Source organism: Algoriphagus iocasae (genome assembly GCF_014206875.1).
Taxonomy (GTDB): domain Bacteria; phylum Bacteroidota; class Bacteroidia; order Cytophagales; family Cyclobacteriaceae; genus Algoriphagus; species Algoriphagus iocasae.
In genome coordinates this window covers 1204680-1262350 of record NZ_JACIJO010000001.1, presented here as the reverse complement: position 1 = coordinate 1262350, position 57671 = coordinate 1204680, and the positions used below count along the sequence as shown (strand labels likewise).

The 57671-nt window shown below is 38.0% G+C and carries 48 protein-coding genes and 1 tRNA gene (1 of these 49 only partly in view); 28 read left to right on the top strand and 21 right to left on the bottom strand.

Translation table 11 applies throughout. The features are described from left to right. Positions 1–372, top strand: a protein-coding gene (gene prfB / locus FHS59_RS05530; protein WP_184493762.1) for a peptide chain release factor 2; it begins 730 nt to the left of the window's first position. Within the gene, positions 1–372 belong to an annotated coding region that runs on past the window's edge; the region does not span the whole gene. Between the two features lie 44 nt (positions 373–416). Further along, complete coding sequence (locus tag FHS59_RS05525) at positions 417–1598, top strand: MFS transporter (protein WP_184493760.1); 1182 nt, start codon at positions 417–419, stop codon at positions 1596–1598. Here FHS59_RS05525 and FHS59_RS05520 read toward each other — a convergent pair. The 5 genes from FHS59_RS05520 to FHS59_RS05500 form a co-directional block, all read right to left on the bottom strand. After that, entirely contained in the window at positions 1592–2944 is a 1353-nt protein-coding gene (locus FHS59_RS05520) for a M24 family metallopeptidase (RefSeq protein ID WP_184493758.1), read from the bottom strand. The genes FHS59_RS05525 and FHS59_RS05520 overlap by 7 nt on opposite strands. Before the next feature lie 68 nt (positions 2945–3012). After that, positions 3013–4371 carry an MATE family efflux transporter gene (locus FHS59_RS05515; protein ID WP_184493756.1) on the bottom strand — a complete coding sequence of 453 codons (1359 nt, stop codon included), beginning with the start codon at positions 4369–4371 and terminating at the stop codon, positions 3013–3015. Between the two features lies 1 nt (position 4372). Next, positions 4373–4915, bottom strand: coding sequence for an NUDIX domain-containing protein (locus FHS59_RS05510; RefSeq protein WP_184494508.1), 543 nt, complete (start codon positions 4913–4915; stop codon positions 4373–4375). A 60-nt stretch (positions 4916–4975) separates the two neighbouring features. Then, positions 4976–5458, bottom strand: a complete 483-nt coding sequence (locus FHS59_RS05505) for an Lrp/AsnC family transcriptional regulator (protein ID WP_184493754.1) — start codon at positions 5456–5458, stop codon at positions 4976–4978. Positions 5459–5667: 209 nt separating this feature from the next. Beyond that, a complete protein-coding gene (locus FHS59_RS05500; protein WP_184493752.1) occupies positions 5668–6867 on the bottom strand; it encodes a tetratricopeptide repeat protein in 1200 nt (399 codons plus the stop codon). A gap of 6 nt (positions 6868–6873) precedes the next feature. Between FHS59_RS05500 and FHS59_RS05495 the strand changes: the two genes are divergently transcribed. After that, the gene (locus FHS59_RS05495; RefSeq protein WP_246388310.1) at positions 6874–7593 is read left to right on the top strand and encodes a sulfate ABC transporter permease; all 720 of its coding nucleotides are present in this window, start codon (positions 6874–6876) and stop codon (positions 7591–7593) included. Positions 7594–7665: 72 nt separating this feature from the next. On the opposite strand, the gene FHS59_RS05490 is transcribed toward FHS59_RS05495, so the two are convergent. The 3 genes from FHS59_RS05490 to FHS59_RS05480 form a co-directional block, all read right to left on the bottom strand. Then, positions 7666–9186, bottom strand: coding sequence for a DUF4394 domain-containing protein (locus FHS59_RS05490; RefSeq protein WP_184493750.1), 1521 nt, complete (start codon positions 9184–9186; stop codon positions 7666–7668). Positions 9187–9294: 108 nt separating this feature from the next. After that, on the bottom strand, positions 9295–9621 hold the full coding sequence (locus FHS59_RS05485) for a rhodanese-like domain-containing protein (protein WP_184493748.1): 327 nt from the start codon (positions 9619–9621) through the stop codon (positions 9295–9297). A 28-nt stretch (positions 9622–9649) separates the two neighbouring features. After that, the gene (locus tag FHS59_RS05480) at positions 9650–10456 is read right to left on the bottom strand and encodes a sulfite exporter TauE/SafE family protein (protein ID WP_184494506.1); all 807 of its coding nucleotides are present in this window, start codon (positions 10454–10456) and stop codon (positions 9650–9652) included. A gap of 189 nt (positions 10457–10645) precedes the next feature. Between FHS59_RS05480 and FHS59_RS05475 the strand changes: the two genes are divergently transcribed. Further along, positions 10646–11449 carry a universal stress protein gene (locus FHS59_RS05475; RefSeq protein WP_184493746.1) on the top strand — a complete coding sequence of 268 codons (804 nt, stop codon included), beginning with the start codon at positions 10646–10648 and terminating at the stop codon, positions 11447–11449. Here FHS59_RS05475 and FHS59_RS05470 read toward each other — a convergent pair whose 3' ends face one another. After that, complete coding sequence (locus FHS59_RS05470; RefSeq protein WP_184493744.1) at positions 11450–12106, bottom strand: Crp/Fnr family transcriptional regulator; 657 nt, start codon at positions 12104–12106, stop codon at positions 11450–11452. A gap of 510 nt (positions 12107–12616) precedes the next feature. Between FHS59_RS05470 and FHS59_RS05465 the strand changes: the two genes are divergently transcribed. The 10 genes from FHS59_RS05465 to FHS59_RS05420 all read left to right on the top strand — a co-directional run bounded on the left by FHS59_RS05465 (position 12617) and on the right by FHS59_RS05420 (position 24118). Next, positions 12617–13879: an NAD(P)/FAD-dependent oxidoreductase gene (locus FHS59_RS05465; protein WP_184493742.1), complete on the top strand. Its 1263-nt coding sequence runs from the start codon at positions 12617–12619 to the stop codon at positions 13877–13879. A 143-nt stretch (positions 13880–14022) separates the two neighbouring features. After that, on the top strand, positions 14023–16437 hold the full coding sequence (locus FHS59_RS05460; RefSeq protein ID WP_184493740.1) for a TonB-dependent receptor: 2415 nt from the start codon (positions 14023–14025) through the stop codon (positions 16435–16437). 46 nt (positions 16438–16483) lie between these two features. Then, entirely contained in the window at positions 16484–17122 is a 639-nt protein-coding gene (locus tag FHS59_RS05455; protein ID WP_184493738.1) for a hypothetical protein, read from the top strand. 102 nt (positions 17123–17224) lie between these two features. Next, positions 17225–17452 carry a FeoA family protein gene (locus tag FHS59_RS05450; RefSeq protein WP_184493736.1) on the top strand — a complete coding sequence of 76 codons (228 nt, stop codon included), beginning with the start codon at positions 17225–17227 and terminating at the stop codon, positions 17450–17452. A 6-nt stretch (positions 17453–17458) separates the two neighbouring features. Then, positions 17459–19573, top strand: a complete 2115-nt coding sequence (gene feoB, locus FHS59_RS05445; RefSeq protein WP_184493734.1) for a ferrous iron transport protein B — start codon at positions 17459–17461, stop codon at positions 19571–19573. A 170-nt stretch (positions 19574–19743) separates the two neighbouring features. Beyond that, positions 19744–21225 (top strand): lipopolysaccharide biosynthesis protein, encoded by a 1482-nt coding sequence (locus FHS59_RS05440; RefSeq protein ID WP_184493732.1) that lies wholly within the window; start codon positions 19744–19746, stop codon positions 21223–21225. Positions 21226–21679: 454 nt separating this feature from the next. After that, positions 21680–22606 (top strand): universal stress protein, encoded by a 927-nt coding sequence (locus FHS59_RS05435; protein WP_184493730.1) that lies wholly within the window; start codon positions 21680–21682, stop codon positions 22604–22606. Between the two features lie 140 nt (positions 22607–22746). After that, positions 22747–23295 (top strand): RNA polymerase sigma factor, encoded by a 549-nt coding sequence (locus FHS59_RS05430; RefSeq protein ID WP_184494505.1) that lies wholly within the window; start codon positions 22747–22749, stop codon positions 23293–23295. A gap of 33 nt (positions 23296–23328) precedes the next feature. Continuing rightward, entirely contained in the window at positions 23329–23685 is a 357-nt protein-coding gene (locus tag FHS59_RS05425) for a hypothetical protein (protein ID WP_184493728.1), read from the top strand. A 1-nt stretch (position 23686) separates the two neighbouring features. After that, complete coding sequence (locus FHS59_RS05420) at positions 23687–24118, top strand: Spy/CpxP family protein refolding chaperone (RefSeq protein ID WP_184493726.1); 432 nt, start codon at positions 23687–23689, stop codon at positions 24116–24118. 25 nt (positions 24119–24143) lie between these two features. On the opposite strand, the gene mscL is transcribed toward FHS59_RS05420, so the two are convergent. Beyond that, positions 24144–24566 carry a large-conductance mechanosensitive channel protein MscL gene (mscL, locus tag FHS59_RS05415; RefSeq protein WP_221444441.1) on the bottom strand — a complete coding sequence of 141 codons (423 nt, stop codon included), beginning with the start codon at positions 24564–24566 and terminating at the stop codon, positions 24144–24146. Between the two features lie 185 nt (positions 24567–24751). Here mscL and FHS59_RS05410 point away from each other — a divergent pair, with 185 nt between their 5' ends. The 3 genes from FHS59_RS05410 (at position 24752) to pfkA (ending at position 28284) form a co-directional block, all read left to right on the top strand. Then, the gene (locus tag FHS59_RS05410; protein ID WP_184493724.1) at positions 24752–26806 is read left to right on the top strand and encodes a S9 family peptidase; all 2055 of its coding nucleotides are present in this window, start codon (positions 24752–24754) and stop codon (positions 26804–26806) included. Between the two features lie 117 nt (positions 26807–26923). Continuing rightward, entirely contained in the window at positions 26924–27286 is a 363-nt protein-coding gene (locus FHS59_RS05405) for a methylglyoxal synthase (protein ID WP_184493722.1), read from the top strand. Positions 27287–27297: 11 nt separating this feature from the next. Next, positions 27298–28284, top strand: a complete 987-nt coding sequence (pfkA, locus tag FHS59_RS05400; protein WP_184493720.1) for a 6-phosphofructokinase — start codon at positions 27298–27300, stop codon at positions 28282–28284. Positions 28285–28308: 24 nt separating this feature from the next. On the opposite strand, the gene FHS59_RS05395 is transcribed toward pfkA, so the two are convergent. The 4 genes from FHS59_RS05395 to FHS59_RS05380 all read right to left on the bottom strand — a co-directional run bounded on the left by FHS59_RS05395 (position 28309) and on the right by FHS59_RS05380 (position 34928). Continuing rightward, positions 28309–29856, bottom strand: a complete 1548-nt coding sequence (locus tag FHS59_RS05395; RefSeq protein ID WP_184493718.1) for an alpha-amylase family glycosyl hydrolase — start codon at positions 29854–29856, stop codon at positions 28309–28311. Positions 29857–29920: 64 nt separating this feature from the next. Beyond that, a complete protein-coding gene (fbaA, locus tag FHS59_RS05390) occupies positions 29921–30982 on the bottom strand; it encodes a class II fructose-bisphosphate aldolase (protein WP_184493716.1) in 1062 nt (353 codons plus the stop codon). 17 nt (positions 30983–30999) lie between these two features. Further along, positions 31000–33801 (bottom strand): alpha-amylase family glycosyl hydrolase, encoded by a 2802-nt coding sequence (locus FHS59_RS05385; RefSeq protein ID WP_184493714.1) that lies wholly within the window; start codon positions 33799–33801, stop codon positions 31000–31002. Between the two features lie 83 nt (positions 33802–33884). Further along, a complete protein-coding gene (locus FHS59_RS05380; RefSeq protein WP_184493712.1) occupies positions 33885–34928 on the bottom strand; it encodes a SusF/SusE family outer membrane protein in 1044 nt (347 codons plus the stop codon). Positions 34929–35271: 343 nt separating this feature from the next. On the opposite strand from FHS59_RS05380, the gene FHS59_RS05375 reads away from it, so the two are divergent. The 4 genes from FHS59_RS05375 (at position 35272) to FHS59_RS05360 (ending at position 41222) form a co-directional block, all read left to right on the top strand. After that, the gene (locus FHS59_RS05375) at positions 35272–36306 is read left to right on the top strand and encodes a LacI family DNA-binding transcriptional regulator (protein ID WP_184493710.1); all 1035 of its coding nucleotides are present in this window, start codon (positions 35272–35274) and stop codon (positions 36304–36306) included. 232 nt (positions 36307–36538) lie between these two features. After that, the gene (locus FHS59_RS05370) at positions 36539–38917 is read left to right on the top strand and encodes a glycoside hydrolase family 31 protein (RefSeq protein WP_317168169.1); all 2379 of its coding nucleotides are present in this window, start codon (positions 36539–36541) and stop codon (positions 38915–38917) included. 34 nt (positions 38918–38951) lie between these two features. Continuing rightward, positions 38952–40271: an MFS transporter gene (locus FHS59_RS05365; protein WP_246388309.1), complete on the top strand. Its 1320-nt coding sequence runs from the start codon at positions 38952–38954 to the stop codon at positions 40269–40271. 78 nt (positions 40272–40349) lie between these two features. Next, entirely contained in the window at positions 40350–41222 is an 873-nt protein-coding gene (locus tag FHS59_RS05360; protein WP_184493708.1) for a substrate-binding domain-containing protein, read from the top strand. Here the strand turns inward: FHS59_RS05360 and FHS59_RS05355 are convergent. The 5 genes from FHS59_RS05355 to dnaG all read right to left on the bottom strand — a co-directional run bounded on the left by FHS59_RS05355 (position 41172) and on the right by dnaG (position 48053). Then, positions 41172–43160, bottom strand: a complete 1989-nt coding sequence (locus tag FHS59_RS05355) for a tetratricopeptide repeat protein (RefSeq protein ID WP_184493706.1) — start codon at positions 43158–43160, stop codon at positions 41172–41174. The two genes, FHS59_RS05360 and FHS59_RS05355, sit on opposite strands and share 51 nt — an antisense overlap. Positions 43161–43315: 155 nt before the next feature. Next, complete coding sequence (gene surE / locus FHS59_RS05350; RefSeq protein WP_184493704.1) at positions 43316–44095, bottom strand: 5'/3'-nucleotidase SurE; 780 nt, start codon at positions 44093–44095, stop codon at positions 43316–43318. Continuing rightward, positions 44095–44733: a hypothetical protein gene (locus tag FHS59_RS05345; protein ID WP_184493702.1), complete on the bottom strand. Its 639-nt coding sequence runs from the start codon at positions 44731–44733 to the stop codon at positions 44095–44097. Before FHS59_RS05345 ends, surE begins: the two co-directional genes overlap by 1 nt. A gap of 83 nt (positions 44734–44816) precedes the next feature. After that, positions 44817–46028: a bifunctional 3,4-dihydroxy-2-butanone-4-phosphate synthase/GTP cyclohydrolase II gene (locus tag FHS59_RS05340; protein ID WP_184493700.1), complete on the bottom strand. Its 1212-nt coding sequence runs from the start codon at positions 46026–46028 to the stop codon at positions 44817–44819. Positions 46029–46112: 84 nt separating this feature from the next. Next, positions 46113–48053 (bottom strand): DNA primase, encoded by a 1941-nt coding sequence (dnaG, locus tag FHS59_RS05335; protein WP_184493698.1) that lies wholly within the window; start codon positions 48051–48053, stop codon positions 46113–46115. A 162-nt stretch (positions 48054–48215) separates the two neighbouring features. Here dnaG and FHS59_RS05330 point away from each other — a divergent pair, with 162 nt between their 5' ends. The 6 genes from FHS59_RS05330 (at position 48216) to FHS59_RS05305 (ending at position 55670) form a co-directional block, all read left to right on the top strand. Beyond that, positions 48216–49310: an Mrp/NBP35 family ATP-binding protein gene (locus FHS59_RS05330; protein ID WP_184493696.1), complete on the top strand. Its 1095-nt coding sequence runs from the start codon at positions 48216–48218 to the stop codon at positions 49308–49310. Between the two features lie 4 nt (positions 49311–49314). Next, complete coding sequence (locus FHS59_RS05325) at positions 49315–49563, top strand: NifU family protein (protein ID WP_184493694.1); 249 nt, start codon at positions 49315–49317, stop codon at positions 49561–49563. A gap of 13 nt (positions 49564–49576) precedes the next feature. Beyond that, entirely contained in the window at positions 49577–52657 is a 3081-nt protein-coding gene (locus FHS59_RS05320; protein WP_184493692.1) for a T9SS-dependent choice-of-anchor J family protein, read from the top strand. Between the two features lie 125 nt (positions 52658–52782). Further along, positions 52783–53544 (top strand): PASTA domain-containing protein, encoded by a 762-nt coding sequence (locus tag FHS59_RS05315; RefSeq protein WP_184493690.1) that lies wholly within the window; start codon positions 52783–52785, stop codon positions 53542–53544. Positions 53545–53548: 4 nt separating this feature from the next. After that, positions 53549–55369, top strand: a complete 1821-nt coding sequence (locus FHS59_RS05310; RefSeq protein WP_184493688.1) for a T9SS type A sorting domain-containing protein — start codon at positions 53549–53551, stop codon at positions 55367–55369. 4 nt (positions 55370–55373) lie between these two features. Next, on the top strand, positions 55374–55670 hold the full coding sequence (locus FHS59_RS05305) for a rhodanese-like domain-containing protein (protein WP_184493686.1): 297 nt from the start codon (positions 55374–55376) through the stop codon (positions 55668–55670). A gap of 24 nt (positions 55671–55694) precedes the next feature. Here the strand turns inward: FHS59_RS05305 and FHS59_RS05300 are convergent, their stop codons facing one another. Both FHS59_RS05300 and FHS59_RS05295 read right to left on the bottom strand, forming a co-directional pair. After that, on the bottom strand, positions 55695–56804 hold the full coding sequence (locus tag FHS59_RS05300; protein ID WP_184493684.1) for a site-2 protease family protein: 1110 nt from the start codon (positions 56802–56804) through the stop codon (positions 55695–55697). Beyond that, a complete protein-coding gene (locus FHS59_RS05295; RefSeq protein ID WP_184493682.1) occupies positions 56797–57426 on the bottom strand; it encodes an HAD family hydrolase in 630 nt (209 codons plus the stop codon). The genes FHS59_RS05300 and FHS59_RS05295 overlap by 8 nt, the downstream gene beginning before the upstream one ends. 103 nt (positions 57427–57529) lie before the next feature. On the opposite strand from FHS59_RS05295, the gene FHS59_RS05290 reads away from it, so the two are divergent. After that, positions 57530–57603: transfer RNA gene (locus FHS59_RS05290), tRNA-Ile, on the top strand. Positions 57604–57671: the final 68 nt, after the last annotated feature.

Sequence of the window (57671 nt, the reverse complement as noted above, 5' to 3'; positions counted from 1 at the left end):
GGTCAAAATGTAAACAAAGTGGAGACGAAAGTTCAGCTGACTCACAAACCAACCGGAATAGTGGTAGTTTGTCAGATTGAAAGATCCCAGCTTGCCAATAGAGAGAAGGCGATGCAAATGTTGAAGTCTCGACTTTACCAATTGGAAGTAGAAAAAAGAAATGCTGAAATCGCGAAAATCGAATCCTCAAAACTGAGAGTTGATTTTGGATCGCAGATCAGAAATTACGTTTTACATCCTTACAAATTGGTAAAAGATGCTAGAACAGGACATGAAACTTCTGATACTCAACATGTACTTGACGGCGGTCTAAATGAGTTTATGAAAGCTTATCTTTTAGCCCAAAGCGAAGAAGCTGCAAATAATGATTAAGAAATTGGCCAGATAATTATCTGGCCAATTTAATTTTAGGGTCAATGAAACTACTCCCCTCCTTTTTTACTTTTGATTTTTTCCTGCTTTGCTTTAGCTCCTTTTTATTTTTCTCTTCATTTAACATGATCATCCCGGAACTTCCGGGGTATTTGACTTCACTTGGAGGAGAGGATTACAAAGGACTTATCATTTCCTTATTTACTCTTTCTGCGGGCTTATCCAGGCCTTTCAGTGGCAAATTGGCTGACACAATTGGAAGAATCCCTGTGATGATTTTTGGCGCCAGTGTTTGTTTTATCGTTGGGCTGCTTTACCCTATTCTCAATTTTATTGGAGGCTTTCTGTTTCTGCGATTTATCCATGGTTTCTCGACCGGATTTAAACCAACAGGCACTTCCGCCTACGTGGCAGATATTGTCCCTTTTCAAAAAAGAGGTGAAGCAATGGGGATCCAGTCTTTGTTTGGATCCTTGGGAATGGCTGCAGGACCTGCCATTGGAGGCTGGATAGCTACTATCTGGCCAATAGACGTATTATTTTATTGTTCCGCCTTTACGGCTGTTTTATCTATATTGATCATCATCCGGGTAAAGGAAACATTAAAAAATCCACAGCGAGTTTCTTTAAAGTCATTCAAACTTAAAAAGGAAGAAATCATCGAAAAACGTGTGCTACTTCCTTCTCTCGTGCTGCTTCTATGTGTTTTCTCTTTCGGAACAGTTTTGACAATTATTCCAGATTTCTCCAGTTATCTGGGAATTCAAAATAAGGGATTGTTTTTTGCCATTTTCACGATTTCCTCATTAGGAATCCGGTTGATCGCAGGAAGAACTTCAGATCGCTATGGAAGAATTCCTGTTCTGAGAATTGCGAGTTTTCTGATGGTTATTGCAATGTGTACCATTGCCTTTTCAAACAGTATCGAGTTATTTCTGATCTCAGGAGTTTTATTTGGATCTGCTGTGGGAATGTATAGTCCAACAGTAACTGCTTGGGTGATAGATTTATCCTTAGATGATTATAGAGGAAGAGCTTTGGCTACCATGTATATCGCTTTGGAAATGGGAATAGGCCTGGGCGCTTTAGTCTCAGGTACACTATTCTCCAATTCCTCAGATAATTTCAAACTTGTATTCTTAACCTCTGCCTGCTTTGCCTTTCTGGCATTTATTCTATTGCTATTTTCTAACAAAAACGGAAGATTCCGATCTACCTCTTACTGATTTAAGTAATTGGTTTGACGAGGAATAGCAAGGATTTTCTTTTGACGTCCATTGTAATACATAACTTTTTCTCCGTCAAAAAACGCTCCTTCTTCGAGCATAATTCTTACCTCTTTATTCCACTCTTCTACAAAAACAACCGCATTAAGTTCGATCGCATATCCAGTATTTGCATAAAGTGGAAAATCCCCTGCTCCAGGAGTATCTCCCTGATTATCCCACATTCCTATCGTTGGACCAGCTGAATGCCCATAATAGCCCAAAGGATGGGTATAAATGCTTCCTTTGATACCTTCCGAATCCATCATACTTCTAGAAGCACGAAGAATTTCATTTCCTGTCTTACCAGCGACAAAGTTCTGTGTCAAAATATCCTGAACTCTATTTCCAGCTTCAAACGCTTTTTGTAAGAAGGCCGGAACTTCAGTTTCTCCAAACTTCAACACATAGGCCATTTCTTGTGTATCTGTATTCAATCTCAAATAGGTAATACCAAAATCTACGTGAAGCAAATCACCTGGCATGATGACCTGAGAAGCAGGCTTTACAGCAAAAGACCGATTGGCTTCCTGAGAATTTGGATCTGCTCTCTGGATATCCACTGAAGGATGAAACCAAGTATCCAACTTCAATGATTTGATTTTCTCACGGTACCACCAAACCACATCATCTGTAGTGGTCACACCAGGAGTAATTACTTTTTCAGAAAGACCTTCCTGTATAATCTGATGAGCTATTTCCTGAATATGACGGTAGGTAGCCATTTCAGAAGGAGTTCTGGTTTCTAGCCATCTTACTGCTAAAGTTTGAGCAGAAACGATATTCTCCTTTAGATTTTCTGGGAGGTAATCATGAAAAATCTGATATTCATTCATGGTCAACCCATCAGCATGCCCATAATCTTTGGCATAATTCAATCCGATCCTTTTTGGTTTTTTTGCTTTAATTAAATCCATCAAAGCTTCCCATTGATCAGGTTGAGAATCAGGATTCCAAGCTCTCTTAAATGCCTTACCAACATCATATCTCGCCACAGCATAAGTTTCTACAGCGGCATTTGGTTCTGGCTGGTACATCACAAGGATAGTTCTTCTTCTTGCGGCCATCCAAGTTGCAGGGAGAAGCTTCCTGATTACTGGGTCTTCGTTATATTCTCTCGAAATAACCACCCACATATCGATCCCTGTCTCAGTCATAAGCTGAGGAAGTAGATTAGTGATTCTGTCATCCAACCAACCGTCGATAACTTCTGCTTGCTCCCGCTGTGTCAGCACAGCAAAATCCTGCGAAAAACAAATTTGAGAAAGTGAAAAAACCAGTAGAAGCGAAAGTATATTTTTAACCATATTCAGAATATTTTATTCCTGAATATAATCCATTATTCTATTCTGATGAATAAAACTTAATGGATTGGTCAAACAGCCGGAACAATGGGTTTAGATACAGACATTCTTTGTTTACTCAATTTTCTAAATCTGAAATAAAGCAAAAATGCCGTTACACTTAATCCGATTAGTAATCCATACCAAATCCCCTTTTCGGCGAAACCAAAATTAAAAGCTAACAAATAGCCCAAAGGCAAACCAATTACCCAATAAGCCACCAAGGTCACCAAAGTCGGGATTTTCACATCTTCCATACCTCTCAAAACTCCTAGTCCAATTACCTGTGCCCCATCGGACAACTGGAAAAACCCTGCGATAACTAGTAAAGATGCAGAAAGTGATACAACTTCTGGATCATCGATGTAAAGCGTAGGAAGGAAATCTTTAAATGCCACAAAGATCAAAGCAGTTGTAAACATGAAAATCATAGCCATTGCATAAACTACCATACCCGCTTCTTTCATCGCTTTGAAATTTCCTTTGCCAATTTGATTGCTAACTCTGATCATACCAGCAGTCGAGAGACCAGCAGCCATCATATAACTGATAGAAGCCAAATTGATGGCAATTTGATGTCCAGCAAGCGCATTGACACCTAGCCAACCCATCATAATTGCAGCAGTACTAAAGGCGCTTACTTCAAAAATATATTGAAATCCAGTCGGGATCCCCACGTTTAAAATTCTACTAAACATCGGTAAGCTCCATAGTTTCAAGACCATGGAAAGATTATAAATCTGATACCTCTTGGACTTTAACACGTACCATCCCATCATGATCGGCATAAGAATTCTTGAAATCAATGTAGCCCAACCAGCTCCCATTAATCCCATTTCAGGCGCTCCTAATTTTCCAAAAATCAAAACCCAGTTCAAAAACACGTTCACCAGATTACAAAATATGGTAATGTACATCGCCTGTTTCGTCTGAGATAATCCTTCGGCAAACTGCTTGAAGGTTTGAAAAATCATAAAAGGTAACAGTGATGCCGTGATTACAAACAGGTAAGGTATTGTCAAAGTCACCACTTCTTCTGGCTGTTCCAAAAAATTCAATCCTTGGGCAATGATTAAAACCAAGATTGTCAAAACCAGACTCGTAGCTATATTAATCCAAAAACCATGGCGGAAAAGGTTAGAAATTCTTTTGTTTTTCCCCTTTCCTTCGGCTACTGAAACCAATGGAGTTATCCCCATCGAAACTCCCATACCAAACATCAGAATAACAAAGAAAATACTGTTACCCAAGGAAGCAGCTGCTAAAGGCAAAGCCCCTAACCTACCAACCATCATGGAATCTGCAACCCCTACAGAGACCTGGCCCAGCTGACTTAACATCACCGGAAAAGCAAGGTTAAATGTAATTCTGAAGTGATCTTTAATCGTCATTTTATTTTCCCAAAATCCGGGCAACTTTTAATATTCCAGCAATGCTGATTCCGTCCGTTATTTCTCCATTCATCACCATTTCTACTACCTCCAGAAATGGCAATTTCTTAATCAGTAAAACCTCTGTTTCTTCAAATTCAGTCTCTCCCTGAGTCAGTTCTTCAGCCAAGAAAACAAATCCTTCCTCATCCGTCACTGAATTTGAAGTGTGAATTCTCATAACCTCTGTCCACTTTCCGGCACTCAGCCCCGTTTCTTCTTTGAGTTCTCTTTTCGCACTTTCTAGGATATCCACCCCGATTGGCCCTCCACCCATGGGGATTTCCCAGGAATACTCATCTAAGGGATATCTGTGCTGCCCTACAATCCATGTGTTATTATCCTGATCCAAAGGAATAATTCCCAAGGCTTTATTCTTAAAATGTACTTTGCCGTAAACCCCGGGATTTCCTGCAGGATTGACGATTTGATGTTCTTCTACTTGGATCCAAGGATTTTGATAAATCTCTTTGGATTCCACGGTTTGCCAAGGATTATTTTCCATTGTATTCAAAAAAAAAGGTTGACTTACGCCAACCCTTAAAATTTCATTTTATAATTAAAATTATGCCGGGATAGGCAATACTTTAGAATCTTTGAAAGTAGACAAAATCACCATAGACTGCATAGAGTCTACTTCTTTGATTTCAGAAACTTTTTCCAACATCAACTTCTGGTAAGCTGTGATATCCTTAGAGATGATCTTCAAGATAAAGTCACCTGTACCAGTAATGTGATGACATTCAATTACTTCAGGAATATTATTGATTTCTAGCATGAAAGCTTCAATATTTCCTTTGTTATGTCCGATCAAACTGACTAGCACAAAAGTACTAACACCAAGACCAATTTTTTCAGGATCAAGTTTAGCATGATAGCTTTTAATGATACCTGATTGTTCTAGTTTTTTAACACGTTCCAATGTCGGTGCAGGAGAAAGTCCAATGTCTTTGGAAAGTTGAGCGTTTGTAATTTTAGCATTCCCTTGAAGGATTTCTAAAATTCTTCTGTCGATTTTATCAAATTTTATTCTTACGCTATTATCCATGATCTCAGTTTTTACAAAATTTTCTGTTGTGCAAAATTATAATAATTGCTTAAAATTTTAACGCGATAGACAAGATTTTAATCTCTGAATTCGAAATTTTATTGTAAAATCAGAGGGTTTTAGCAAAGATTCCTTTTAAAATCCCTCAGCTCCTCAAAAAAATTCAAATTATCTCCTGTCTCACTAACAAAATTACGAGAGAATTTAATTTAAAGTTTATTCTTTTTGATAAAATCCCTTGCTTCCTGATGAGCGGGGTGTTTTCGCTTTGCATAACGTTTTACTTCTTTGAAGTACTTTTTAGCCAAGTCTTTATTTCCCGCTGCAGTTTCTATTTTTCCAAGTTGGACTAACGCATGCAAGTAATACCCGCTTTCCTGAGATTCTGATTCTTCCCCGTAGGATACAGTTTTCAAATAATATTTTTTGGCCATGGCCATATCCCCAATTCTTCTATTGTATTCTGCCACATAAAAAGAAGCATACCTTCCGGAGTTTGCTTCATAGCCAGTTTGTTTCGCATCTATTCTTTCCAATATTTCCATGGATTGGTCAACAGACTCTATCCATCTTCCCACAGTATACAAGTGTCTCGCATAGGATCTGTGGAAATAAGGATTGTTTGGAAATTTGGAATGCAGGTATTCAGAAATCCTCAACGCTTCATAAGGTTTCTTTTCCTCGGAAGCATAAAGTCTAAATAAAAAGTACTGTGCCTCGACTCTGGTATAGAATGCGTTAGAAGCCACCTGCTCCAACTGTTGAAGACCAAGTTCTTTGTTTCCTTTCGGAAACAAAGCCATGACAGGTTTTAAAAGCGGGTAATTATCAGGAATCCATACAGAGAAGTAGTTAAAAAGTGCATCTCCCAATAATAACTCCGGATTAAACTCTTCTTCACCTCTGCTGAGTTCCATGTATTTTAAGGCATTTCTACCTCCCCATGCAGCCTTTGTCCATTTCTTTCTTTCGGAATACAATCTACTTTGAAAACCATATCCTGCAGCAAGAAAGAACGCAGCTTCTTTATTGGTCTCATCTTCATCATAAATAGCTTCCGCCTTTTCAATTGCCCGATCGAGGTACTGGATAAAAATGTCATCGTATTTCTCATTGGTCACATCTACTTCAATTCTCCACCAATAACTTAATGCCATCAAAAAGTCAGGAAGTGGATGATCAGGATACTGGTAAGCCAATACAGCAAAATCCCGATTTGACACGTCAAAATCAAAGTTATACATGCTATTAATGGATTTAGTAATCCTAAACTGGAGTCCTTTATCCAATAATAAATAGCGTGATTGCTCAATGGCAAAAGTATCAGGCATCGCAGATTGACTAAAACCCTCCACATTGCTAAACAGCAAAATCGAAAATAAACAAAATGAAGCTATTTTTTTAAACATGACTTTTTGAATGACTTTGCAAAATTAGATGGAATCCCAAACATTATTTTAGATTTGAATGAGAATCATCTTAAAATGGCTAAACCTCTTTCTTCTGAAGCACAACGTCTCAAAGAGATAATAGATTTCGATAAAAGAATATATTTTATCGTTCTAGTTTTTTTATTCTTGATAATCAGGTATTTAACAAATACCCTGATTTTAGAATCAATCCCGGATTATGACGCATTGGAAAGTCGTGGTGATTTTATGATTTTCCATATTTTCAATGCTTTAAACTACATCTGGACCCCATTTGCCCTACTTTGGAAGTTTACAGTTATCTCATTTCTATTCTGGGTAGGAGCATTTATTATTGGGTTTAAGGTGCCTTATAAAGAACTCTGGAAGTTTGCTTTGGTAGCTGAGGTTATTTTTATTTTCCCTGAACTCATTAGACTTCTGGCCTTTCTGGACCCTTCTTCAACAGTGACTTACCAAGAAATTGATGAGTATCGAGCACTTTCTATGTTATCTCTTTTGGGGCCAGAAAATGTTGCTGATAAATTTCATTATGCCTTAGGCACAATCAATGTTTTTGAAATATTTTATGGAATACTCTGGCTTTATGGTTTTCATATGATTAGTAACAGAAGCCTCGGAGAAAGTTCAATCGTAGTTATACTTTCCTACTATTTCCCTCTTGCCATTTGGCTTACATTTTATGTGCTGGTCTACAAAGGCTAGCTGATTTTGAGAATTTCTCAATAAAAAAGGCCAGTCAAATGCTGGCCTTTCTTACTCTTTGGATTTTCAGTTTTAGAAACCTAATCCCAAAGCCATTGCCGTTGGGCTAAAATTCAAACCTGAAACCATCATGGCTTCACCTGTCATTAAATCAATGGAATAAACTGCAGATGATCCATTGACAGTCAACACGGCATAAGCCATATTGGAAGTTCCTCCGATATCAAATCCATTGTCATCCTCTACATTGATACCCAACGGACCGATTTCCACCAAATCCCCATCATTTGGTGGTGAAACTTGATACAACATATCATTTTCAGAGTCAATCACATATAAAGCAGTAGTCGTCGTACCAGCAAAACTATTGGTATATGCTGCGGCTGTTGCATGTGGCATACCAGGATTTAATGATCCATCCACCGCAACCACAGTTCCTAAATCAGGGTGTAATCTTAAATTTTGACCAGATTCTGTCACCAAACGAATTCTATCCACCGTTGGATTAAAGTCAAAACCAATGTACATACCCATTGCCATTGGGTCTAGAGGGCTACCTATCGCAGTAAGATTACCATTAGAAGGATTGACGCTATAAAGCTGGCTCATATTAGAAACTGCCAGCAATTGCCCATTGACAGGTCTATAATCCAAACCAGAAATCATTTCACCAGATGCCAAACCATTAAAAGGTACCGCTATTGGATTTGGATCGGTAGGATCAAATCTATAGAACATATTATTTGCATCAGATGCATATGCAATAGGATTGGTCTTAAAAGCAATGCTGATAACGTTATCTCTAAACATTCCTATCCAATCAGCTTCTCCACTCATCAAATCAATCTGATACAATCTAGTTTCGGTATTTTCCATACTTACGGCAAAAGCCAGGGAATTATCAGGATTTATATCCATGTCACTCATTCCTTCTAGGTCCATTCCTAAATCTCCCACTTCTTCTAATCCTCCATCGTTTGGGGGAACTTGCTTATACAGCTTGTTTTGCTCTAAATCGATATCGTAAAGAGTTGTAGTGGTAGTTCCTGAAAAACTATTGGTATACGCTACTGCTCCAATTCTAGGCATCATTCCTCCATTAATTGAACCATCTATAGCAACAACAGTCCCCAGCTCTGGGTGAAGTCTAAGATTTTGTCCTGATTCAGTCACCAGACGAATTCTATCTACAGTCGGATTAAAATCAATTGACGCATTTTCCCCATCAAAAGCTGGTGAAAAAGGTTCTGTCCCTAGCATGGTCGCTGCACCGGTATTTTCATTGATATGATATAATTTACTAGCAGTACTCAATGCATAAAGTTGGCCTGTCGCAGGTCTATAATCTATTGAAATGATGTTCTCCCCAGATGGTAATCCCGAAATCATGACACTTGACAATGCAGTAGAAAGATCTTGTGCATTGTATGTTAGAATCTTATTATCACCTGTTAATGCAGTGAATATCACATCCGGAGCTTCTCCGGGCATTTCGACAACAGGGTCATTGCCCTTTTTATCGTCACATGAAACAAGAGCTGCCAAACTAAAAATTGCAGCTACAAAAATCGGAAATTTAATTTTGCTTTTCATTGGTAGTTGTTTTTGATCAAACCCATTTACGATGTGAACTTCCAACATGGATTAGGTACAAAAAAAAAGAGTCTAAAAAGACTCTTTCCAGCTGAAATAAGTTGATTGTTAAACCGTTCCAAATGGCCAGGCTACCAAACCATATTTTAAATTTTTTAAATTTTTGAAGCCAAGTTCTACCATAATCTGGCAAGCCATAACACTTCTATTTCCTGATCGACAATAAATCAAATAAGTGGTTTCTTTATGAAGATTTTCTATTTGATTGACAAATCTATTTGAAGAAACATCAAAGTTTAAGGCTCCCTGAATTTTACCACTTAATACCTCACCTTCTGACCTTACATCTATCACGACAGTTTCTGATTCCAAAACCAGATCATAAAACCTGCCAGCTGGTAGGCTTTCATATTTATTGACATCTATACCCAACATCTCAAATAAACCTCTCTAGAAAACTTGATTAAGCGAAAATCAACTCTTTGGAAATGATATAAATCCCCATTGCCAATACAAACCAACCAAACCCTTTCTTTAAAGCCTTTTCATTGATTTTCTTCGATAAAGCACTTCCAATAAATATTCCTACAATAGAAAGTCCTGTAAAGATTAATAACATGGACCAATCGATTGTTTGATTGGAAACATCCCCTAAAAAGCCGATCAGTGATTTAGCTGAAATAATCAAAAGTGAAGTTCCGACCGCTTTCTTCATAGGTAATTTTGCCAGTAAAACCAACGCAGGAATAATTAAAAACCCTCCGCCAGCACCAACAATCCCGGTAATCAATCCCACTACCACTCCTTCAATTGCAATCAAAGGAAAGTTGAATTTTATGTCAGAATCATCTCCATTTGTTGTCGCCTTTTTCTCCTTAATCATAGAATAGGATGCTGCGAGCATGATGATAGAGAAAAAGACCATGATACCGACACTTTTGGCAACCGTGAAACCTCCAATCGTAAACAAGGGATCAGGAAGAGCCGGTACTAGAAATTTTCTGGTGAGGAAAACAGCAATAAAGGAAGGAATTGCAAAAACCAATGCAGTCTTATAATTCACCAGTTGTTTTTTCATATAGGTAAATGAACCTACTAGTGAGGTACTACCCACCACAAAAAGAGAATAGGCAGTGGCTAATACTGGTTCCACATTTAAAATGTACACTAGTACAGGTACAGTTAAAATCGAACCTCCACCCCCGATTAGCCCTAAAGAAACTCCGATAATTATTGCGGCAGCAAAGCCAAATACGTTTACTAAATCCATCATTTGTTTTTCAGAATTGACATTGCAAAAGTATTAAAGGCATCAGCCGGAAGTAGTGACAAATGTTACAATTAAGGATATTTTAAAAAATTAGCTCTTTAAACTGCTGAGAATCTTGAAAAAGAATTTAGCAAATCAGGTGTACTTCACACTATCATTTTTTGTAAATTATTTTAAAATCCTACTTCTATGAAAATTTTGGTCCCTTTAGACTTTTCTGATAATTCCAAAAAAGCGCTAGACTTTGCTGTTTCCTTGGTATCAAAGAAAAGTGGAGAAATTATAGTATTACATGTGATAGAAGCTGTTTATGATTTTGCAGCACAAGCAGCCATTGTCATTGAGGGAATGCATCGGGATGCCGAATCCTATTTTCAGAAATTGATTAATTCATATGATCGTACAGGGATCAAATTTGATTTCATAATCAAAGATGGAACAGTTGCCATCATGACTTCAAAAACTGCTAAAGAAATCAATGCTGATTTATTAGTCATTGGAGCTCATGATTCAGTTGAATTAAATTTTTCCTTTTTGGGAAGAACTTCTACAGACATCATCAAATCTTCAGATAAACCGGTATTGCTAGTACCAGGAGATGCAGAAGTTAAAAACATAGAAAAAGTCACTCTTGCATTGGAATTTTCAGACCATGAAGAACCATTTATTGAATGGATCATTCGAGTGGGTCAAGTTTGGGGCTTAAAACTTGAATTCCTTCATATTGTCATCCAAGAACATTTTAATGAAAAATTGATGATGTTAGGTTTAGAAGCTTATGTACAAAAAAAGAATCCAGAATTGGAAACCAAACTAGAAACAATTCACTCTGATAATTTAATGAAAGGACTGGATGAGTATTTAAGCAAGAATGAAAACACCATACTTGTGATGTGCCACCATCATAAAAACTTCTGGGAAGAAATCCTGACTCGAAGTAAAAGTATTCAGATGGCTAATCACACGCATGTACCACTTCTAATAATGAACTGATTACTTACTGATCAATTCCTCAAAATCATCTCGGATATAGATTTTATTGCGACCAAGTTCGATCCACTTTTTCTTTTCCAATTGTTTTAACAACCTAGAAATCACTTCTCGGGATGTTCCTAGTTCATTTGCGATTTCCTGATGAGTAGTCTGGAGTTCATTGGCTTTATACTGCTTCATCTTAGTGACAATATATTGCATCAGACGCTGGTCCATACGTTTGAATGCTACTGCATCTAATGCCACCAACATTTCTTGAAAACGGCTTTGATACGTATTAGAAACAAAATCCTTCCACTGCTTGAATTCATTACTCCATTGCTCATGAACAGCGATAGGGATTCCGATTAGTGTCGTCTCTTCCTCGACAATTGCTTTTATTTCACTAGGCTTGGAAGCGCTACAGCAAGTCAAAGAAAGAGCACAGGTTTCTCCTGCATCCAAATAATAAAGAAACAACTCCTTGCCCTCTTCATCCATCCTCAAAATCTTAATTGAACCCTCCAATACGATGGGCACCATTTTGATATATTGACCCGGTTCCATTAATATTTTACCCGGTTCCAAATGAATTATTTGACCCTTTTCCAAAATAGCTTGAAGCAATTTTGGATCCGTAAAATTTGGTAAATATTCTTTTAGCTCTTCCTGATTCATAGTTTACAAAAAGTCAAATTTAGTCAAGTCTGCCATGGGCAAAGGTGATATTAATCACATTTCCTTTAGAATTTACCCTATTTCAAAAAAAACTCCCAGAAAATCCCGGGAGTTTTAAAAACATTCCTAACAAGTTGGACAACATACAATTGGTCCTTTGGTCAATGGAGAGGTCCTCAGAATCTTAAAAAGGCCTAATCTCCTACTCAGTGGTCTTATTTCTGCAGCCGTGTGTGTTTCGGCTCTTTTGGCTTTTAGTCTTTCGGATACTCTTTAGGGTTCAAGTTGACACTCCCAGACGTGGGATTGACAATTACCGGTTTGAATTAAATTTGCTGATGTAGTTGATTTATTTACCTCAATCGTTTCAGATTAGAGTTATCTTCCGATAAGCAATTTTTGACTTTTTAATTCCTAGATCGCTTGAAAAACTTTTTTTCAATAGGTGATAAAAGTCACCTTTTACGTCATCTGACCTCCCTATTTTTATGCTAATCAATTCGGTAAACCATGAACCATTATCAAATAGTAATTATAGGTGGAGGAACTGCGGGTATCACAGTAGCTGCACAGTTAAAAAGGAAAGACAAGTCTCTTTCTATGGCAATAGTGGAACCATCGGAGAAACACTATTATCAACCCGCTTGGACTTTAGTAGGTGCAGGAACCTATAATTTCAAAGACACCGAAAGAAATGAGGCAGACTACATCCCTGAGGGAGTTGATTGGATCAAGGATTATGCAACAGATATCAATCCTATGAACAATTCAATAGAAACAAAAACTTCAGGAAAAATCACATATGATTATTTGGTCGTTGCACCAGGTTTGGTCATGGAACCAAGCTTACTTCCAGGATTGCCTGAGGCGATGGAAAAAGGGGTTGTCTGTAGCAATTATACAGACCCAGAATACACTTGGGAAATGCTTCAAAAGTTTAAAGGAGGGAATGCTGTTTTCACCCAGCCAACCACTCCGATTAAATGTGGAGGTGCGCCACAGAAAATCATGTATTTGGCAGAAGAGTATTTCAGAAAGTCAGGAGTACGAAATGACACCAATGTGATTTTTGCTACACCGGGAACAGTTATTTTCGGTGTTCCAGACTTTGCAAAGACGCTCAATAAAATTATCCATGATAGGGATATCATTTTCAAGCCATTTTATGCTCCAGTCAGAATAGACCCGGATAAAAAGGAGATCTACTTTAAATATTCAAAACCTGGAGAAAACGGATGTGTTATCACAGAAGGAAATAAGATCGGTGAAGAAATTATCGGTGATTCTGAAATAAAAATATCTTTTGATTTTCTTCATTTAGCCCCACCTCAGGCAGCTCCCAAGTTTATCCGAGATTCTATCGTCTCTATTCAAGAAGGTGCCAATAAAGGATGGATTGATGTGGATATTCATACACTTCAACATAAAAGATTCCCAAACATCTTTTCTCTTGGCGACGTAGCTGCTTTGCCAACAGCAAAAACTGGAGCTGCAATTAGAAAACAAGCACCGGTTTTAGTAGAAAATCTGTTGAAAATAATTCACAGCAACCATATCGGTTCAGCATCATACAATGGCTATTCTTCCTGCCCACTTGTAACTGGTTATTCGAAAATGGTTTTGGCGGAATTCAAATATGACAATATCAGAGATTCAGATCCGCTTATTTCCAAATTTGTGGACACCACAAAAGAACAATATTCGATGTGGTTATTAAAAAAATATGGCCTACCCTTCATGTATTGGAATCTGATGCTAAAAGGTAAAGCTTAACGCGGAGCCGGTCTTTTATAGACCGGTTTTTTTATTTTCTAACCTTCCAAATCATCAGTATGCTTTTTATCTAAAGGAAGGTCGAATTGTGATTTCTATCCTTTACTTTTCAATTTCACGAGCAGATTCCTTTTTAATTCTCTATGAGTAAAAAATATTTACCACTTCTATTTCTATTGGTTTTAACATTTAATCAGGCCTATTCTCAGGTTTTGACGGTATATGAACAAGACTCAAATTTACCCTTGCCTGGAGTGTTGGTTTTTGGAAATGAACCCTATCTGAGTGCAATTACCAACGGAAAAGGACAGGTAAATCTTGAACTATTCTCCAAGCAGGCAGAAATACATTTTCAATTGCTCGGTTTTGAATCTTCCTCTTACTCGATGGAAGAATTGAAAAATAAAGAGTATCGTGTAATCCTAAGTCCTGGGATGATTCAGATGGATCAGGCAATCGTCACTGGTAGTCGATGGAGACAAAGCAATCAGGATATTCCGGGTAAAATCACAGTTTTGAATAAAGATTTATTTCAACTCAGATCTCCAGCAAATACCGCGGACTGGCTTGGAAGTAATGGAGATGTTTTTATACAAAAAAGCCAACAAGGTGGTGGAAGTCCTATGATCCGCGGTTTCTCCGCCAATCGCCTGCTCTATGCAGTGGACGGAGTCCGAATTAATACGGCTATTTTCAGAGGAGGAAATCTACATAATGTGATTTCATTAGATCCTTTGGCTTTGCAAAACACAGAAGTACTTTTTGGCCCAGGTTCTGTCATGTTTGGGAGTGATGCTTTGGGTGGAGTGATGGCTTTTGAAACCTTGAAACCCAATTTCTCTGACTCAGGCTTTGCAGTAAATGGAACTGCATTAACGCGTTTTGCTACGGCTAACAATGAAAAAACTTTCCATGGAGATATCACTTTTGCAAATGAACGATGGGCTTTCCTGAGTAGCATTTCCCATTTCGATTATGGGGATTTAAAAATGGGTAGCAATGGCCCAGATGATTATTTGAGACCTTGGTATGTGATCCCTTCTGTATATGGAGATGAAGTATTGGTCAATCCTGATCCAAAAGTCCAAAAATCAAGTGGTTATTCTCAGCTAAATCTGATGCAGAAAATCAGATTTAAACCAAGCAATAAAACGGATTGGGAATACGGGTTTCATTATTCAAAATCGACTGATATTCCACGATATGATCGATTGATAGAGGGAAGCTTCGAAAAGCCAAAATTTGCAGAATGGAATTATGGCCCACAAATATGGCTCATGAATCAAGTGACTTTCAATCAATTGGGAAATGGGAAGTGGTACGACCAAATGAGTATAAAAATCGCTCAGCAACATTTTGAAGAAAGTCGTTTGGATAGACGTTTTAATAATTCCAACCGTTTCGACAGGGTTGAAACAGTGGATGCATTCTCAATTAATGCCGATTGGGTTAAAAATATCAACCAGGAAAGCTTCCTAAGTTATGGTGTTGAATCGGTTTACAATGGAGTTATTTCCACCGGATCACAGGTAAATATTCAGACCAATGAAGAAGGAGCAGCTTCTGCGAGGTATCCAAAATCTGACTGGGTTTCTTTGGCATTTTATAGTACCTACCACGCCCATTTATCCGAAAAGCTAAAGCTTCAAACCGGGCTTCGTTACAACCAAATTTGGCTATCAGCTGACTTTAGTTCTAATGAAGAATTTTTTCCATTACCTTATCAAAACACCACCAATAACAATGGAGCACTTACCGGTTCTTTTGGGTTGATTTATAGCCCTGAAGATTCTTGGACTATTTCTCCTCAACTTTCGACAGGTTTCAGAGCCCCAAATGTGGATGACTTGGGTAAATTTTTCGATTCAGAACCGGGAGCTGTTATCGTACCAAATCCTTCTCTAAAACCTGAATATGTTTACAATGCTGAGATAAACATCAATAAGCATTGGGGAAATTTCTTGAAAATTGATGCTTCTGCATATTACACGCTGATGGACAATGCGATGGTCAGAAGGCCATTTACGCTAAATGGTCAGGACAGTATTCCCTATGAAGGGGTTCCGAGTAAAGTATTAGCCATCCAAAATGCTGCTTCTGCAACAGTATATGGGATACAGGCGGGATTAGAGTGGTCTCCAGCACAAAATTGGCTTCTTTATTCAAAAATCAATTGGCAAAAAGGCCAGGAAGAATTGGACGATGAAATGACCAGCCCAACCCGGCATGCTGCTCCCCTATTTGGCTTGACAAGGCTTACCTATTCTAAGAAAAGAGTAAAACTTGAGTTGAGCAGTATATATAACGGAGAAGTCTCATTCGAAAATATGCCTGTAGATGAAAAAGGAAAACCACATTTATATGCGAAAGATGAGAATGGCAATCCTTATTCTCCTTCATGGATTACTTTTAATATTCAAGGTACCTACAAACTTGCGAAGTTTTTAGATGCGATGGTCGGTCTTGAAAATATCGGAGACAAAAGGTATAGACCCTACAGCTCAGGGATGGCTGCAGCAGGCAGAAACTTTAATTTTTCTTTGAAAGCTTCCTTTTAAATGAATAAATTAAACTAATAATTTATTCAGCAACACTTAGAAGTGTATGAAAGCGAATCTTAAAAGATTAATAGGCACGTGTTTTATTTATGCCTTTATGATGGTTATTCCATTTTCATGCAATGTGGATTTGCTTTGTAATAATTCTTGTGGTTGTGACCCTTTACCCCAAGCCTCTCCTTTTGAAGTAAAATCTTTAGCTGCTGCGACTTATGACATTACTGGCAAAGAAGTCACCTCTGATGATTTTTTCCCTTACGATCAAGTATACAAGCAAATCAGTATTAAGGATTATCAATTCATCACTCAGATTGAACCCACTCCGTTAACTGGAAGCATTCCAGGAGTTGCATATGCATGTTCCATTGCTCCGCCTTCATCTGTAAATAGTTTGATAGGAATTACTATTTACAATTTAAAAGAGGTGGAATTGGGTGATGGTACTATTCTAAAAATAGGAGATAAATTGAATGATTTTTTTGAAATCAATTCAATTTATGATAATTCGAGTCGCTCAATTGATGATTTTTTTATGGAGCCCCAACTTATTTTTCTAGATGAGAAGCTCAGATTATTTTTCACAAAAGATCCTGAAAAGGAAACAGTTATAGAATTCAGCATTCAATTTTTATTTGAGAAAAATCAGGAATTGGTCATAAAAAGTACCCTCTTGAAAATATCATGATAAATCAGTTCTGAAAAACTGACAAAAATCTTATTTATTTTTCTTTAGATTCATTCCAAATAATCCTATTTTTGCGGGAAGGGTTATCACCCATATAAGCCTATGCATATTACCGCTGATACCATGCCTGCCTCAAAATCTGCCATCATCCGGGAGATAGCGGCATCGCCACTTAAAATCAATTTGATGGAATTGGGATTTCTTCCTGGTAAAACCATCACATTAAATCACGCAGCTCCTATGGGAGGCCCTATGGCTTTCCTGATGGATGAAACTCTTTTGGCACTCAGAAAATCTGAAGCTGCCTTGATCGAGGTGCAATTGCTTTAAATTTTCATGTCTGAGTCTACCGTCCGAACTCCTAAAATAGCTCTCATTGGCAATCCCAATGTGGGAAAATCCACGATTTTCAACCAATTAACCGGCCTGAACCAAAAGATCGGCAATTACCCTGGAGTAACTGTGGACAAGAAAACCGGATGGATGAACTATGAAGGTTCAACTTATGAAATCCTGGATCTTCCAGGAACATACAGTTTGTACCCAAACTCAGAGGATGAAATAATTGCCCACCGGGTATTAAATCATATTGACAAGGAAAAACGACCTGACTATGTCTTGATGGTCATCGATTCCTGCCAATTATCCAGAGGATTATTTTTAGCCACTCAACTCATTGATCTGGGTGTGAGATTAGCAATTGTCTTAAATATGGCCGATTTGGCCGCTAAAAAGAATATTGAAATACGGAATTACGAGATTTATAAATCTCTTGGAGTTCCGATTCTGAGTACAGATGCTCGTGGGTTCAAGGGATTGGAACAAATCAAATCTTTGATTCATGAAAAGAATTTCAGTATTGATTCCAGTTACCTGAATATCTCTGAAATCATCCCTCAATCACTTCTTCAACCGATCAGAGAAAAGTTTGATTTAAGAAATGATTACAGGGCATATCAAATGCTTCGGTTTGGGCCAAAAGACCGATCAATTGATCCAGAAGACAGATTATGGATCCAATCCTTGATCACTTCTCAAAATTTTGATCTGGAAAGTGCCCAATTGGAAGAAACTACGATCCGTTATCGAAAAATCACTTCGCTGGTAGAATCTTGTGTAGTTAAAAAGGAAGCCAAAAAACCTTCCTCCGCTTTGGACAAAATCTTCCTTCATCCAGTATGGGGATATGTGGTTTTTCTAAGCATTTTGTTATTGATCTTCCAGACAATTTTCACTTGGGCTTCTGTTCCGATGGACCTGATCGACGGGCTTTTTGCTGAAATCTCTGGCTGGGTCAATGATGTTTTACCAGCTGGACCATTAACCAGTTTAATCTCAGAGGGAATCGTCCCGGGTATTGGAGGTGTGGTGATTTTCATTCCACAAATTGCCATGCTCTTTGGATTTTTAGCTATTCTGGAGGATACCGGATACATGTCTCGAGTGGTATTCTTGATGGATCGATGGATGCGTCCATTTGGTCTCCATGGCAAAAGTATTGTCCCTCTTGTTTCAGGTGTGGCTTGTGCTATTCCAGGGGTAATGGCCGCTAGAAATATTGGAAACTGGAAGGAGAAAATCATCACCATTTTGGTAACTCCATTGATGAGCTGCTCGGCCAGATTACCGGTCTATGTCATTCTCATAGGGTTGGTTGTACCAAATACCGATTATGGAATTATCAACTTGCAGGCATTGACCCTTTTAGGCCTTTATCTATTGGGAATCATAGGCGTTTTATTTACTGCCTTGCTTTTGAAATTTATCTTGAAATCTGAGGAAAAAAGCTTCTTAATGGTAGAATTACCTACCTATAGAACACCGAGGTGGAAAGATGTGGTTTTGACCATGTACAGCAAATCCAAAACTTTTGTAATGGAAGCTGGTAAAGTGATTTTAGCGATTTCTGTGGTTTTATGGGTTTTAGCAAGTTATGGTCCTCCGTCTCGAATGGAGCAAATCCGACAGGAAGGTGAAGAAAAATTAGCCTTAGCACCAGAAGATGAGCAAGATGCCGTTAAAGCAGAAACTTCTTCTTTATTGCTGGAAAACTCATTTATCGGTATCATGGGTCGGGGAATTGAGCCAGTTATTAAACCGCTAGGTTACGACTGGAAAATAGGAATCGCACTGATTACTTCCTTTGCAGCAAGAGAAGTCTTTGTTTCCACCATTGCCACAATTTATAGTATCGGAGCAGATGTGGAGGATGAATTAACAATCCGCCAAAAACTGGATCAACAAATCAATCCTGCAACAGGTGAAAAAGTGTTTAATAAAGCGACTGCATTCTCTTTGATGGTATTCTATGTCTTTGCCATGCAGTGTATGAGTACAGTTGCAGTAGTTTATCGGGAAACTAAAGGGTGGAAATGGCCGTTAATTCAAACAGTATACATGACGGCTTTGGCATATTTTGCAGCCTTATTAACCTATAATATATTCTCTTAAAGATGGTACAAGAAATCCTAGTTGGCGTTTTAGTTTTGGGAGCTTTGGTTTATCTGGTAAGAAAATACACAGGTAAAACTAAGACAGAACCGGGATGCGATAAGTGTGCGAAAAACTAATCTAAGAGCTAATTAGCCCTATTTATCGGATTTTTTGATACTTTTAAACTCATGGGCAAAATAGCCAGTCAGAGTCTACAAACTGCATTATTTTCTTATCTGGGAGTTGTCATAGGTTATTTCAATGTCCTTTGGTTATTTCCTTATGCACTCGAAGCTTCACAGTTAGGTACTTTTCGTACCATTCAGGATTTAGGATTACTTTTTGTTCCTTTTGCCCAGCTGGGTTTAGGCCATGGTATTACCCGCTATTTTCCCAAGTTAGAATACAATCAATCCGCGTTTTTGAGTTTTAGTATGTTGTTGGCTTTTGGAGGATTCCTTTTGGTTGGCAGCATTTTCCTTCTTCTCAAAGAACAGATCATCGGACTCTTTGCAGTCAATTCCCCTGAGGTAATTGATTTTCTTCAAGTCGTTTTACTGATTACTTTCTTTTCACTATTGAGTAGTATTCTGGATGCCTATGCACGATCCTACTTAAAGATTGCTGTTCCTACCTTTTTCAGAGAGGTTTTCCTACGGCTTCTTACAGGTATTCTTGTAGGGACATATTTCTTAGGATGGATTCCATTTAATCTAGTAATGAATGGCCTAGTTATCGTTTATGGCATTGCAGCTTTAGGCGTTTTGGTTTATCTGCTATGGCTTGGTGTATTAAAGCTTGATTTCAGATGGAGCAATTTCCCTGTCGGCTTTAGAAGCTCTTTCCTCAAGTTCAGCTTAATCACTTTTTTGGCAACTGCCGCATCAACTTTGATCATGAAAATCGATAGTATCATGGTGAGTTCGATGGTCAGTTTAGAAGCAAATGCCATTTACACCATCGCGTTTAGCATGGCTTTGGTCATTGAATTACCAAGAAGAGCTATTTCTCAGGTAGTAATGCCTGTAATCGCCGATCATTTTACTAAAGGAAACCTTACTGAAATCAATAAGCTTTATAAGCAGGTTTCCAACAGGCAGCTTTTTATCTGTTTACTGCTATTTATTGGAATCTGGGCAAATATTGACAACCTCTATTATATGATTCCCAATAAAGGAATCTATGAAGCCGGAAAATATGTCGTTTTTCTAATTGGCTTGGGAAAGCTGTTTGACGTGCTGTTTTCTGTCAATAGCGAGGTTTTGGTTTTCTCCAACTATTACAGGTTCAATCTCCTTGCTACAATTTTAATGAGCATGTTGATTGTCGCCCTTAATTACTGGCTGATACCGATTTATGGAATTGAAGGAGCTGCTTTAGCTTCTGCAATGGTGATGCTTCTTTTTAATATAGTGAAGTATTCTTTTCTAAAAATCAAATTAAACTTTAATCCATTTTCGATAGAGACATTGAGGATTTTGGCAGTTGGGATAGCTACTTATGCCCCTTTCTATTTCTTCCAATTGGAGCAAAATCCAATCATCAACATTGTAATCACATCATTTGGAATATTGTTGCTGTATGTTTTTTGGTCAAAAATTTTAGGTGCGGGAAGAGAAGAGTGGTATTGGATTAAGGAAAGGCTAAAAAGTAAAAAGTCCGGATCTTAGAGTGTTACAAACCTCCTAGTAGACAAGATTTGAGCTGCCTTGAGACCGCAAACTTCCACTGTTATCCTGCCAAATGAATGACGAGGTCCCAAATTCTCAATTGCTTGAGGTCGGGATGAGGCCTGTTTTTGGAGAGGGCTTCACTCGGTGATTTTGTTAATTGTGAAGTTTGAACATGTCGAAGACCCGGACTGGTACAAATATACGGGATAAATAGAAGTAGGTTGAACCGAATCCGAGATAATTCTCAAAACATTGACGAATGGTATTTATTTATCTCAATAATTTTCTAAAATTACTCTTGATAAATGACAGGATTTAAAGGAGTTAGAATTAAACCTAAAAAGATTTTAAAAAAAGAAAAATGAAAATTTTCGAAATATAATTTTATCAAATCTCCTAAAAATCCTTCGAATCCAATTAAATTTGCACTTTCAAACCTCAGTGGAACACTATGTATTTGATTAAAAAGCTAATCGTTTGTTTAGACCAAAGTCCATTAGACCAAACATTGGTACAATACGCAGAATTTATAGCTAGAGTCAATCAGACAAAAAAAATATATTTTGTCAATGTCATCAAAAACTTGACTGTTCCTAAAGAAGTATTGGAGGAATTCCCAAATCTCGTTGAGAATATGATCAACGAGAGAAAAGAATCCATGGAGGAAACCGTGAAGGAGAACTTTAAAAACACAAAAGGAATTTCTCTCAACTATGTGGTTAAAGAAGGTTCTCTTTCAAAAAAGATCCTGAAATTATCTGAAGAAAAATCTGCCGATATGATCCTGATAGGCAGAAAAGTAACTCTGCCTGGAACAGGCGTTGCCTCTTTGAGATTGGCTAGAAGAGCAAGTTGCTCACTTTTAATCGTACCTGAAGGCACACTTCCGAAATTGACCAAACTCTTGGTGCCAAGTGACTTTTCTGAATATTCAAAAGATGCACTGGAAGAGGCAATCATGATTGCAGAGAAACATGGTCGTTCTAATATTGAAATTGTCTGCCAAAATGTATTTTCAGTACCTTCTGGATATCATTTCACCGGTAAAAGCTACGAGGAATTCACGCAGATCATGCAGCTTCATGCTGAGATCAATTACAAGAAATTCATCCGTAAGATTGACCTAAAAGGAATCAAGATCACTCCTATTTATACCAAAGATGATGATGATGATCCAGTAGAAGAAATCGTCTCAAAAGCCCTCGAAATAAATGCAGATGGGATCATCATTGGTGCCAAAGGTAGAACTGCTGCCACTGCCCTATTTATCGGAAGTATGGCAGAGAGATTAATCCAATACAATGATAGTTTGCCACTTTTGGTTACTCGCCCAAAGGGGAAAAACGCTGGCATTTTGGATTACATTCTAGAAATCTAAATTTCTTTCTTTCAGCACGATTGATGCTTTCTTACTAATATTCAAAGGATTAGAAAGAAGGATTAATTTGATCTTTGATCTTAAAAAACTATTTTTTCTTTCCCGACTAAACCTAAGTCGTTTGAAAGGGTCTAAAATCAATAATGAAAGACAGAGATCAGGAAATCCTACGTTTGATTCAGAACCCTCACAGTAGGGAAATGGGTTTTAGGCAGCTGATCCAAGAGTACCAAAAGAAGGTTTATCATGTCATCAGAAGAATGGTTTTGATCCATGAAGATGCAGATGACCTGACCCAAAACACTTTCATAAAAGCGTTTCATCATATTGAAAAATTCCAAGGACAATCTAGTCTGTTTACTTGGCTTTACAGAATTGCTACGAATGAAACTTTGACCTTTCTGGAAAAGAAGAAAAAGCGATTCTTTTTTTCCATGGATGATTACCAGGAAAAACTTGAATCCTATCTAAGTCAACCGGGACATTTCGATGGCGATCAAATCCAACTGAAATTACAAAAAGCCATGCTCGCCTTACCGGAAAAGCAACGCCTTGTTTTCCAGCTTAAAAATCAGGAGGATTTAAGTTACGAACAGATTTCAGAAATAACTGGAACAAGTATTGGTGCATTGAAGGCAAGTTTTCATCATGCATCAAAAAAAATTGAACATCATATTTTGGAAGAATAAACCATTCCTGCAATTTTCAGTCTAACTAATACCATGCAAAACTTACCAAAAATAAAAGATCTGAAATCACCCGAAGGCTACTTCGATAAGTTGCCTGATCAGATCATGGCAAAGACGCAAAAAAAGGAAAGCTATCCATGGGTTAAATGGGCTGCTTCCATCGCGCTCTTTGTCAGTATTGGGATCTGGCAATGGAATAATTATGATTCAACTTCTGAGGCACTAATGCTGGATCAGGAAATTGACCTATACATTGACAGCCAATACTGGACTGCCGAGGATATTCTGAATATGTCAGAAAATCCAGAAGAAATCTTAAATGAAATTATTCAGGATGAAAACCCATTTATTGAAGAAGAATCATCCGATCAAGAAGAAATTTGGTATTAATATGAAAAAATACGCAATCACCTTATTCCTATCACTGCTGGTGGGTGTTGCTTTTGCCCAAAGACCCGGCGAAAGATATGACCCAGAAAAGCTCAAAGCAGCTAAAGTGGCATTTATAACAACTCGATTGGATTTAAATTCTGATCAAGCAGAGAAATTCTGGCCCATCTACAATGAATTCAGTGATAAAAGAGAAGCTATGATCCGTGAAATGGCAGAAGTCAACCGAAGACAGGACCAACCGCTTTCCGAATCTGAAGCACAATCCAGGATCAACAAGAGATTTGAATTACAACAAAAGTTATTAGATGAAGAGAAAAAGTTTGTTGCAAATGTTTCTAAAGTCATCAACTACAATCAAATCTTTTTACTCAACGGACTTTCCCGTGATTTTGCCCGGCAAATTTACCAACGGCAAAGAAGAGATAAATAAAAAAGCGGCTAAGGCCGCTTTTTTATTAGTTATCCTTTTTTAACAAATCTCTGATTTCTTCAAGCAGGACTTCTGATTTAGGTGGAGCCGGAGGAGGTGCAGGGGCTGCTTCCTCTTTCTTTTTAGTGCTGTTAATAGCTTTCACAGCAAGAAAAATCACAAAGGCAATGATGGTAAAATCAACTATGTTTTGGATAAAAGAGCCGTAGTTCAATGTCACTGCTTCAGTTACTACTTCACCAGCATCATTTAAAACTGCTTCTTTTAAAACTACCACTAAGTTTTTAAAGTCAACTCCTCCAATCATCAATCCGATTGGCGGCATGACGATATCATTCACGAAAGAAGAGACTATTTTACCAAATGCGCCACCGATTATGACAGCTACTGCCAAATCGACGACATTGCCTTTGACGGCAAACTCTTTAAATTCTTTTAGCATTCCCATAAATGAAAGGTTAATGGTTTATAATTATCCTGAAGATTTTAATATTTTTTTTCACAAACAAGGATAAAATAAAAATACAAGTTACTTTTTTGATTTTGACACCTTCATTTTTGAGGTTGATGTATTCCAAAATTGAACCGAAGCCTATGATTTTTCATTAACATTGCAGCACAGTAAATCAAGATATGAAACCTCCTATAGCACATAAAAAGCCCGAAATATTAGAAACCCATGGGCATCAGCGAATTGACAATTATTTCTGGATGCGAGACCGGGAAAATCCAGAAGTTATTGATTACCTCAATCAAGAAAATGCTTACTTAAAAGATCAACTTAAACATACTGAAGCATTTCAGGACAAACTTTTTGAAGAATTAAAAGGCCGGATCAAAGAAGATGATCAAAGTGTCCCCTATTTCAAATCAGGATACTTTTGGTATGCCCGATTTGAAAAAGGAGCTGAATACCCGATTTATTGCAGAAAGCCAGAATCTTTGGATAATGCTGAGGAAGTAATTTTGGATGTGAATGTGCTTGCTGAAGGAAAAAGCTATTACAATGTTGGCGCAACTTCCACTTCTCCAAATCAAAATATTCTGGCATTTGCAGCAGATGAAGTGGGAAGAAGGATTTATACCATTTTCTTTAAAAACTTGGAAACAGGCAAGATCTTATCTGAAAGCATCCCCAACGTGACCGGAAATCTTGCTTGGGCAGCAGACAATCAAACTATTTTTTATTCAAAACAAGATCCAGAAACCTTACGAGCTGATAAGATTTTCAAGCATCAATTGGGAACACCTAACGAAAATGATCTTTTAATTTTTGAAGAAAAAGATGAGGAATTCTCTTGTCATGTGGTTAAGACCAAATCTGAAGAATACCTATTTATTCATTCTGAGAGTACCATTTCATCAGAAATAAGATTCTTAAAAGCTGATTCACCAGACAGTGAATTCCAGCTTCTTCAAGCAAGAATCCCCCATTTGGAATACGCAGCCGATCATTATGGCGATCACTTTTGGATCCGAACAAATGATAATGCCCAAAACTTTAAAGTTGTAAAAGCTCCTATCGCCGCCCCAGGAAAAGAAAATTGGGAAGATGTAATACCTCATCGACCTACCGTGTTACTGGAAGACTTCGATTTGTTTTCCAGCTTTCTGGTGACGCAAGAGAGAAGCAATGGCCTTGTTCAGATTTTGATAAAACCTTGGGATGGAAGTGAAGGACACCAACTGGAATTTGATGATGAAACCTATACTGCTTGGATCAGCACCAATCCCGAGTTTAATACAGAAATTTTAAGATTTGGATACAATTCCCTCGTTTCTCCTTCAAGCGTTTTTGATTATCACATGTCTTTAAAAACCAGAATCCTTCTTAAACAACAGGAAGTTGTCGGTGGATATGATCAATCACTTTATAACTCTGCAAGAATCTGGGCAAAAGCAAATGATGGGGTGATGGTGCCAATTTCATTGGTGTACAAAGAGGAATTGTTCCATCCAGATGGAAATAATCCTTTGTTGTTATATGCCTATGGTTCCTATGGATTCAGCATGGAGGCCTATTTTTCATCTAGTCGCTTGAGTCTTTTGGATAGAGGATTTGTATTCGCTATTGCTCATATCCGCGGAGGTGAAGATATGGGGAGGCATTGGTATGAGGATGGTAAGATGCTGAAGAAGAAAAACACTTTTACTGATTTCATTGCTTGTGCAGAGCATTTGATTTCAGAAAAATATACTTCAACCCCTCATCTGTATGCCATGGGTGGAAGTGCTGGTGGGTTATTGATGGGAGCTGTCATGAATTTAAGACCTGATTTATTTCATGGATTGATTGCCAGTGTTCCATTCGTAGATGTAGTCTCCACCATGCTGGATGAGAGTATTCCATTGACAACAGGAGAGTTTCAAGAATGGGGAAATCCTAAAGACAAGGAATATTACGATTACATGCTCTCCTACTCTCCTTATGACAATGTTGAGGCCAAAAATTACCCGAATTTGTTGGTGACTTCTGGACTTCATGATAGCCAGGTTCAGTATTGGGAGCCTACCAAATGGGTTGCTAAACTTCGTGAGTTGAAAACTGACCAAAACTTATTACTACTTCATACAAATATGGAAGCAGGACATGGTGGAGCGTCTGGAAGGTTTAATGCTCTAAAGGAATTAGCGATGGAATACACCTTCCTTTTCCATTTAGAAAACCTTCTTTCTAAGGAGTCTTAATCGAGATTTCAGAAAGAAACTGGAATAGCTTCAATATTTCACGTTTTATTAATTTCGTCAAAGTTGGGAAAAAGGATTTTTTTCTAACTTTGACCTCAAACCTATTAAATCCATTACATGAAAATCGCCCTAATAGCCCATGATGGAAAAAAAGCCGACATGGTACATTTTTTAAGCCAATTTCGAGACATTCTCGAAAAAGTGGATGTGGATCTAGTAGCCACGGGGACCACAGGTTCCCACATCGAAAAATCCGGTTTTGAAGTGGATAAACTACTATCCGGACCTCTAGGAGGCGATGCTCAAATCGCTGCGATGGCTGCCCAAAAAGAATTGGATATGGTCATCTTTTTCAGAGATCCTTTGGACAAGCATCCACATGAACCTGACGTTCAGATGCTAATGAGAATTTGTGATGTGCACAATATTCCATTGGCAACCAACCCTGCTTCCGCAGCTTTAATGTTTAAAAGCCTATAATTCAAACCTAAATGGAACCTAAGACTATAAAGAAAATTGGTGTTTTAACTTCGGGAGGTGACTCTCCTGGTATGAATGCCGCCATACGTGCTGCTGTGAGAGCAGGATTTTATTATAATCTGGAAATGTTTGGTATCTATCGTGGATACGAAGGAATGATCCAGGATGACATCAAAAGACTTGATTCTAAAAATATCGCTCATGTTTTAGAAAGAGGTGGTACTTTTTTAAAGTCGGCTAGAAGTACGGAATTTAAAACTCCAGAAGGTCGAAAAAAGGCCTATGAGAATTTAAAATCCCATGGCATTGATGCTTTGGTAGTTATTGGAGGAGATGGTTCTTTGACTGGAGCGCATTTGTTCTTCCAGGAATTTGGTATCCCTTCTATTGGTCTACCTGGGACAATTGATAACGATTTGTCTGGAACAGACTCAACAATTGGTTTTGACACTGCATGTAATACAGCCATCGAAGCAATCGATAAGATCAGAGATACCGCAACTTCTCATGATAGATTATTCTTTGTAGAAGTGATGGGCAGGGATGCTGGATTTATCGCAATCAATGCTGGAATCGGAAGTGCTGCTGCAGCTATTTTGATTCCTGAGAAGAAAATGCCAATTGAGCATTTGGTGGAAAAATTGAAGATTAGATCTAAAGCAAAGAAATCCTCTAACATTGTGATTGTTGCCGAAGGTGGAAAAAGTGGCGGAGCTGGAGAAATTGCTGAGAAAGTGAAAAAATTCCTTCCTTCTTACGATATCAAAGTGACCATCCTTGGCCATTTGCAGCGAGGAGGCGCACCTTCTTCTTTTGATAGGCTGTTGGCATCAAAACTTGGTGTAGCCGCTGTAGAAGGCTTATTGCAAGGGAAGTACGATGTGATGGCAGGATTGATCAATAACAAAGTGGTCTATACTCCTATCAAGAAAGCAATCGTCGATGATAAATCAGTTGACGAAGAAGATTTTAGAATTGCAAAAATTCTATCTACATAAAAAAAGGCTCCTAAGGAGCCTTTTTTATTGCATATAAACGATTGAGGAGTTTTTGCCTAGTGTCAATTTCTGATTTTTTATGGTGACTTCACCCAATTCATAGATTGAGTTAATTTCCTGAGGTAAGTCTATTGAGACCGGTGTTTCACCGACATGATGGATCACAAATATTTCTTGTTCTCCCTGTTTTCTAGAAAATACCATTAAGGTTTTATCGTAATCAGTTTCTGGTAATTCAAGGGAACCAATTGCCAAAGCTGGATAACTGCTTCTCAAGTGGATTAATTCTTTGTAATGATTGAAATAGCTGGATGGATCATCTTTTTGAAGAGCTAATGGAGTAACAGTTTTATCTGTTGAATAAACAGGATCGATCCATGTAGCGCGTCCATTGTCTTTCTCTTTGACATCCCATAAAAATGGCTCACGGATTTGTTCATCTGGCTTAAGACCCAACATCCCTATTTCTTCTCCATAGTAAATATAAGGAGCACCAGGCATGGTCATCAAGATAGCACTCGCTTGTTTGTATTTCTCTGGATCAGATCCCAACTCATTCAGCAATCGTGGTTGGTCATGATTTGAAGAGATGGTAGCATCGATGAAATCTGTTGTGATATTTTCATAAAAATCAATGACTTCTTTTTCTTTATTCACCAAAAGCATCCCGTCCTTTTTATTCAAGGACTCAATCAATGTATAATGGAAATCAAAATTGAATAAGGCAGGTAAACCAGGTAAAAATGGCGCCACTACTTCTTTCTTATCATAAACTTCTCCCACCAAATAAATATCGGGCTTGATCTTGGTCATTTCAGTTCTGAAATCTTTCCAAAATTCATGATTATCCACTGCCCTTTCATCCGGGTAAATGTGTTTTGCCGCATCTAATCGAAACCCATCAACTCCTATCTCTTCCAACCAAAATCTTCCGATATCAAAAATCTCTTCCCGAACTTTAGGATTATCAAAATTCAAGTCAGGCATTCCTCCATAGAAAAACCCATAATAAAAATCCTCTCCTTCTCCCGGATCATGCCATTGACGGATATTATCAGAGTCTAAAGTGACCTTCTTTTTCTCGATATATTGTGCAATGGTATCTTTTTGAGCCCAAACATAATAGTCTCGAAAAGGATTATCTCTCCCCTTTTTTGATTCTAGAAACCAAGGATGTTCGCTACTAGTATGGTTGATGATTAAATCGATAACAATTTTTATATCCTTCTTATGAGCTTCAGCCAAAAGATTTTTGAAATCATCCATCGTACCATAGTCGGGATGAATGGCTTTATAATCCGTCACATCATATTTATGGTAACTCGGTGAGGGCATGATTGGCATCAGCCAAATTGCATTGGCACCCAAATCACTAACATAATCCAATTTTTCGGTTACGCCATTCATGTCGCCAATTCCATCTCCATCAGAATCGTAAAAAGATTGGACAAAAATCTCATAGGTGACACCACCATTCGGCCAATAATTTTCTTCAACGATTTTCTCCTGCTTTTCGCAGGCAGTAGAAATAGCAAGTCCCATGAGTAAGGGAAGGATTTTGGGTTTATTCATCTTTTATTTTGGCTAAAAAAAAGTCACTTTCTAGGAAAGTGACTCTTAAAATTTCAACTAATAATTAGTTTCTATTAACCGCATTAAGCATTTCAAATGCTACTTCTAATCGCTTAACGAAGTTTTCTTCGCCTTTACGCAACCAGTTTCTTGGATCATAGAATTTCTTGTTAGGACTATCAGGACCTTCTGGATTACCCAATTGAGTCTGAAGATATCCTTCGTTTTTCTTGTAGTTATTCAAAACACCTTCCCAGAATGCCCACTGCATATCAGTATCGATGTTCATCTTGATAGAACCATAGCTATTCGCTTCTCTGATTTCCTCTACAGTAGATCCAGACCCACCGTGGAATACGAAATTCAATGGCTTACCAGTAGTTCCATATTTTTCATTGATGAAATCCTGAGAATTCTTCAAGATAATTGGCTTCAAGCTCACATTTCCTGGCTTATATACACCATGAACATTACCGAAAGCTGCCGCAATCGTGAATAGATCACCAATTTGCTTCAAATGCTCGTATGCATAGGCTACTTCCTCAGGCTGAGTATAAAGCTTAGAAGAATCAACATCAGAGTTATCTACACCATCTTCTTCTCCTCCAGTTACTCCCAATTCGATTTCGATAGCCATGTCCAGCTTTTCGAATTCTTTGAAATAGCTACAGGAGATTTCAACATTCTCTTCTAATGGCTCTTCAGAAAGATCCAACATATGAGAGCTATATAAAGGTCTTTTATGGGTAGCATAATATGCTTTTCCAGCTTCCAAAAGTCCGTCAATCCAAGGCAACAATTTTTTTGCAGCATGGTCAGTATGCAAAATAACTGGTACTCCATAGGCCTCAGCCATTAAATGCACGTGATGCGCTCCTGAAATACCACCAACTATACTAGCTTGCTGCTTGTCGTTTGGTAAAGATTTCCCTGCGAAAAACTGCGCTCCACCATTTGAGAATTGAATAATTACAGGAGAGTTTAATTTCTTAGCTGTTTCCAAAACTGCATTCACAGAGTTGGTGTTGATCACATTCACTGCTGGCATTGCAAACTCATTCTCTTTTGCATAAGCATAAAGATCTCTAAGCTCCTCACCGTATTTTACTCCAGGTTTAAATTTCATAGGTAAATTAGATTTGTTTAATTCTTGATGAAACGCTTCCGTAGCGCTCTTTTCGTGTCGAATGCTTCAAAGATATAAATCCCTGCTTTAATATCGGTAACATCTAATTCTAAAATTTCTCTCCCAGACTGACTCATCCCCTCTTCTAAAACCCTGCCTGTCATGTCAATTATTCTATAATATGTTCCTGTCATTTCTATTGGTAAGGTTACTTTTAATTGACCTTCTGTAGGAACAGGATATATTTTTAAGTCAGATTTTGGGACAGTTTCTTTTGGAACGGCGGTAATAAAATCTTCCTGGACGATACTTGTTGCAGGTTTTTCCAACTTCTGATCAGTGAAAATATAAAATTCGCTTGAGCGCAAATTAAAGCTGACAGAAGGACCATTCACGGTGAGTTCCTCTCCGGTAAAATAATTATACCAGGTTCCGGTTTTTGGAAACGAAAGGTTCACATTTCCTGAATTAGAAAGACCAAAATTCCCGTGGATAACCACATCCATTTCCTGACTTTCTAGAATGATTGACTTGACGGCACCACTTAGATTTAAAGTTGTTTTTTCTGGATCATTAAAAACTTGATGCTCTGACTTCAGCTTGATCATTTCCTGATACAGCTGAAACAACCGATATCTCTGAGGATTGTCTAAATAATTCCATTTCGTGGGTTTGATTCCAAGTCGGTCATTATTTAATTCCTGATCATACCCAAATTCCCCAAACTGCCAGATCATTTTAGGACCTGGAATTCCAAAATAAAATGCTGTCAATAACTGATTCCTATTCACTGCGTTTTCCAGCTGACGCAAATTTATTGGTGAAGTCATGCCAAAATTTACAGTTTCCCACATCACTCGTTCCTCATCATGACTTTCCTGATAAGCAACTAAATTTGGATTTTGCCATCCCCTAGTTCCGTAATATGCCCAATTGAAATCTTTATTCTGACCTTTCGCCATTTCACGGAAATCAAAATTCATATTTCCCCAAAACATCAAGCCGTAATCTGCCAATTCCTTCTCCTCTGTATTGTCTGCCAAATGCTCTAAAATCACATAAGCATCTGGATGATTTTTCTTGATTCGGTCGTAGATATGTTTCCATATTTTGATTCGAGAAGCATCATATTGTGACCACTTTCCAACATCGGAACCAGAAACTACTTGGGTAAACCCTTTACTTAAATCGAAGCGAAATCCATCAATTTTATATTCTGTTAACCAGTAATTATTCACTGAATCGACAAAGGCCTGTGTGTATTTACTTTCATGGTTAAAGTCATACCCCACATTAAAAGGGTGAGTTGCATTTCTGTTGAACCAAGGATTATCTGCTGTAGGAGCTCCGAAATCGCCATCATTGTAAAGCCTAACCATGGGGTTCTGGCCAAAAGCATGGTTGAGAACCATATCCATGATAATCGCGATTCCCCTACCATGAGCTTCATCGATCAATTGCTTGAGCTCATTTTTTGTCCCATAATATTTATCTGGAGCAAAGAAAAAGGAAGGGTTATATCCCCATGAAAGGTTTCCCTCAAACTCTCCTACTGGCATCAATTCAATAGCATTGACACCTAATTCTTCAAGATAATCAAGCCTTTCAATGACAGATTTATAAGATCTTCTATCATCAAAATCTCTTACGAGCAATTCATAAATAACTAAATCTTCAGGTTTTGGCTTTTCGAACGAAGTGTTTCTCCAAGAATACTCCTCTTGTGCTGTTTGCAAATAGGTAGCCTGAAACTGGGTTTTTCCAAAAGGATAAGGTTTTAGACCTTGGTAACGACCTTGATTGATAATTTCCTGATCATAATCAGGGTCTGATGTCTTGTCTGCATAGGGATCACCTATTCGGATTTCCCCATCAATTAAATATTGAAAAACATATTCTTGAGTAGGCGTCAAATCTGAAATTTTCAACCAAAAAATCTCCCCATCCGGCGTTCTGTTCATTTGATAATTCGGACTTTTCACCCAATCATTAAAATCTCCAATCACATGGGCGATTTTCTTTCCTGGTGCATTTAATGCCAAAATCACCTCTGTATCAGAAACATAATTGATCCCAAGTTTTGCTCCTGAAGGAAGTGGAGAAACATTGGATGGAGAAAAAACTTCAATAGATACACTTTCGGTATCTTCTTCATCTCCACTTTTTGCGATAGCTTCCAAAGTAAATACACCTGCCTGAGATGCGAGAAATGAATAGGAAAGAGAATTTACGCCTGTCTGATTAGCAACCTGAATCCCATCTAATTCAAAGGAAATATCACCGGAACTAGCACTTATTTCCGCTTTAAACTCAAAACTTTCCCCAACTTCCAAAGAAACAGATTGGCTAGCTGGAGAGGTAAAAACAACTTGAAAACCTTGGGATAAATTGACAAAAATATCTCCTCCTGTCGTACTTTTCCCTTCTTTGGAACCATCAGCGTTTCTGAAAACCAATCCCAGTCTATAAATGGTTAAGCCATTGGGGTTATCAAAAAATGAATTAGGGGTCAACTCATAAGAATACAAGTTTGGCTCCCCTTCAACCTTTGTCATTTTGGCTTTGGCATCGGCCGTCCCCCAATCAAATGGAACGATAGACCATGTCGTAGACTCAGGTCCCTCAGTTACGGCTCCTACATGAATATATACATCACATCCACAATCTTTTAGCCCCGCCGTACCTTTTGATGCATCATAAATGATGGTTACTTTTTCGGCTGCATTTGGCACAGAAGGCTCGGTTGTCACTTGAGCCAAGGCCCCAAAAGACCAAAGGAAAAGTAAGAAGGAGACTAAAAATGAGTTTTTGAATTTCATGGGATGTAAGATAGAGATACCGGCTCGGAGAAAAATCTCCAAAGCCGGTATTGATCATGTGGTAGCAAAGTTTTGCTTCAAAATCAATTTTTGGTAAGTGTGTAAGTCACTTCCCCAGGAACATTAAAGTTGAGTGTAACAGTGTAATTTCCTGCTTCTTCGACACGAATATTATCTCCGTCTTTGATCAGCACTCCCTCTTTTGCTCCAAGATTAAAGTCCCAAGATTGGTTTGCTCTAAATTTCATTTCCCCAGCTTTTAGATCCGTGGTGATTGTCAATACATTTAAGTCTTTATTGAAATTCATTGGTGTTTCTTTATCCCAACCTCCGTCAGTTGCATCACCTATGATACCCCAAAGTTTTGGATCAGAAAGCGTATAAGTTTTAGCAGCCAAATCAACTGTTACCTCAAAAGTTCCAAATTTAGTCACCTTGATATTAGTCGCATCAGATTCTGCATCAAGTTTGCCATCTGCTCCTGTATCACCATAATTTTTCCCGTCAACCCAATCAGGCTCTTCTGTGAATTTAAATTCTCCACTTCCACCAAGAATATGAACAAACCCGGTGAAGGTCTTATTAAATCCAACTGATTTAAGAGTAGTATTCAAATTACCTGGATTCCATCCCTGATAATCACCAGGAACGTACATCAATGGGAAAGCAACAAAAGTGTCATAAGGAGTAACCATTAAAGATACCGTCTCACCATAAATCGGCATTAAAGGTTGGGAAATGGTAGACTTCACTCTGAACTCCACTTCAGATGCTGCTCCCAAAGGGAGGCCTTTGGCTATAAGTTCATCATTTAACTTTTCAGTCTGAACTTCGATCACACTAGTTTTGCTAAACCCAAGTTCAACAGCATCCATAAAACCCGCACCTGGCAGATCCATTTCCAAATAATAGGTTACTTCACCCTGCATCCCAAAATCAGCTGGGCTTACAGAAAATGAGATTAATTCCTCCGGGTCATCGGCATTTAGCACCAAAGAACTACCATTGGAAGGGTCAGTCAAGAAAGACCCGGTCTGAGAAATTATTGGAGGTGCTTCATATTTTTCACATGCCAATAAAAGAGGAATAATCGCTAATCCCCATGCGATCTGTCTAAGTGTTTTCATTTATTTTGGATTTATAAGTTGAATCAACAATACTTGGAATAAGTAAATTTTCTAACCAAATAATCAAATTGGACTTCTTCAATTCTTGGAAAGAGCTTTCAAATCCTTCGTACTTTGAAGAAATTTTAAATGAAAGAAACTTAAAACGCAATGGGTGAAGCCGCAGATTGGATAAAGTTTTTTGAGCAAACGTTTGCGGTTTCGTTTGCATAAAAAATATTTTTTTGTAAACTAAAGGAATAATGATTCTGAAGTGAAGTTTTAACTCCAAAATTCAATAGATTGCCTATCAGAGATCAATCATATAATTGAATTCTAAAGAAATCTTGGAATAATATAATTTATGAAGATAGGACAGGCTACTATTAAAGACATCGCACGAGAACTCAATCTTTCTGCGTCTACAATTTCCCGAGCTCTCAAAGATTATCCTGGCATCAGTGATGAAACCAAAAAGAAAGTCAAGGAAGTCGCCGAAAAATTAAATTACAGACCAAATGCAATTGCCCTTTCATTAAGAAAAAGTAGATCATACACTATCGGCGTAATTATTCCAGAGGTCGTTCATTTTTTCTTTTCTACAGTGATCAGTGGAATTGAAGAAGTTGCTTTTTCAAGAGGCTATAATGTCATCCTCACTCAAACAAATGAAAAGCTCGAAAGGGAAAAAAGCAGCATCAATACAATGCTTTCAAATCAGATTGATGGATTTATGATCAGCTTTTCTAAAGAAACTTCAGACTTTGACCATTTTTCCCAATTATTGGAACAGAATTATCCAATTGTATTTTTTGACAGGGTGCCTGATTTGGATGGAGCTGTAAATGTCATAGTGGATGATTACCAAGGAGCTTATGATGCCACCAAGCATCTAATTGAGCAGGGATATAATACAATCGCGCATTTGGCAGGTCCAAAAAATCTAAAAATCTGTATCGAACGAGAAAGAGGTTATCGGGATGCGCTAAAGGCTCATCAGATGCCTATTCGGGAAGAGTTTATTTTAGAATGTGCGGATGGAACCCCCGAGCATAGTAAAGAGATCACTAGAAAATTAATAGCCAATTTTGCCGACAAACCTGATGCAATCTTCGCCAATAATGACATGGTAGCTGCAGGTGCTATGATGGCTTGCAAAGAAGCAGGTTTACGAATCCCCGAGGACGTTGGAATTGTGGGTTTTAGCGATTGGCAAATTTGCACTTTGGTAGACCCTTCACTCTCTTCAGTTTACCAGCCAGGTTTTCAAATTGGGTCCAAAGCAACCGAACTATTACTAGATATGATAGAGAAGAAAATCTCTGCCGATCAAATTCAGTCTCCGGTCGTTTTGAATACCAAATTGATCATGAGAAAATCCTCAAAAAAGCGGGAGTAGAAAAAAAACCTAATTTTTTTAAGATTTTATTGCAAACGTTTGAATAAGCCTTGATTTTCAAATTAAGGCTCTCAATCTTTAAAATCTATTCAAATGTCCGTTTTAGCGGAGTATTGCAGGTTTTTTGTATTGAAATTCATTTCTATTTTAGCATTACTCGCTCCAAATATTATTGAGTAATCTCATGATGGAAACCCAAAAAACCTCGCAAAATTCAGCTCGATTTCAATCTATGAATGAAATTATTTCCTGGGAAAAAACTCAAATTGGGTTTTTAGGAAAGACTGAAATCGGAAGCTTTCAGGTCACAGTTTACCAGACCGGAATTATTAGAATCCAGGCGAGTCGATTTCCTCAATTTGATACCAATCCCTATTCAGTTATTTCCAGTCCTGAAGAAATTGACTTTGACCTCCATCAGGAAGGTGAATTTCTATTTCTAAGTACAAGTAAAATCAAGCTTAGACTGAATTTGTCAAACTTCAATTTCTCTTTTTTCGATTTTCAAGATCAATTACTCAATGAAGATGATTCGTTTGGGACAGCTTGGATGGGAACAGAAGTTACTTGTTATAAAAAAGTCCAGGAAAATGAGAAATTCATCGGATTAGGAGAAAAAACAGGGAATCTCAATAGGTTTGGAAAGGCATTTGTCAATTGGAACACAGACTATTTTGCTTATGGAGTAGAAGATGATCCATTGTATATGAGTATCCCTTTTTACTTAGGTATCCACCAAAAAGGGGCTTATGGGATTTATTTAGATAATACTCATAAATCTGTTTTCAATTTTGGAGCTTCTACAGACAGGTTTATCTCTTTTGGAGCTGAAGATGGTGACTTAGACTATTATTTTATTCATGAACCCACGGTCTCAGAAATAATCAGTAGCTACACTTCCCTCACCGGCAAAATGAAAATGCCTCCAAAATGGGCCTTGGGATTCCAACAATGCAGGTATTCCTATTATCCAGACAAAGAGGTAACCACTCTAGCACAAACTTTCAGAGACAAGAATATTCCATCAGATGTCATCTACCTTGACATCCATCATATGGAAGAATACAAAGTTTTCACCTTTGATGGGATAAAGTTTCCGGATCCTAAATCCATGATTCTACACTTGAAAAGTCTTGGCTTTCGTGTGGTAGTCATCATGGATCCGGGAATAAAAAAGGAAAAAGGCTATACTCCTTATGAGGATGGTGTCGCTAATGGATTATTTGTCAAATATCCCGATGGGGAAGATTATATAGCACAGGTTTGGCCAGGATGGTGTGCATTTCCTGATTTCACCAAAGAAAAAACCAGAAAGTGGTGGGGAGATAAGATGAAATTCTATACTGAAGCTGGTGTGGATGGATTTTGGGCTGATATGAATGAACCAGCTTCTTGGGGTCAATTCACACCAAATTTGATTGAGTTTGATATGGATGGGAATCCTGCTTCTCATCGAAAATCCAGAAATATTTATGGAATGCTAATGGCAAAATCGGCCAATGAAGGAGCTATTCAACAAAAATCCGCAGAAAGGCCTTTTGTTTTAACTAGATCGGGTTTTGCAGGAATTCAGCGATACGCAGCAGCATGGACCGGGGACAATCAAGCTAGTGAAGAGCATATGCTTTTGGGCGTCAGGCTTGTAAATAGTTTAGGTTTAAGTGGTGTGCCTTTTTCTGGATATGATGTAGGTGGTTTTGCAGGCGAAGCAAGTAAATCATTATATGCAAGATGGATGAGCATTGGCGCATTCTCTCCATTTTACAGGGCACATTCGATGATCAATAGTAAAGATGCCGAACCTTGGGCATTTGGGGAGGAAGTGGAAGAAATATCCAGAAACTATATCAAACTGCGTTATCAACTCCTTCCAACAATTTATAGCAAGTTTCACAAAGCCGCCAGTTGCGGATTGCCACTTTCTTCCAGTTTGGCAATTGATTATGGCCAGGATGAAAAAATTTACCAATCAGCATTCCAAAATCAATACATCTTCTGCGACACTTTCCTGGTAGCACCAACCGAAAGCCATAAAGAAATCACCAAAGTTTACTTACCGGAAGGATCTTGGTATTACCTCTATTCTGATGAAAAAACAGAAGGAAAACAGACTATATATCAGGACTGCCCATTAAGTTATTTACCAGTTTATGTCAAAGCTGGTAGCATTTTTTCAATGCAATCAGAGGTTCTTTACACCGAACAGAAAAATGATGGAATTTTAAAAATCCATGTCTATGCCGGTGCAGATGGTCAATTCGAGCACTATGAAGACGATGGTTTTAGCTGGGAATTTCAAAATGGAAAGTATCACAAGCGAATTATCGAATTAAAGACTGACTCAAAAGCACTCATCTTTCATAAAGCCGAAGGAGACTATGAAAGTGATTATAAGAAAGTTCAAGTATTCTTTCATGGATTCCATATTGATGAAATAAAACTCAATGGAGTTAGTAAAACTCTGACATATTCTCACTTTTCATTTTTGGATAAACTGACTGAATTTGATCCACTTCCAGAATCAGAACACCCGTTTATCTCTATTGAATCCTTACCATTCATAGAATTCAATTATACCAATAACCATGTTATCATCAGTGTGCTAAACTAATTTATCATTCCCATCTTTACCCAATTCACCCAAAATGACCGCAATAAAAAAAGAACTAAGTTTCTGGCAAATCTGGAACATGAGCTTTGGATTCCTGGGAATTCAATTTGGATTTGCTCTTCAGGGTGGATTCATGTCACGGATTTTCCAAACATTAGGAGCAGATAAAGATGCTATTCCCTTTCTTTGGATTGCAGCTCCTTTGACAGGACTTTTAGTCCAACCAATAATAGGATATTTAAGTGACCAAACTTGGTCCCCGAAATTTGGAAGAAGAAAGCCATTCTTTTTCATTGGAGCAGTTTTCAGTACGATAGCACTTTTTTTTGCCCCCTACTCTTCTACATTGTGGATGGCTGCTGGAGCACTTTGGATCCTAGACGCTTCGATCAATATCAGCATGGAACCATTCCGTGCACTGGTAGCTGATAAGCTACCTGATTCTCAGAGATCATATGGTTTTGTTGTCCAAACATTAATCATTGGGATAGGCACTTGGATTGCATCTAATCTTCCTTGGTTTATGACCAAGCTTGGTGTACCCAACACAGCAGCTCCAGGTGTCGTACCGGATTCTGTAAAATATGCTTTTGCGGTAGGTGCATTGGTATTATTCACGTCAATACTCTATACGATTTTAACCACCGACGAATACCCTCCTGAGGATCTTGAAAAGTTTGAAGCCGAAAAAAAGAAAGGGTTCTTATCTGGAGTTCAGGAGATTTTCAAAAACATTTCAGGCATGCCAAAAGTCATGAAACAACTCGGGTTGGTTCAATTTTTCTCCTGGTTTGCTTTTTTCACCATGTGGAGCTTTGCCACTCCAGCCATTACAGAACATGTATTCGGGGTCACTGATACAAGTTCAGAAGCATATAATGATGCAGCAGACAGTGTTGGGAATTATTTGGGCACCTATGGATTAGTTTCCATGTTTTATGCTCTCGCATTGGCATTTGTAACAAGCAAATTCAAAATCAACAGAAGGCTACTGCATTTAGTAAGTTTATTGGCAGGTGCATGTGGATTCATATCCATTTATTTTGTCACTGCTCCGTGGATGCTCCATTTGAGTTTTATGCTAGTGGGAATTTCATGGGCAAGTATTCTTTCCATGCCGTATGCCATGCTTTCCAGCTCTGTTGAGCCCAAAAAGATGGGTGTATTCATGGGGATTTTCAACATGTTTATTGTCATGCCTCAAATCATAGCTGCACTTGGTGGGGTAAATTTCCTATACAAATTGATTTTTGGGGAAGCCGTAATTAACACTATGTTATTGGCAGGCTTACTATTGATATTAGCAGCATTCAGTAATTTATTGATTCAGGATAAAAGAGCTACTCACGATTAAAATCTTAATTTTTTGATGAGCTGAAGTAAAAAAAAGAACTGCTTTTTTACTTTTACCATTTCATAAGATTGCAAAAAAATGAAGACTCTTCGAATTACAGGTGTGCCCGAACATTTCAATTTACCATGGAAAAAAGTGGTCGCTTCCCAACCTTTTTTAGAAGATGGAATTCGACTGGAATGGGTAGATGAATCAAGAGGCTCGGGCCAAATGAATAAGGCTCTTCGTAATGATGAAACTGATATAGCAATTGTATTGACGGAAAGTTTTCTTCAGGATTTTGAAAATGGAAACCCATCAAAAATTCTTGGATACCATGTGGTTTCTCCTTTGATCTGGGGAATTCATATTGATGGAAAATGTGAAGTTTCAAAACTTGATGAAATCAAATCGCCAACCTTTTTGATCAGCAGAATGGGATCAGGTTCGCAATTGATGTCTTATGTTCTCGCCAAAAGAGAAAATTGGAGTAAAGAAGATCTAGAATTTAAGGTTATTGGAAATCTACCTGGAGCTTTGGAAGCTATGAATCCAGATTCACCTGATTTATTTTTATGGGAAAAGTACACTACCAAACCTTGGGTGGATTCAGCTGAGATTAAACGAATTGGAGAAGTTCCTAGTCCTTGGCCTTGCTTTGTGATTGTTGCCACTGATAAGGCTTCATCTGCCTTTGGAGAGAAGCTATTTCAACTAAGAGACCTAATTTATAAGGAATCAGAAAAGCTTAAAAACTCAAAAACCACAGCTCAAGAAATCGCTGAAATTTACGATTTGAAATTAGAAGATGTGGTGCAATGGTTAAAGCAGACTACTTGGGCTATTTCAAATGAAATTTCTATTTCTCAGCTAAAAAAAGCGATGGCTGAAATGATCGAATTGGGAATATTAAAAAATGAATTAAGACTGAGCGATTTCCTTCCTTCCGACAGAGTTAGCTTCGTGGACTAAATCCATTTTTGGAATTGTCACACAAATCTTGGTTCCGGTCCCTTCTGTACTTTGAATAAAAATATCTCCTCCACTCATTCGGATAAACTCTTTGCAAAGCTGTAATCCCAAGCCTGAACCTTTTTCTTCATTGGTTCCTTTTTGGGAATCTGTAATAGCGTAATCTTTCCCTAGGATATGTTTGATCTGAGATTTTGACATGCCGACACCATGATCATTGACACACCACTTCATCATATTTTCCTCACTGGTGGATGTGATCTCAATGCTGTCATTCATTTTAGAAAACTTGACCGCATTATTTAAAATATTCCTCACTACTACTTCTATTAAATCCATATCAGCAAAGACCGACGCATCATTATCCATTTTATTGTTGATAGTCAGATTTTTCCCTTTCACCTGTGGATCTATCAATGAAATGGTGGAATTCACGATTTCTGTAAGATTAAAACAAGACCTTTTCAGTTTAAATCCTTCCATTTGGGACATGGACCATTTCAAGGTATTGTTCAAGGTAAAATGGACGGTATCAATATCCTTATTTAAAGAAATCAACAGTTGGTCAAATTCATCTTTAGTCAAAGCTCCTCTCATCAATAGATCCACAACAGACTTAACCTGCCCTACAGGACCTTTCAGATCATGCCCAAGAATAGAAAATAACTTATTCTTCGTTTCATTAATTTTCTCCAGCTGAAGTGACTTTGCCTCAAGGTCATTATTCTGCTTTTTGATCTTCTCTTTTTGCTTCAATAAATCTTTATTGTACTTATTGATATTCCTGTTCAATGTGTAAAGCCAAATCGCCAATCCTACAATAAGAAAGACTGCGATTCCAACAATCAGGTTATTCCTTCGATTTAATTGAATTCTTTGTGCTTGGTTTTCATTTTGTGCTCTTAAAAGATTCAACTCAGATTGATCCAGATTATCCTGAAACATCCCCTGCATCAAAGCAATTCTATCTCTATTTCCTTTATTGACCAATGAATCATTTAAAATCAAGTAGGTCTTTTGATTTTCATAAGCTTTTAGAATATTCCCTTTTGCTTCATATACTTCTGCTAGGTATTTATAATTCTTTGCTAGTTCATCCAAAAATTTATTACTCTTTGACACTTCAATTCCTTCAAGTAGGATGTTTTTTGCATCCTCAAGTCTCCCAAGTTTAAGATAAGTTGCTCCAAGACGATGTGTCACACTCGCCTCTGTGGTTTTTACATTCTGGATCCTAGAATCTTCTAAAGAGCCTTCAAAAATTTGAGCTGCACTATCATATTCTCCCCTATTGAAATATATATCGCCAATCACGCGGTTTGCGAAAGCCGTTAAATAAGGTGAGCCTGCTTTTTGATTTATCAGGATCGAATATCTCGCATAATATAGGGCAGAATCATATTCTCCCTTCGCACTAAAATTAAAAGCTACATTATTTAAGCTTCTGATCTGGGTGTATAAATCACCCTGTTCTTTACTCAGCAAGTAGCCTTTTTTAAACTGCTCAATCGCTTTGTCAAAATCGTTTTGCTCGTAATACAAAGCACCCATACTATTCAAAAGCCTAGCTGCAACATTCATATTATTGGCTGCTAATGCCAGTTCATAAGCTTCCTTTGAATAGTCAAAAGCTCTTTGCCATCTTCCCCTCCTGTAATAAATCCAACCAATATTTTCTTTGGCAAGACTTTCTCCTGAAGCATCACTAGCAGCCCTTGACAACATCTCTGCTTCCAGAGCATAGTTCAGGGCAAGTTCTTGCTCAGATTCTCTGAGATTGCTAGCCAAAAGATTCAGAATTCGTATTCTTTCTCCACCTTCTGCACTGTTAAGCGCTGTCTTGAGACTATCTAAATTGTCAATAGACTGCGATTCTACTTCATGAGACCATGAGTAAATAAATAGTAGAAGAAATAATTTGGTAATCAGTCTTTTCACTCTAAAAATTTTCTACTCCAATTATCGACAAAATATTTTATTCTTGATAATTAAATCAAAATCAATTCATTACACAGAATTTTCTATCATCCTCACGTACGAAAAAAAGCAAAACTTGGATTTTCCAAAAAAAGAAAGATCTAAATACTTTTTCTTTAAAGGTTATCCCAGTCCCAATCCTTGTTTATTTGACTGATGGCGTGATGCGCTGTCAGATCATATTGGCAAGGAACAATCGAAATATAATTATTGGCAATTGCCCATTCATCATTGTCTTCTCCTTTATCAAAATTGACAAAATTACCTGCCATCCAGAAATAATTTCTTCCGTTTGGATCAAGTCGTTCATCAAACTCTTCCTGCCATTTGGCTTCTGCTTGTCGGCAGATTTTTATTCCTTTGATATCCTCATTTCTCTTTGGAGGAAAATTCACATTTAATGCGATTCCTTTGGCAATGCCATTTTTCAAAACTTGAAGTGCTATTTTCTCAACCCACTCCTCTACATGAGAAAAGTCTGCATTAGAAGAATAATCACACAAAGAAAAACCAATAGAAGGCAAACCTTCCAAAGCCCCTTCTATAGCTGCCGACATGGTCCCGGAATATAGAACCGAAATTGAAGTATTAGAACCATGATTGATTCCACTCACAACGAGATCCGGAGTTCTACCTTTTAACACATGATGTTTGGCAAGCTTCACACAGTCAGCTGGTGTTCCGCTGGATTTGTAAGCTTGCACATCCTCAAAAATATCTTCTGAAGAAAGTCTTAATGTCTCTCCTATTGTTATGGCATGTCCCATTCCGGACTGCGGACTATCTGGAGCTACTACTACCACTTCTCCCAATTTCTTCATGGCAGAAACAAGAATTCTTATTCCTTTCGAAGTGATTCCGTCATCATTAGAGACGAGAATTAATGGTTTGGACATTAGTTTTTATTCAATTCGTTGTAATAGGCAGTGATTCGTAAAAGATCTCCACGCTTGTCATGCTCCAGCCTGTTTTTTCTCATAAACAGATCGATTTCTTGGTCATGTCCAGTGAGGTAATCGTACAAATCTTTTTTCTTCAGGCTGTATTTCTGAATTTTGCCATCTTTGAAAAAGTAATAATTAAAAGCCAATCGATAACCCATCATAGTTTGAGGCCCCCAAAATGGATTCATACCCATCGCTCCATAGCCCCCCATGCTTCTGGAGTCTGTGGCGATATATTCCCTGCATAGCAATGCAATGTTATCTCCTTGGGTCAAAACCTCAAAAAATATAGGAGTTTCATAATCACCGTTGAGACTATATGGAAGACTGTAGAAGTTTCTGACGCCTCCATAGATTTCGTCATAAATCTCAAAATTGGAAACATTTGAAGCGGTGAAAGTGATAATACTTTCACTTTTGAGCTGGACTAAATTATTATCAAGGTCATACTTGATTAAGCCACCATAGGTTTGCCCATCAGTACTATAAATATTTCCTTTATGCCAAATCTGAGATGGAAATTGCTCTTGAGCCATGACTGTAACAAGGCCAAAGAAAATCAAGCTTAGGGTGAATATTGCTTTTTTCATGGTATCTGTCATGCCTGATTCTACGATTTACCCAAGGTCTGGGTTAAGAAATCTTATTTTTCAAGACTTAATTTAACAACATTTTATTTCAAAATATTGTGTCCCATTTTATCTCTTTTGGTTTGCAGATATCGCTCATTGTGAGGATTTGGCTTTATCTCAATCCCAACTTGCTCAACGATCTCTAAGCCATAACCAATAAGACCAACTCTTTTTTGAGGATTATTCGATATTAATTTAATCTTACTGATCCCTAAATCTCTCAAAATTTGAGCTCCAACTCCATAATCTCTACTATCCATCGGTAAACCTAACGCTAAGTTTGCCTGAACAGTATCCATTCCTTGCTCTTGAAGCTTGTATGCTTTTAGCTTATTGATCAATCCAATTCCTCTACCTTCCTGATTCATATAAAGGACCACTCCTTTTCCTTCTCTTTCAACCATATCCATAGCTGCATGAAGCTGAGGGCCGCAATCACATCTACATGATCCGAAAATATCGCCTGTCACACAGGAAGAGTGAACTCTTACTAATACCGGTTCATTTGGTTCCCATGTTCCTTTGATCAGAGCCATATGAATCTCCTCGGTATTCGTTTGTTTAAAAGCAATCAGGTCAAAATTCCCGAATTCTGTTGGCATTTCTACACCGATCTCTCTTTTGATTAAGGACTCCTTTTTAAGTCTATAGGCGATCAAATCCTTGATAGAAACTAATTTAAGATTGAATTTCTTTGCTACATGAACCAAATCACCCAAACGGGCCATGGTCCCATCTTCGTTCATTATTTCTACCAAAACTCCTGCCGGAGAAAATCCCGCCAATCTCGCAAAATCAATTGCTGCTTCTGTATGACCTGCTCTTCTTAAAACTCCACCTCTTTTGGCTTTCAAAGGAAAAATATGTCCAGGTTTTCCTAGCTCACTAGGATCAATAGAATCATCTACCAATGCCTGAATCGTTTTGGCTCTATCCGATGCAGAGATTCCTGTGGTACAGCCATGGCCAATCAAATCTACAGAGACTGTGAATGGAGTTTCAAATGCGGCAGTATTCTGACCAACCATCATATCCAATCCAAGCGCCTCACATCGATCTTCTATTAAAGGAGCACAAATTAAACCTCTACCATGGGTGGCCATGAAATTGACGATTTCTGGAGTGATTTTTTCTGCAGCACAAACAAAGTCCCCCTCATTTTCACGATCCTCATCATCCACCACGATGATTACTTCACCATTTTTTATTGCCTCAATGGCGTCCTCAATAGGATCTAATTGGTAATTTTCCACTTGTCTTGGGTTTGAATTCTTTCCTGAAAAGCAAATTTACACGCTTTCCTAACAAAACAGGATACTGCCAAAGAAAGTTTGGTTTTAGCCGATAACTATTCCTAACTCCTTATCTATTTCTAACTGCACTTTTTTCAGCTCAAAATATATGAGTTGCAATTCTTCAATTTTAGCATCTCCTTCCTTCTCATTTTCAGCCGATTTGATTTTTTGCTTTGCCTCTTCCATCATTTTTTGAACAAGTCTTCTCTTCAATCTTAAGATTGTTTTAAAGCCTGTCAAAGAAAGATTATCGGTTTCCGTATTGATAAAAATCTGATGTTTATCATGCCAATACGTAGAAACTTCATGCCTTGGAGTAATCAAATCGATGATCTCCTGCCTCATCTCATCGTCTTTTTGTCGAATGAAGAACTCCACCGTTGGGACTTCGCCCCGTCTTAAAATTTGTCTATATGTGAGAAGAATTTTGGTGTAAACTGGAGTCGTAAACTCTAACTCTTCTGTTTCTGCCAATAAATAATCACATAAATGCAATCCTTCTTGATCAAGTTTCTCCCAACCATAATTCATCAGCAACCTTACCATTTCCCGTTCCTGAACTTTGAGTATTTCTGCAAAAGATGATTTTTCTTCAGTTGGAAGAAATTCTTCAAATCCAGTCTGCTGCTCCTCATATGGTTCTGGCGGGGCATTAAACTGATTTTTTTGGTTTTTGATGAAGGATTTATTGAGTTCTGCATGAATCACATCCTCTTCTACTTCAAGCAAAGTAGCTGCTTCTTTGGCGTAAACAGATCGGATAATAGGATCTGGAATTTTGCCAATGCTTTGGATGACTTCCCTGATTACTTCAGCTTTTCGAATTGGATTTCTGGTAAATTCATCTTTGAAAAGACCAATTTTGAACCCAATAAAATCCTTGGCATTGCTTTGTAAATAATCTTGAAATGCCTGACTGCCTACTTTTCTAGAATAGCTATCCGGGTCTTCCCCATTTGGGAAAACAACGGCTTTAACATTCAGGCCACCTTCTAGCAGCAGGTCAATTCCTCTCAAAGAGGCTTTTATCCCAGCCGAATCCCCATCATACAAAACGGTAACTTGATCCGTAAACCGCTTGATAAGTTTGATCTGGCCATCAGTCAATGAGGTTCCTGACGAAGCCACCACGTTTTCGATTCCAGATAGGTGCAGAGAAACCACATCCGTATACCCTTCTACCAGATAGCAATTATCCTTTTCCCGAATTGCCTTTTTGGCCTGATACATACCATAAAGCACATCGCTTTTATGATATACTGCAGTCTCAGGGGAATTGATGTATTTAGGTTGATTCTTGTCTTTAGTTAAGATCCTGGCTCCAAATCCAATCGGCTTTCCGCCAATATTATGGATAGTAAAAGTGACTCGACCTCTAAATCGATCGTAAACTCTGCTTGGATCTCCTTCCTTCTGAAGAATCAACCCTGCTTTAAGCAAAATCTCTTCTTGAAAACCAGCTGATTTTGCAGCTTTCAGTAAATGATCCCAACCATCAAGTGCAAAGCCGAGATCAAACTTTTCAATAATTCCAGGCGTAAAGCCACGTTCTTTGAAGTAACTCAAGCCTATGGATTTACCTTCCTCAGTTTGCAGGTTCTTCACAAAAAAATCACGAGCAAAACCCAATGCGATGTATAAACTTTCCCTTTCGCTTTGAGCTTGATCTTGTTCAGGAGTTCTTTCTTGATCCTCTTCTACCTCTATTCCATATTTCCCCGCCAAATGTCGGATGGCTTCAGTAAATCCAATCCCTTCAATGTCCATTACGAATTGGATCGGATCACCAGCTTTGCCGCAACCGAAGCATTTATAAATTTGCTTGGCAGGTGAAATTGAAAAGGAAGGACTCTTCTCGTTATGAAATGGGCAGCAGGCCCACATGTTTTGTCCCTTTTTTTTCAAAGGCACATAATCTCCCACCACCTCTACGATGTCTACTCTTTCTTTTACTTTATCTGTGGTGAGTTTGCTGATTCCCATGGATTGAACTATCTGACAAAGGTATCCTTCTCTCGCTAAATTGAGGCGATTCAATTCGAACTATTTAGCAAATACCGAAGTTATTCGAAAACTATGTATCCCCGATGTCTTTTCTAAGAGGGATAGATGCCCTAAATTGCAAAAAAATTCAATAATCATCTGATGCAATTATCTGCTGAAGCGATCCTCAAGACCCTTTCCAAAGTACAAGACCCTGATTTAAAAAAGGATTTGGTCACTTTGGGAATGATCCAAAAAATAAAAATTGAAGGAAATAAAGTCAGTTTCAATGTGGTTTTGACCACTCCTGCATGTCCTTTAAAAGAAGTAATCAAAAATAATTGTCTAGAAGAACTTGAAAATGACTTTGGCAAAGAAGTAGAATGGGACATTTTCATGACCTCCCAAGTTACCACTGTCAGAGATGCTGCTCCTGTTCTTCCAAATGTGAAAAACATTATAGCAATAGCCTCTGGCAAAGGTGGTGTAGGAAAATCTACCACTTCGGTCAACTTAGCAGTAGCTTTAGCTGAGTTAGGAGCAAAAGTGGGTTTGATTGATGCTGATATTTCTGGACCTTCTGTCCCTACCATGTTTAATGTAGAAGGCGAACAACCGTCTGTCAAAAAAGTAGGTGACAAAAACGTCATTGTACCGATCACCCAGTACGGCGTCAAGTTAATGTCAATTGGATTTCTAACACCAGCAGATAGTGCTGTAGTTTGGAGAGGTCCGATGGCAAGTTCAGCACTTAGACAGTTTATCTCTGATGTAGAATGGGGAGAATTGGATTATCTTTTGATCGACTTACCTCCTGGAACATCCGATATTCATTTGACGATGGTACAAACAGTTCCGGTAACCGGAGCAGTAATTGTTACCACCCCTCAGAAAATCGCTTTGGCGGATGCAAACAAGGGATTATCCATGTTTAGACAGCCACAAATTAACGTTCCCGTTCTAGGTGTTGTTGAAAATATGGCTTATTTTACGCCAGAAGAGTTGCCTGACAATAAATATTATTTGTTTGGTAAAGAAGGTGGCAAGAGATTAGCAGAGAAATATGGAGTCCCACTTTTAGGTGAGATCCCAATTGTCCAGAGTATTCGCGAAAGTGGAGATACAGGATATCCTGCTGTAATGAAAAACGGATTGACTAAAGACGCATACATGAATCTTGCCGAGACAATCGCTCGTCAAATTGCCATTCGAAATGCCTCTGAATCAAAAACTGAGGTAGTAGAAATAAAAGCTTAAAAAAATGGAATCAGAATTAAAAAGTAAAATAGAGTTTGCATTGGATACAATTCGTCCATATCTGGAAGCAGATGGAGGTAACGTGAGAATTGTAGAGTTGACAGATGACATGGTATTGAAAATAGAAATGCTAGGTTCCTGCGGTTCTTGTCCTATGTCTTCTATGACTCTAAAAGCCGGTGTGGAAGATGCAATCAAAAGAGCAATTCCTGAAATCACCAAAGTGGAGGCGATCAATCTGACTGTAGCCTAATATAAAATATTGAATGAAAAAAGGTTTACGGTTTGATTTAAGAGCCACTCTCCTCCTACTAGGGGGTATTTTTGCTTTCTCACCATTATATAGTCAACAATTTGACCTGGTTGATGTAACCGGTCAATTAGGAAATAGAAATACTCATGCGCACACTGGAAAATGTGCGCATACTTTTTTAGAAGCCAAACAGGAAAAAGAACTGGGATTTTTTGGAACCAAGCAATATTTTGAAAGCTGGGTAGACCAAAAAATCGAAGCTAGAAAATCAAATCCAAAACTTTCCGCCAAAACAAATGCAGATGTACGCCTGATCCCAGTCGTGGTTCATGTGGTTCACACAGGACAAGCTGAGGGTGTAGGCACAAACGTTCCTACCAGTCAGATTTTGGAACAAATCAGAATTCTGAATGAAGATTTCAGAAGATTAAATGCAGATGCATCTAACACTCCAGCAGAATTTTTGCCAGTAGCGGCAGATGCCAATATTGAATTCATTTTGGCAAAGCAGGATCCCAATGGATTACCAACAGATGGAATTGTAAGAATTCAAGGTCCAAAAAATAGCTACAACCCGGATACGGATGCCACGCTAATCGGTCAAATTACTCAATGGAACCCTGAAGAATATTTAAACCTCTATGTTGTTCCGTTGATCAATCCTTATATCGGTTATGCTTCTTTCCCGATTTCAGATCTGCCTGGGTTAAACTCTCCACCTACTTCTACACTTACTGACGGAGTCACGATCGATTACCGTTATTTTGGAATGGGAGGAAGTGCAGTTTCTGCTTCCAGAGGAAGAACAGCAACTCATGAAGTAGGTCATTATTTTGGTTTGAGACACATCTGGGGAGATGGAGGTTGTGGCGTCGACGATTTTGTAGCTGACACACCCGAGCAAGATGCTTCCAATACCAGCTGTAGTCCTACTTTCACTAGAGAAAGCTGTGGATCTGTAGACATGATCCAAAACTACATGGATTATACACCTGATGCCTGTATGAATATATTTACAAAAGGGCAAGTGGATCGTTTTAATGTCGTTTTGGAAAACAGCCCAAGAAGAGTGACTTTGGTCAATAACAGAGCCACCAAGGATCCTGAGCTTTTGGACTTGGATTTGGCAATTTCCAGAATCATTTCTCCAACTGAGTACATTTGTTCCCCTACAATTAGTCCAGTCATTGAGGTATTGAATGCTGGCAAAAACAGATTGACTTCTGGTAGAGTTGAATTGAGAAGAGATGGAGCCTTAATGGAAAGCAAAAGGTTTACGTTTGACATCGAAACTGGAGAAACCGCAACGTTAAGTTTCAAGGATTTCAATATTTCCAATTCTGGAGCCAACATAGAATTTAAAATTATTCAGGCAAATGATCAGGGAGATCAGAATCCTTTAAATAATATCAAGTTTTCGCGACCTGCACTTCAGGAAGAAATTTCACTTCCGTTCACCGCAAACCTAAATAATTTCCCAGGTCAGTTCACTGTAGAAAATCCTGATGAAAACTTTACATGGGAACAAAAAACCATTACAATTTCCAATAATAGCCAACCCGTCATCTCAGTTTCTAACTATGATTATGAAGCTCCAGGTGAATTGGATTATTTCATTTCTCCCCTGATCAATTTGGAGCAATATCCAAATGCTCAATTAGTTTTTGAAATGGCATATGCAAACTATGAACAAGCCGGTTTTGAAGATCAATTGATCGTGGCTGTGTCACAGGATTGTGGAAATAACTTTGATCTGGCAAATGCAACATACCAGAAATTTGGACAAAGTCTAGAAACATCTGATCCTACTCTTGATGAGTTCATTCCTTCTACTTCTTCCCAATTCAGAACTGAAATCGTCAATTTAAGTGCATTCAAAGATTTGGGCACCGTTCGTTTTGCATTCATTAATCAAAACGCATACGGAAATAACGTCTATATCAGAAACATTCGAGTTCTTCCTAATGAAGAGTTTAACTATGGCTTGATCATCAACGAATTGATCACTCCTACTCCAATAGGAGATGGAACTCATGAAAATGAAATCTATTTATTGACAAATTCAGGAAATCTTCCTGTATCCAGTTTCCTTTTCTCTAGAATAGTAAACAACTCCTCAAAACAAACATTTCTAGCCACTGGAGATGCAGTGCAGCCAGGTGAGAGCTTTACCCTTTCCGGTTCTAATTCCACGTCCCCAGGGAAAAACAAAATGGAATTGGAGGTAAGTAATCCAAACTTCGATCAGAATGAACCAGCCGGAAATAAGGCAACTCGATATGTGATAGAAGACGACAACAGAATTGAGACTCCTTGGAGACAGAACTTCAATAATTCGACATCCATTTCTCCGATTTACCAAACCATAAATCCAGAATCAGACAGGACTGCTTGGCAAATTATTCCTGTGAGTTCAGGAGAAGGTTCAAATAATGTGGCCATGCTACGCGATCAAGTGGCGGGTAATAGTTATTGGCTGGGCAGTTCACTATTTGATCTTAGTGGAAGAAGTCAAGCGAGTATCTTCTTTGATTTGGCAGCAGGAGAAGTAAGTGCTACTACCACCCTTTCCGTTTTAGCAAGTGTTGATGGTGGTGAAAATTATTTCGTGGTCTCTGAAATGACCGGATCGGAACTCTCCACAGTTTCAGTTGGAGAAGCCAATCCAAATAGCATCAATGATTTTGCAAGGAAATACGTCAACCTTTCAGATTTTGCTGGAGGTGAAAACACAGATGTAAGAGTTGCTTTCGTCGTGGAAAATGGAGCTGCAGATGACAGCCCTATTTATATTGATAACATTGAATTGTTCCAGAGCGCAAATCCTTCCCCAGTAATTCCAGGAGAAGGAATGACGATTCTTTATCCAAATCCTGCTCAGGACATCTTTAATATTGCCTTTAACTTGGCACAATATGAAGAAGTAAATATTCAGGTAATTTCCTCTGCTGGAATGGTTGTTCAGGATTTGGATTATCCTGGCACACTAAACCAGACATATTCATTCAGTACTGAGTTATTCTCAAAAGGTGTATTCATTATTAAAATAACGAGTCCTACCATTCAGGAAACCAGGCGATTAATTATTAATTAACTTGATTTAAAGCCGAAGTTTATTCTTCGGCTTATTTTTTGTCAGGGATTTAGCTGGTTTTTGAAAATCCTGACGTTGTAGGGTTTGAAATTCCCATGTATCTTTAGCTATTCTAAAATTCAAAAATGAGTTTCTTTAATTATTCCATACGAAAAATATTAATTCATACTTTCATCGTAATCTGTCTATCAGTTTTACTAGGGTTTCTATTCTTAAAACTCTATTTACCGATGTATACCAATCACGGGGAAACCGTTTCTGTTCCTGATTTGAATGGATATACCTATGATGAAGGAATAGATATACTAGAAAATGCAAGTTTGGAATACGAAGTTTCTGTTGATTCTGGCTTTAGCACAGATTTGAAACCTTTGGCAGTTTTAAAACAATTCCCAGAGGCAAATTCACAGGTAAAAACAGGCCGCAAAGTTTATTTGACTTTGAATGCCCGAAATGCTCCAATGTTGAAAATGCCAAATTTGATCAATACCCCGTTGAAAAACGTTCAGGAAATTTTATCCAATATGGGATTGGAAAGAGGTGACATTGTGTATGTTCCAGACATCGGGATCAACGTAGTGTTGGAACAAAAGTACAGAGGAGTTAACGTGCCCGAAGGATTTGAAATTCCTAAAGGAGCCAGAATTGATTTAGTTGTAGGTGATGGTCTAGGAAATCAAATTTTGGAAGTTCCTAACCTATCCAATATGGATGAAATAGATGCTGAATTTCTTATTTTGGGGTCTGGGTTACGCGTTGGGAATAAAAACTTTGTCGATAATGACACGGTACCGGCAGGTAAAATATTTATGCAAACTCCCGCTGCAGGAACTCAGGTAAAAACAGGTGAGTTAATCGAACTTTGGATCTCAAAGGAAAATTTTTAATGGAATGGGCAAAAGCCTCCACATAATTCTTACACTTTTTTTGATTCTAAACTTAGGATTAGTTTCCGGATCAAGAGCACAGATAGTGGAGTTTGCTCCTATTCATAAAACTAAAATCCCAAAAAGGTCTCTTGAGTCATACAGAATACAAGAAGTCAACTCTGTTCCTTTTTGGGATGATTTCTCCCAAGGTCTAGATACTTTAAGTTGGGATCTTGATGGCGTCTCTTATACGGAGACGATAGGCATAGATGCTCCATCAATCGGCCAGGTATTATTTAATGGTGTCGATGCTAACGGCAAACCATACTCGCTTTCTCAAAGAGATATCGGGATTACAGATATTTTGACCTCCAAATCATTTGACCTTTCTGGACAATCCTCCAATTCCCTTTTCTTGAGCTTCTTTTGGCAAGCCGGTGGCAAAGCCGAATTCCCTGATGGAAATGACCAGTTTTCTCTTCAATTTCTCGATGAAAATGGATCGTGGATAACTGTTTGGACCAGACTTGGCGGAATTGAAGAAGACAGAAATAAGTTTAATCAATCCATCGTTCAGGTAACCCCAGCTTTTCAGCATGAGGTGTTTCAGTTTAGATTTGTGGCCGACGGAAGGCAGATAGGTCCATTTGATAGCTGGATATTGGACTATGTATATCTGAATTACAACCGTTCAGAAAATGATCTTTTTTATAAAGACCGAAGCCTTACACAGCCCAATCAAGTAAGCTTGGGAGATTTTGGGGCGTATCCATATGAGCTTTTTGGAAACAATCAATCTGGTCTCTGGACTACTATCCAAAATCAGTTTTTCAATCTCGAAAACAGGTTTAGAGCAATGGAATATTCCATTCAAGTTCGAGACACTTTAAGCAATTCTTCAATTTCCATAAACCAGAATACGCCATTTAATCCTGTACCCAACTCCAATGAAAGACGGAATTTTGGAAGTGCAGAATTTGAAGAAGTTCCTGCTCCTAACGGAGAATCTATGTTGGAAATCACCACTTCTTTAGTAACTGGAGATGATAATTATTTTGAAGTAAACGGAACAGATACTACATTTTTTTCTGAGGTAGATTTTAGACTAAATGACAGTGTTAAAACCTATTTCCCGCTTAGGGATTATTTTGCTTACGATCATGGTTCCGCCGATTATGCGGCTGGAATCAATCAAAAATCCGGAATGCTTGCTGTAAAATATGAAACCCCTGAAGAAGTTTATATTAAAGGTATTTCGATCAACTTCACCAATGCCAACCAAGCTAATCAGGCTATAGATATCTTGGTTTGGGAGGATTTAGAAAAGGATCCGATTTACAGGAGAGAAGATTTAATCCCGGTAAAAGAAGCCGGACAAGAGTTTTTGTATTATTCTCTTGATACCAATATTCAAGTCCAAGGTGAGTTTTATATAGGATATGCTCAATTTACAAATGATTTTATCCATGTAGGATTGGATAAATCAAATGATACTGGAGATAAGCTTTTTTACAATGTTTTGGGAGCTTGGCAACAAAATGATCAAGTACAAGGATCTATGATGATTCGCCCTCATGTTTCATTGGAGGCACCATTTGAGGACATTATTGCTCCTGAAGGAAGGTTGAAATATTATCCTAACCCAGTTGAAAATTTCCTTAACATGGAAGGTAGTTTTAGTGAATTGAGGATATTTGATTCATTTGGAAGAGAGATTTTTCTCACCCGAGAGCATAGCCAAGAAGGGGAAATTATTAATTTTACAGGACAGCGCCCCGGTATTTATGTGATTAATGTGGTTACCGAGGCAGGTCCAAATTCAATTCGAATATTAGTTAAATAGAAATATGGAAGATATTACAGTAGAAGACCTAAAAGCAAGGCTTGATAAAAACGAAAAATTTGTTTTCATCGATGTTCGTGAAGAATGGGAATATGAAGATGAAAATATTGGCGCAAAAAACATCCCTTTGGGGGATTTACCAAGTAGGCTTGATGAACTAGAGCAGTACAAAGATCAAGAGATTGTCGTTCACTGCAGATCAGGCGCTAGAAGCAGCAATGCAAAGAAGTTTTTGGAAAGTAAAGGTTTCACCAAGGTTAGAAATGTCCCAGGTGGAATTATGGCTTATAACAATCTTTAATTAAACTCCCTTTGGGGAGTTTTTTTATTCAAATACGAAAGGCTCAGGAGCAAAACTGATCAAGAAGATCAAAATTGCAATCCAACCAATAATTTTTCGAGTCGTATTCAACTCTCTAAATCCTGAAACTTCAGGATGCCTCACTCCCATTACTCTTCCTAATAGAAAGGCAAAGAAAAGCCATCCTTGATAGCCTTCCCAAAGCGGAAAGAAAAAGGACAATGTGTATTGCAATGCAGCTAAAGAAAAGATGATAGTCAATTTATTTTGAAGAGTCATACCAGACTTACTGTAACACAAATAGAGATATCCTAAATAAAGTGGTATCCGAATTATCAGATCTTCTAGAGGCAAATAGGGATTTATAAAACCCAAACCTGCAAATGCCAAGAACCCTGTAAAAGTCACCAAGGAAATAGTTTTATGGTGTCTAGGGAACAAACCAAAAATGACATGGCCTCCATCGAGCTGGCCAATAGGCAGTAAATTTAAAGCAGTAAAAAACAGTGCTAAATATCCAGCAAATAAGAATGGATAATGAATAACTTCTGCCATATCTGGAAGTCGATCCGGATCAGCAAATACTTCTCCTAGTCCCCAGAAAAGCAAGTTGGACCCCAACTTAAAATCCATTGCATCTTCACCATATCCCTCAAAATTAGGATCGGCATATTCTGGATGAACCTGATAAATATATTCCGCAGGAGGAAGCGTCGCAAACCCGTAAATCAATAATCCCAAAGCAACAACAAAACCAGCCAAAGGACCTGCCACCCCAATGTCAAAGAATTTCTTTCGACTGTTGACAAAGCCCTTCATTTGGATCACTGCTCCAAATGTTCCTATCGATGGAACACCAATAAAGCCCAGCCAGGCAGGAATAAAGAAAGGCAAGCTACATCTCACCTTATGATAAAGAGAAGTAAAATAATGCCCCAATTCATGAATTAGAAGTATGCCAATAAATGGAATTGAAAATGCCGTTGCTTTCCAGAAATCATCTATTGATAGAGCCTGATCACCGGAGGCTAAAACAGATTTCCCAAAAACCCACTCCCCACCTGCTAAAGTCGCAGTAGTGAGCGTCAGAATAAATAATAGGCCGTGAATGAGGTATTCTTTTTTGCTATGCATGCTTTAAATAATCAAAAATCACCTGAGGTCCAGTGACATGTACAGCATGGATTCCAATGGAAGCAGCACCTTTAACATTTGCTTCTAAATCATCAAAGAAAACTACTCTTTCTGGCTTGGTTCCCAATTGATTAACCATCGTATGGTAAATTTCTGCTGAAGGTTTCGAAAGACCCATTTCGTGACTCAAAAAGACATGATTAAAAAGAGAATCAAAGTTTTCCAGAGCAAAGTTTTGATTCAACATTTTGTATACCGCATCTATGTGAATTTCATTGGTATTACTTAATATCCCCAACTTGTAATTATCCTTCAATCGAGATATTAAGTCAATTCTCTCTCTTGGGATTTCTTTTAAAAGGGAGTTCCAAAGATCATCCACCTTCTCATCAGACCAGTCTTGCTCAAAGTATGTTCTGACTTCATTTCTGAATTTCGCTGAATCTATTTCCCCTTTTTCATATTTTTTATGAAAATCTGTCAAATAAAACAGTTCCGTCTTATCATGATGATTTTCAGGAAGTTCCTTTTTTATTAATTCCAATGAATGCTGATAGTCAATATCAACAATCACATTACCGAGATCAAAAATCAAAAAATCTACGTCTGGAATGATTTTCATGAAGAAATTTGGTTGTGTATATGACTTCAAATATGTAACATTGCACTCCCAAAACCAAGGTTAAAAGCTTTATAGAAGCCAAAATCAAAAGGTTTTAATTTTTGGGCCTATAGCTCAGTTGGTTAGAGCACCTGACTCATAATCAGGTGGTCCCTGGTTCGAGCCCAGGTGGGCCCACAAAAAGGCTGGATTAGTTTCCAGCCTTTTTTACTTTTGACTCTTTTGCTTTGATCAGATGGATGTAT

Bases quoted from the DNA above. Each gene is read 5' to 3' on its own strand.
- FHS59_RS05525 (WP_184493760.1), top strand. From the start codon at position 417: ATGAAACTACTCCCCTCCTTTTTTACTTTTGATTTTTTCCTGCTTTGC.
- FHS59_RS05520 (WP_184493758.1), bottom strand. From the start codon at position 2,944: ATGGTTAAAAATATACTTTCGCTTCTACTGGTTTTTTCACTTTCTCAA.
- FHS59_RS05515 (WP_184493756.1), bottom strand. From the start codon at position 4,371: ATGACGATTAAAGATCACTTCAGAATTACATTTAACCTTGCTTTTCCG.
- FHS59_RS05510 (WP_184494508.1), bottom strand. From the start codon at position 4,915: ATGGAAAATAATCCTTGGCAAACCGTGGAATCCAAAGAGATTTATCAA.
- FHS59_RS05505 (WP_184493754.1), bottom strand. From the start codon at position 5,458: ATGGATAATAGCGTAAGAATAAAATTTGATAAAATCGACAGAAGAATT.
- FHS59_RS05500 (WP_184493752.1), bottom strand. From the start codon at position 6,867: ATGTTTAAAAAAATAGCTTCATTTTGTTTATTTTCGATTTTGCTGTTT.
- FHS59_RS05490 (WP_184493750.1), bottom strand. From the start codon at position 9,186: ATGAAAAGCAAAATTAAATTTCCGATTTTTGTAGCTGCAATTTTTAGT.
- FHS59_RS05485 (WP_184493748.1), bottom strand. From the start codon at position 9,621: ATGTTGGGTATAGATGTCAATAAATATGAAAGCCTACCAGCTGGCAGG.
- FHS59_RS05480 (WP_184494506.1), bottom strand. From the start codon at position 10,456: ATGGATTTAGTAAACGTATTTGGCTTTGCTGCCGCAATAATTATCGGA.
- FHS59_RS05475 (WP_184493746.1), top strand. From the start codon at position 10,646: ATGAAAATTTTGGTCCCTTTAGACTTTTCTGATAATTCCAAAAAAGCG.
- FHS59_RS05470 (WP_184493744.1), bottom strand. From the start codon at position 12,106: ATGAATCAGGAAGAGCTAAAAGAATATTTACCAAATTTTACGGATCCA.
- FHS59_RS05465 (WP_184493742.1), top strand. From the start codon at position 12,617: ATGAACCATTATCAAATAGTAATTATAGGTGGAGGAACTGCGGGTATC.
- FHS59_RS05460 (WP_184493740.1), top strand. From the start codon at position 14,023: ATGAGTAAAAAATATTTACCACTTCTATTTCTATTGGTTTTAACATTT.
- FHS59_RS05455 (WP_184493738.1), top strand. From the start codon at position 16,484: ATGAAAGCGAATCTTAAAAGATTAATAGGCACGTGTTTTATTTATGCC.
- FHS59_RS05450 (WP_184493736.1), top strand. From the start codon at position 17,225: ATGCATATTACCGCTGATACCATGCCTGCCTCAAAATCTGCCATCATC.
- feoB (WP_184493734.1), top strand. From the start codon at position 17,459: ATGTCTGAGTCTACCGTCCGAACTCCTAAAATAGCTCTCATTGGCAAT.
- FHS59_RS05440 (WP_184493732.1), top strand. From the start codon at position 19,744: ATGGGCAAAATAGCCAGTCAGAGTCTACAAACTGCATTATTTTCTTAT.
- FHS59_RS05435 (WP_184493730.1), top strand. From the start codon at position 21,680: ATGTATTTGATTAAAAAGCTAATCGTTTGTTTAGACCAAAGTCCATTA.
- FHS59_RS05425 (WP_184493728.1), top strand. From the start codon at position 23,329: ATGCAAAACTTACCAAAAATAAAAGATCTGAAATCACCCGAAGGCTAC.
- FHS59_RS05420 (WP_184493726.1), top strand. From the start codon at position 23,687: ATGAAAAAATACGCAATCACCTTATTCCTATCACTGCTGGTGGGTGTT.
- mscL (WP_221444441.1), bottom strand. From the start codon at position 24,566: ATGGGAATGCTAAAAGAATTTAAAGAGTTTGCCGTCAAAGGCAATGTC.
- FHS59_RS05410 (WP_184493724.1), top strand. From the start codon at position 24,752: ATGAAACCTCCTATAGCACATAAAAAGCCCGAAATATTAGAAACCCAT.
- FHS59_RS05405 (WP_184493722.1), top strand. From the start codon at position 26,924: ATGAAAATCGCCCTAATAGCCCATGATGGAAAAAAAGCCGACATGGTA.
- pfkA (WP_184493720.1), top strand. From the start codon at position 27,298: ATGGAACCTAAGACTATAAAGAAAATTGGTGTTTTAACTTCGGGAGGT.
- FHS59_RS05395 (WP_184493718.1), bottom strand. From the start codon at position 29,856: ATGAATAAACCCAAAATCCTTCCCTTACTCATGGGACTTGCTATTTCT.
- fbaA (WP_184493716.1), bottom strand. From the start codon at position 30,982: ATGAAATTTAAACCTGGAGTAAAATACGGTGAGGAGCTTAGAGATCTT.
- FHS59_RS05385 (WP_184493714.1), bottom strand. From the start codon at position 33,801: ATGAAATTCAAAAACTCATTTTTAGTCTCCTTCTTACTTTTCCTTTGG.
- FHS59_RS05380 (WP_184493712.1), bottom strand. From the start codon at position 34,928: ATGAAAACACTTAGACAGATCGCATGGGGATTAGCGATTATTCCTCTT.
- FHS59_RS05375 (WP_184493710.1), top strand. From the start codon at position 35,272: ATGAAGATAGGACAGGCTACTATTAAAGACATCGCACGAGAACTCAAT.
- FHS59_RS05370 (WP_317168169.1), top strand. From the start codon at position 36,539: ATGAATGAAATTATTTCCTGGGAAAAAACTCAAATTGGGTTTTTAGGA.
- FHS59_RS05365 (WP_246388309.1), top strand. From the start codon at position 38,952: ATGACCGCAATAAAAAAAGAACTAAGTTTCTGGCAAATCTGGAACATG.
- FHS59_RS05360 (WP_184493708.1), top strand. From the start codon at position 40,350: ATGAAGACTCTTCGAATTACAGGTGTGCCCGAACATTTCAATTTACCA.
- surE (WP_184493704.1), bottom strand. From the start codon at position 44,095: ATGTCCAAACCATTAATTCTCGTCTCTAATGATGACGGAATCACTTCG.
- FHS59_RS05345 (WP_184493702.1), bottom strand. From the start codon at position 44,733: ATGAAAAAAGCAATATTCACCCTAAGCTTGATTTTCTTTGGCCTTGTT.
- dnaG (WP_184493698.1), bottom strand. From the start codon at position 48,053: ATGGGAATCAGCAAACTCACCACAGATAAAGTAAAAGAAAGAGTAGAC.
- FHS59_RS05330 (WP_184493696.1), top strand. From the start codon at position 48,216: ATGCAATTATCTGCTGAAGCGATCCTCAAGACCCTTTCCAAAGTACAA.
- FHS59_RS05325 (WP_184493694.1), top strand. From the start codon at position 49,315: ATGGAATCAGAATTAAAAAGTAAAATAGAGTTTGCATTGGATACAATT.
- FHS59_RS05320 (WP_184493692.1), top strand. From the start codon at position 49,577: ATGAAAAAAGGTTTACGGTTTGATTTAAGAGCCACTCTCCTCCTACTA.
- FHS59_RS05315 (WP_184493690.1), top strand. From the start codon at position 52,783: ATGAGTTTCTTTAATTATTCCATACGAAAAATATTAATTCATACTTTC.
- FHS59_RS05310 (WP_184493688.1), top strand. From the start codon at position 53,549: ATGGGCAAAAGCCTCCACATAATTCTTACACTTTTTTTGATTCTAAAC.
- FHS59_RS05305 (WP_184493686.1), top strand. From the start codon at position 55,374: ATGGAAGATATTACAGTAGAAGACCTAAAAGCAAGGCTTGATAAAAAC.
- FHS59_RS05300 (WP_184493684.1), bottom strand. From the start codon at position 56,804: ATGCATAGCAAAAAAGAATACCTCATTCACGGCCTATTATTTATTCTG.
- FHS59_RS05295 (WP_184493682.1), bottom strand. From the start codon at position 57,426: ATGAAAATCATTCCAGACGTAGATTTTTTGATTTTTGATCTCGGTAAT.